Here is a 54,939-nt window from a genome sequence, read left to right as displayed (position 1 = left end):
GTGGTGAGCTCTCATTGAGCTTCAACGAAGCGGCCAACGGACCATCGCCGCACCTTGCCAGCTTGACCGTGAGACTGCAGGAGGTGACCAGAAGCCGGCACACCGGCCCACCGCCGCAAGTACCGGCCCACGCCGCCTGCGCCGTCAGGTCCACCTAGTTCGCCTAGTACGAGTCGTAACCGCTGGCCTTGTACCGTTTGGTCATCGTTGGCCAGGAGCTCCGCGCATGTCCACCTCTTGCAGCCTCTCGCGTCGTGGATGGCTTCCAGGACGCCAGCCAGCCTTGAGAGTTCGCTCGCAGCCGTGCTGCGCTTCTCCAATGAAGCCTTCGCTAGCTCCGGCACTAGTGCGCGGAGCAAGCGGTCATGCAACTCCACAGCTGCGACAAGTCGATTGATCGCGGACAGCAGGTCAGGATCAGTGTTCATGCTGCTGCTCTTGCCACAGGTTCGCGTGCAACCCTCACCCGCCCGGTGTATGTCAAGAAGCTCTCGCCTTTCCCACTGTGGAAGGCTTTCTCGTCCCATGTCCCCAGGCCCCGGCGAACACCCTCTGCCTCGATGCTGCTGCGGCTGCAGTCCCATTCGGCTACCACGGTCACGGAAGAAGTGTGGGCAGCCGTTTGCCGGAGCCGATTCACCAGGCTCGCCAGGCCGTAGGCCAGTGGGTCGCCTGCGCCCGACGCTTCAGCATCCGACCTGGCGGCCACGATGTCACTCAATTCGGCGCCGAGTCGCAGTGCCTCGCGCAAGCTGGCATTGGCTTTGGACCCCAACGCGCTACCGGACTTGCGCAATGCTGCGGCGATGTCCCTGAATTTGTTGTTCCTCATGACCTCCACCTCCCCTTCGAGACTGATGAGTTTTTGAGATAGACCGAGTACGGGTGTCGCCGATGTCATGTTGGAACCGACATCCGCGACAGGTAGTACTGCCACTGATGTCAGGTAGCCCCTGCCATCGATGGCAGTAGGCGGGCACCTGTCATTGGTGACAGGTGCCCCTGCCATGGATGGCAGTTGGCCGGCTCGTCCAGCTTGCGCAGCCATCTGTTCCCCGGCACTCCCGCCGCTACTCAGCCCGAGCCAGAATCGGTTGTAGCCACGTATTCCGCCGTGCCGCTTGGAAACCAGCTCCCCGCTCACTTTCAGCGCGGCGAGCGATCGAGCCGCCTGCCGCTCGCTGAGGCGGCACGCTCGCGCGATCTCGGCAACGGAAATGTCCCAGCTCCCGGTCTGCATGTTTAGCCTCTGGGCGACATAAAGCAGCACCAGCAGGACGGTCCCCGACTGCTTGGATTCCGACCAGACCAATTCACAGTGCTGCCACGCCATTGCGACTCAAAGCGCCGCCGCGATCCACCGCAGGACATCCGGCCCGGCCCACCGTCGCACCTCGACTCCCGAAGCGATACGCAAGTAGTGCGGCACAGCTCTTTGGACAAGAGCTGGGTCCACTCCCGTCAGGCGACAGAGCTCGACCACTTCCGCTTGGCTCAGCCCCTCCCATCTGCGTATTGCACGCGCCTCCCAATAGCGTTCACCACCTCGGAAAATGGGCCGAGCAAATGCCCCTGCCATGGTCGCGTCCATCAGGCGATTGGCGCTCCAGCCGATGCGGCGTAACACCTCAGCTTCGCTGAGCAGCTCGGGCTTCGGCAGTTCGTCAGCTCTCGGCATAGCGCTTCCTGGCCTTCTCGACCGCGAGGCGTACGGTGACCTCAGCGACCTTGGGAACATCAACGAACGTGCGGCCACGATGCACCGCAATGGCCCCTGCGACGACGAGAGGCTCACGTAGTTGGCGAAGCGCCCACCTTGCCGATTGCTCGGAAGGGAAGGGTGGATCGCGCCCCTCCCAAAGGACGCGCAGCGGCTGGAAGGCACCCAAGAAGGCGGGCGCGCCATTGGATTTTGTTGGCACTCGACAAGCTCCTGACCCGCCAGCGCCGAGGCCGGGAGGCCTCGCCCCCGGCGCATTGGCGCCCGGGGTTTCCCAAACACTGCTAGGTGAGGTTTGGAGTGTTGTCTTGTGCTTGCGTGTCGAAAAGGGTCCGAGCTTCAGGTAGCTCGGACCCTTGACAAGAGCTTTTCTCTCATATACGTCCGATTGAACCGCGAGAGAAACTCCCTGCATTCAGATGCAGATTCGGAGATGGCTTCGAGCGCCTCTTTTCGCTGGCTCCGATGCTTGTCCGCGTACTTTGCAATGAGCGTTTCAGGAGAAATCTTGTGCGCCCACTCTCCGGCCTCATTGGCCTTCCGATCAAGTGCAACTTCAGCCGCCTCATCTCGACTCGCCCCGAGGTGTATCAGGACCTCCATGTCATCGCACAGCATGTTGTCTGCCACATCACGCATCCACTCTTCCAGCGGTGCGCGCTTGCCCGGCGCATTCTTCAGTCCCAGCGCGCGCGCAAGGTCGGACTCGCCCTCTGTCTCAAACCACTTATTCAATCCACCGGCCAGCCACTCCAGGATGGCCGACGGAACCTCCCGCCGCCCCTCCTCGACGCAATGGAGAAAGGCCTCCATCAGATACACGGCGTTCCCGGTCGCGAGATGGTCCACCAGCAAGGCCCCCACTCGATCCAAATCTGCGGCCGCCAACGAACTGGAGACCGCCTCCTGCGTCACGCCTTGGTGGCGCGCCGTGAATGCAGCGAGCAGATGCTCCAAGTTTTTTCGACGACGCGGCTTAGCCATGGAGGTCTATTGTCTTTTGGTGTGGCGCCCATGTCCAACATGGCGCCGGCAAGCGGGCGACACAGGAGCACAGTACGTTGCATGGAACGGCTCGCAAGTCGATTTCGTTTCCGGTAACGCGTTACCGGAAACGTTATGCTGCGCGTGCTGTGCCACAGTCTGTCACGGCGACCCTTCCGCGCGCGGCTCAATCTCCCCGATTGCCGCATTGGGCGAGATGTAGACGCACCAGTAGAGCCACGACTGGAACCCCTCGTCCAGCGCCGCCGCGGCCCATCGTTTCAGTTCGCGCGCTGCCCCTGCATTGACGAACGCTTGCAGCTCGTTGGCGGGCGCCACTCGTTCGAGTCTGCTCGCGCCAGCTTGCCAGTCTTTCCCGCGCTTCATCGCCGCTCGAACATGGGAGCGCGCCGCTCCCATGGTTGTGATCGAGCGAGGACTACCATTCCCATTAGCCATGATGTGCACCTTTTCATCTGAATTGCACGTTGTGGTTAGGTCGGGCCTTGCGTTGGCGCGCTTGGCTCGGCCGACTTTGTCTACCCTGCTAGGGGTAGCGCATCTGGCTTGGGACCAGATGTTCCGATGGCCCCCAGCGCGCTGCGCATCGCGGTGGCCTTTGTCTGTGTGGTGAGGTGGGCGTAACGGCGGGCCATGTCGAGCTTGCGATGACCCAGCACCTCCGCAATCACATTAAGCGGCGTGCCGGCCTGCGCCAGGTAGGAGGCGCAGCAATGTCGAAGGTCGTGGAACTTGAAGTCCCGAATCTGCGCGCGCGCTACCGCATCGCGCCAGGCAGAGTCGACCGAGGCCGGCGCCTGATATCGCGAGTTGACGGACCCGAACACGAAGCGATCCCGGTCGCCCGCAAGAGGCTTCAGTTCATCCACAAGTTGCGGCAGCAACACCAGCGTGCGCCGGTCACCATTTTTGGTCCTGTTGAGGGTGGCCACGCCCGACTCTAGGTCCACCTGGCGCCAACGCAGTGACAGTAGCTCACCCTTGCGCGCACCAGTCAGCATCGCCATGAGGGCGAGCGCATAGAGCCTGGGGTACTTCGACGATTTGCAGGCAGCGAAGAGCCGCCCGCGCTCCGCTTCATCGAGAAACCGGACCCGGCCGTCCGGCTCGGCCAGGCGCTTGATGCCTCGGCACGGATGCACCCAGCCGCGCGGCGCGAGGCGCTGCTCGATCGCCCAGGTGAAAACCGCGGCCAGGGCGACCATGTACCGGTTCAACGTTGCGGGCGTCTTGGCCTTCGCGCGGCCCTTGGCGCGAAAAATCCGGCGCCCCTGGTGGTCCAGCCCCAGGAACACCAGCGGAGGTTGCCTAGCGAGCTCTGCACGGCCGGCGTGCATCAGGTCGCTGTCGACGTTTTCGAGGGTGAAGTCACCAGCGAGGGCGCACCAGGCAGCGAGCCTCTGGGCCCGTGTGGTGTCCGCACCAGCATAGACCGCCATGTAGCGGTCAATCAGATCGCGCACCGTCAGGGACTGAGGGCGCACCGCAAGCGCCCGAAGGCGCTCGCCCATTGCTGCAGAGTCAGCGTTGGGAATCGCCTCTTCTGCGTACTGCTGCTTCACGTTCATTCCGCTCTCCGTTTAGCGCCGAAAACCGGCGGACTAGTGGAGTCCAGAAAAAACGCTGGCAAATCAAGAACTTGGCTCCTCGACCTGGGCTCGAACCAGGGACCTACGGATTAACAGTCCGGCGCTCTACCGACTGAGCTATCGAGGAACAGCCTCAGATTATAGCCAATTTTTTCGGCGGTCCCTTCACAGTGCGGCCGTGAATGCGAGGCGCAGCGTCCGCGGCGCACCCTGGTAGAGGTAGACGTGGCCGAACTGGTACGGCGATTCGCGCCAGTGGCGGCGATCGAACACGTTGTCGATGCCGAGCGTCCAGCTCGCGCGTGTCGCGCCGATCTGGTGGTCGTAGCGCAACGCCGCATCCACGCGGGTCCAGGAGGGCAGCGTGATGGAGCCGTCGGGCACCACGTTGCGCCGGCTCTCGTGCGACACATGGCCCTGCAGTTCCAGCCCGGTGACGGAGGGGACCTTCCAGGACGCATGCGCCCGCAGCACCAGGTCCGGCACGTTGGTGGGCTTCTGGCCGTTGACGGCGGGCTCGGCGGTGCTGCCGCGCCGTTCGGCATCGAGCCACGTTGCGCTGCCGGCCAGGCGCACAGGTCCGCTCAGCCACTGGGCCGACGCTTCCAGGCCGCGGTGCACCGCGTTGCCGTCATTGCGCCCCTCGCAGGGCGTGATGCCGAGGCGGCTGCATGCATCCAGGTTGCTGACCGGCCGTTCGATCTGGAACCAGGCGAGCTGCCAGGCCCACGGGTCCGTGCCGCCCTTGACGCCCAACTCCCACTGTTTCGACTTGAGCGCCGGCAGCGCGATGCCGGCGTTGCTGTACTGCGAAGTGCGGTTCGGCACCACCTGGGATTCCACACCCTGGCCCCAGCTCGCGTAGGCCATCGTCGCCGGGGCAAGCTTGTAGCTGGCCGCGAGCCAGGGGGTCGTGACGCCCTGGTCGTATGCCGTGGGGCGCGAACCGTCTGTTCGCACGCTCTCGCGGTCCAGGCGCGTGTGGCGAACGCCGACCCAGGTGGAGAAGCGGTCGTTCCAGTGGATCGCGTCCTGCACCGAGAACTCCACCGAGCGCTCGTCGCGATTGGTGCTTTGGTCGGTGAGGCGAGGATCGGCCGGCAAGACCGCGGTGCCCTGCACGTTGCCGCTGCCCACGTAGTTGAAGGCCTGCATCTGGAAGCGGTTGCGCAGGCGGGTCGCCATGGCGCCGAACGAGAGGTCGTGCGAGACGCTGCCCGTCGTCACCTTGCCCTTGAGTTGCAGCGAGCCGGCATCCTGGCGGCGGCGCTCGCCTTCGCTGCGGAAGTCGTACAGATCGTAGGTGCCGTCGGAACAGAAGCGGTCGAAGTTGCCTTCCGCGCCGCAACCGAATGAGAAAGCCAGGCGGTCGTCGGTCTTCAGGTGCTGGCTGCCCAGTTGCGCCGTCCAGCGCCATTGCGCGTTCAGGGCTTGCTCGAAGCGCACGGTGCCGGTCAGCCCCTCCATGACGTTGGGTTGCGACCAGGGCTGGTTGTTCAGGTTCAGGCGTGGGTCCGGCACGGCCGGCAGGCTGGCGCCGAGCAAGCTGAAGCCGGCCTGGCTGGGTTGCGACTGGCGGCTCCATTCGAACTCCGTTTCCAGCACGCTGTCGCGCCCGATGCGCCAGTCGGTCGCCAGGGCCAGCAGGCTGCGTTCGCCGTCGAGGTTGCGCAGCTGCGGGCGCAAGCGTTCGTGCGCGGCATTCAGGCGGTAGCCGGCGGCGCCATCCGTGCCGAAGCGTCCGCCCAGGTCCACTGCGCCGAGCAAGCTGGCCTTCTGGGTCGCTTGCAGGCGGACCTCGCGCAGGTCCTGCCGGGTCGGGCGCTTGACGACATAGTTCACCAGGCCACCGGGCGCGCTGGTGCCGGCCTGGATGCCGCTGGTGCCTTTCAGCACCTCGATGCGCTCCTTGTTCTCCAGGCCGATCATCGTCTCGGCGCTGATCGGCAGGCCTTCGCGCCGGTAGTTGAAGCGGTTGTCCAGCGTGAAGCCGCGAATGGTGAGCTGGTCCCAGTAGCCAGGCGAGTTGTAGGCGTCGCTGATGGACGAGTCGAACTGGATCAGGTCCGCGAGCCGGCGCGCGCCGACGTCTTCGATCTGCCGGCGCGTGATGACGCTCGCGGATGCGGGCACCTCCTGCAGCGGCACGTCACCGAAGCCGATGACGTCCGCGGCCGGCGCCGAGTTGCCGCCGGTCACGGTGATGGGCCGCAAGGTGCCCGTCTGGGCGTGGGCGGTCGAGGCGGCCAGCGCCGCGAGCAGCAACGCGACGGCGCGGGGGATGGGTTGGTGGATTGCCACGACGTTCGTCCTTCAACGTTTGGTGGCAGGTCGGCTTGCTGCGGCGGGCGATGTGCCCCTTGGAGAACAAGGAGACCCGTCGGAAGCTTGCTTCCCTGCGCGAGGATTACCTCAATCAGGTTCAAAGGGACTTTCTCAGTCGCTGCCCGGGGAAGGCAGCAACACCCCTAGCGGTTGCACTCTTGCGAGCGCGGTGGGATTGTAGCGAAAGAAAAAAGCGGCCAATGGCCGCTTTCCCCTGGATCCCTGCCTTCGCAGGGATGACAACCGGGGTCAGTCGAAAACCGGCGTCTCCACACCCAGCACCTTGTGCAGCTTCGGACTGGTCGTCGTGTACTGCAGGTGGATCTTCTTGTCCGGGAAGATGAAGGGCGCGGCGCCGAAGGCCGCCAACGCGCATTCGTGGAAGCCGGAGAGGATCAGCTTCTTCTTGCCCGGGTAGGTGTTGATGTCGCCCACCGCGAAGATGCCGGGCACGTTGGTGGCGAACTTCTCGGTGTCCACCTTCAGCTGCTTGCGCTCGATGTCCAGGCCCCAGTCGGCGATGGGCCCGAGCTTGGGCGAGAGGCCGAAGAAGACCAGCAGCGCGTCCATGGGCACCACGCGTGTGACGCCATCGCCGCCGGTGACCTTGGCGCCCGCCAGCTTGCCGTCCTTTTCCTCGATGCCCGTGATCTGGCCGACGATGAACTGCATCTCCAGCGCATCGCACATCTCGCGCATCTTGGCCACCGAGGCCGGCGCGGCGCGGAAGCCGTCGCGGCGGTGAATGAGGATCACGCTCTCGGCCTTGTGCGGGTTGCCGTCGGCGTTGCCGGCGCAGAAGTTCAGCGCCCAGTCGAGGGCGGAATCGCCGCCGCCGACCACCACCAGGTTCTTGCCGGCGAAGTCGGCCGGGTTCTTGACGCGGTAGTGGAACTGCGTGCCTTCGTACTGGGCGAGGCCCTCCACCTTCAGCTGCTTCGGCTGGAAGGCGCCGACACCGGCGGCGATGAAGATGGTCTTGGTCAGGAAGCGGGTGCCCTTGGACGTTTCGACGTAAAAGCGGCCGTCTTCCTGGCGCTCGACCTTCGAGACTTCCTGGCCGAAGTGGAAAGTCGCACCGAACGGCTCGATCTGCTTCAGCAGGTTGTCCGTCAGTTCCTGGCCCGTGCACACGGGCACGGCGGGAATGTCATAGATCGGCTTGTCGGGATAGAGCTCCACGCACTGGCCGCCCGGATAGGCGAGCGAGTCGATCACGTGCGCCTTGATCTCCAGCAGCCCGAGTTCGAAGACCTGGAACAGGCCCACCGGCCCGGCGCCCACGATGACCGCGTCGGTCTCGATGGGGCCGTCATGCTCGGCTGCGGTCTTGATCACTTCTTGATTGAGTTGCGGTTCCATGATTCCTAGAGAGCCAGTTAGCGCACCAGCTCCGACAGCTTGTCGGGCTTGTCCTTCCATTCGTCGGCATCGGGCGGCGCGGCCTTGCGCTTGGTGATGCTCTTCCAGCCGGCGGCCTGCGACAGCTCCACATTGAGCTTGATGAAGTGCACCTGGTCCGGCGGCAGGTCTTCCTCGGCGTAGATGGCGTTGACCGGGCATTCGGGGATGCACACCGCGCAGTCGATGCATTCGTCCGGGTCGATCACCAGCATGTTCGGCCCTTCGCGGAAGCAGTCCACGGGGCAGACGTCCACGCAGTCGGTGTACTTGCAGCGGATACAGGATTCGGTGACGACGTGGGTCATTGTTGTTGGGACGTGATCGGGGAAACCCTTGATTTTAGGGTGTTCGCAGGCCGGGATCTTGCGCTTTGTCAGCGAACCAGCACAGCCCCCGAGGTCTTGTGGCTCGCGGTGTCCACCAGCACGAGTGCGCCGAGCGCGCGCGAGCGGGCGAAAGGCAAGGTGGCCAGCGGCTCCTGCAAGGCGAGTTCGACATGGCCGATCCCATTGGGCTCCAGGCGGTCCGCGTCTTCCTCCGCCAGCGTGTTCACGTCCAGTTTGTGGACGATGCGCTTGACCTTGACCTTGACCCAGCGGTGGCCGTGCAGCGCCCAGTAGGCGCGGCCAGCCACCAGCGGCTCGTCGTCCATCCAGGCGACGGTGGCGGAGAGTTCGCGGCTCGGTTCGAAGGCGCCAGGCGCCAGCAGCCAGTCGCCGCGCGAGACGTCGACTTCGCGATCGAGCACGATGCCGGCGCTGTGCCGGGCCGCCACCTCACCGGGCTTGCGGGCGTGGTCCAGCACCTGTGCCACGGTGGCCGATTGGCCGCTGGGGAGCACCGTCACCTGCTGGCCGGGCCGCACTTCGCCGGTGGCCACGCGGCCCCAGAACACGCGGCGGCCCTGCGAGGTGTCCGCCGAGGCCGAAAACTTCTCGACCCACTGGACCGGGAAGGCAAAGGCTTCCGCGTTCTCGGCCGGCGTCACGTCCAGTTGCTCCAGCAGCGGCAGCAGCGCCAGGCCTTCGTAGCCGCACCAGCCCGGCTGGGCTTCGACCACGTTGTGGCCTTGCAAAGCAGAGATCGGAACGACGGCGCGCGCCTGCACGCCCGCGGCCGCAGTGAACTTCTCGAGCGCACCGCGGATGTTGTTGAAGGCGACCGTCGGGTCATCCACCGCATCCAGCTTGTTCACCGCGAACACGATGGAGGGCACGCGCAGCAGGTTCACCAGCAGCGTATGGCGGCGGGTCTGGGGCAGCAATTCCAGGCCCGGGTTCTGCCACTTCAGTTTGGTCGCGTCCACCAGCACCACGGCGGCGTCGGCGCTCGAAGCGGCCGTGACCATGTTGCGGGTGTACTGCTCGTGACCGGGCGTGTCGCCGATGATGAACTTGCGTGTCGGCGTGGCGAAGTAGCGGTAGGCCACGTCGATCGTGATGCCTTGTTCGCGCTCGGCCGAGAGGCCGTCGGTGAAGAGGGCCAGATCAGCCGCGCCGGACTTCGAGACGCTCGCCAGCTGGTCCTGCAGCACGGCGCGGCTGTCCACCAGCAGGCGGCCGATCAGCGTGCTCTTGCCGTCGTCGACGGAGCCGCACGTGATGAACCGCAGCGCGGCGTCGTGATCGTATTCCACGGTGCCCATCAGAAATACCCGTCTTTCTTGCGCTTTTCCATCGATGCTTCAGACGTCTTGTCGTCCATGCGTGTTGCGCCGCGTTCGCTGACATCGGCGATCAGTGTTTCGGCGACGACTTCGGCCGGTGTCGCCGCCGGGGACTCCACCGGGCACGTGCAGGTGATGTCGCCGACCGTGCGGAAGCGCACCGTGCGCGTCACGACTTCTTCGCCAGCCTTCGGCGGAGTCAGCTCGGTCACCGGCACCAGCAGGCCCCGGCGCTCGATCACCTGGCGTTGGTGCGCGTAGTAGATGGAGGGCAGGGCGATCTGCTCGCGCTCGATGTATTGCCAAACGTCCAGCTCGGTCCAGTTCGAGATGGGGAACACACGGAAATGCTCGCCCGGCTGGATGCGCGTATTGAACAGCGTCCACAACTCGGGCCGCTGCGCCTTGGGCTGCCACTGGCCGAAGCTGTCGCGGTGGGAGAAGATGCGCTCCTTGGCACGCGCCTTTTCCTCGTCGCGGCGGGCGCCGCCGATCAGCGCGTCGAAGCGGAATTCCTCGATGGCTTCGAGCAGCGTGACCGACTGGTGCGCGTTGCGCGACTCGCCTTCGTGCGCCAGACGCACGGTGCCGCGCTTCATGGAATCTTCCACGCTGCGCACGATCAGTTCGGCGCCGAGTTCCTTGGCACGGAAATCGCGGAAGTCGGTGACCTCCTGGAAGTTGTGCCCGGTGTCGATCATCAGCAGCGGATACGGGATGCGTCCGCTGCCGAATGCCTTCTCGGCGCACTTGAGCAGCACCAGCGAATCCTTGCCGCCGGAGAACAACAGCGTCGGGCGCTCGAAGGCGCCGGCGACTTCGCGCAGCACGAAGATCGCTTCTTCCTCGAGCTGGTCGAGGTGGCGATTGCTGATCGGGGCCAGCAACTGGGGTTCGGCTCTGGCGTTCATGCGGCCACTTTCTCGTTGTCTTGCTTCACGTGCAGGCCGCATTCCTTGGCGGCCTCGTCCTCCCACCACCAGCGGCCGGCGCGGAAGTCCTCGCCCAGGCTGATGGCGCGCGTGCAGGGCGCGCAGCCGATGCTGGGATAGAACTGGTCGTGCAGCGGGTGGTAGTCGACCTGGTTCGTGCCGATGTAGTGCCAGACGTCGCCCCAGGTCCAGTTGGCCAGGGGATTGAACTTGGTGCGCGCCTCCGTGGTGTCGATGAGAGGCACTTCGGCGCGCGCGGCCGACTGCTCGCGGCGCAGGCCGGTGATCCAGGCGCGCTGCCCGGTGAGGGCGCGTTCCAGCGGCTCGACCTTGCGGATGTGGCAGCAGGCCTTGCGCAGCTCGATGCTGCGGTACATCGGCTCGGCGCCTTCGCGGGTGACGAAGTGCACCACCGATTCCTGGACCGGACGGAACACGTTGACGGCCGCGCGGGAACTGGCCTTCGTGCGTTCGAGGAGGTCCAGCGTCTCCTGGTGCAGCATGCCGGTATCGAGCACGAAGACGGGGATGTCCAGCTCCAGCCGGTTGATCAGGTGCGTGATCACCACGTCCTCGGCGCCCAGGCTGGAGGCCTGCGTCAGCGGGGAGAACTCCGACGCCGCGCGGATCAGCAGCGCCTGGGTTTCGGCCAGTTTGGCTTCGAAGTCCTTCGAAGGCCGTGCATGCAGGTCGATCGCGCTCATACGGCCGCCGCATCCTTGAAACGAGGGGCCGTGGTGACGGCATCGCCCTGGTAGAAGCGCGCGAAGCGCTGGTACTGGCGCTCGGCGTCGGCGACGTCCTTGCCGTCTTTCAGCACCGCGCTCGAGAAGCCGGTGCGTTCCATCTGCACCAGCTGGTCGATCAGCACGTCGCCGGTCGCGCGGATGTCGCCGGTAAAGCCCAGCCTGCGGCGCAGCGCGAAGGCCTGGCTGTAGGCGCGGCCGTCGGTGAACTTGGGGAAATCGAGTTCGATTCGAGCGACGCCGCCCAGGTCGACGGTCCGGGCGTCGATGTCATTCGCAAGACGCAGCACCTTCGCCCCATCGTCGAGCGCGGCCGTGGCTGCCGAAAGGATGTTCAATTTGCTCATGCGGCCTCCCGCTCGGTGAAGCGCGCGCCGTTGGCGGCAGCCTTGAAGGGCTCGATGCCGACGCGGCGCAGGGTGGAGATGAAGGTCTCGGAGCGGCCATCGGCCAGGCCCCGGCGCTCGCGCCGATAGGTGTCCAGCACGGCTTCGATCACCTCGGGCACTTCGGCCGCGGAGAACGACGGGCCGACGACCTTGCCGGCAGCGGCCGCCCCGGACAACGCGGAGCCATCGGAGCCGCCCAGCGTCACCTGGTACCACTCCTTGCCGTCCTTGTCGACGCCGAGGATGCCGATGTGGCCGCTGTGGTGGTGGCCGCAGGAATTGATGCAGCCGGAGATGTGCAGGTCGATCTCGCCCAGGTCGTGCAGTTCGTCCAGGTCCTGGTAGCGCTGCGTGATGGCCTCGGCGATCGGGATCGAACGCGCATTGGCCAGCGCGCAGAAGTCGCCGCCGGGGCAGGAGATCATGTCGGTCAGGAGCCGGATGTTCGCCTTGGCGAAACCGGCCTGGCGTGCGGCAGCCCACAGTTCGGGCAGGTCGTCGCGGTGCACCCAAGGGAGCACCAGGTTCTGGTCGTGCGTGACGCGGGCCTCGCCGGCGGAGAAGCGGTCGGCCAGTTCCGCGGCCGTGTCCAGCTGGTCACCGGTGGCATCGCCGGGCGCCTGGCCCAGGCGCTTGAACGACAGGGTCACGGCACGCAGCTCCGGGTTGCGGTGCGCGGCCACGTTCTGCTGCAGCCAGCGGTCGTAGTCCGGGTCGGCTTCGGCGTCGGCGCGCACGATGGCGTGCACCTGGGCGTCGGCACCGCGCCGCTCGCGCTTCAGGACCGGGGGCGTGAAGGAAGCGGACACCCGGTCCAGTTCGGCCTGGGTGATCGTGTGTGCGGCGCCGTCCTGCTCGACGATCTGGCGGTACTCGGTTTCCACCTCGTCGATGTAGCGCTGGCCTTCGGCCTTCACCAGGATCTTGATGCGGGCCTTGTACATGTTGTCGCGGCGGCCCCAGCGGTTGTAGACGCGGACCACCGCTTCGAGGTAGTTCAGGATCTCCTGCCAGGGCAGGAACTCGCGGATGCAGGTGGCGATGACCGGGGTGCGGCCCATGCCGCCGCCCACCAGCACCTGGAAGCCCACTTCGCCCGCGGCGTTCTTGCGCAATTGCAGGCCGACGTCGTGCCAGTAGATCGCCGCGCGGTCCTCTTCGGCGCCGGAGACGGCGATCTTGAACTTGCGCGGCAGGAAGGCGAACTCGGGGTGCAGCGTGCTCCACTGGCGCAGGATTTCGCAGTAGGGCCGTGGGTCGACGATCTCGTCCACCGCGATGCCGGCGCGTTCGTCGCTGGTGATGTTGCGGATGCAGTTGCCGCTGGTCTGGATGCCATGCATGTCCACGCTGGCGAGCAGTTCCATCACGTCCGCGCTCTTGTCCAGGGGGATCCAGTTGAATTGCACGTTCTGGCGCGTGGTGAAGTGGCCGTAGCCGGTCTTCAGGCGCGTGCGCACCGGTGTGCCGCCGCGCACGGGGACATCCGCCAACGCATCCTGCTTGGCCTGCGCGTCGGCCAGCAGCGCCGCTTCGGGGGTGTCGTAGTCGCGGGCGATCTTCGCCAGCACGCGCAGCTGGGCGCTCGAGATTTCGCCGTAGGGCACCGCGATGCGCAGCATCGGGGCATAGCGCTGGACATACCAGCCGTTCTGCAGGCGCAGGGGGCGGAATTCATCGTCGCTCAGGCGCCCGGCCTGCCAGCGCTCGAGCTGGTCTCGGTACTGGGCGGCGCGGGCCTGGACGAACTGGCGGTCGAAGTCGTTGTACTTGTACATAGGTGTCAGGGGCAAGAGGCTGGACCTCGTGTCCCGTGACTTTAGGGAAGGCCCTTATGAATCCGAACTATTTTTTTATCCGGCGCTTATGCAGATAAGCTTATGCGCGAGTGCTGGTGCGGGTTTGCGGCCCGCCGGCGTGGGGACCCGGATAAGCCGGTCCTAGGCGCTTCCAGGGTGTCACCGCATAATGGCCGAGCAAAAATCGACGGGACAACAAAGCCAGCCGCATGCCACAGCGCATCTACGTCAAGGTCGTGGGATTCTCCGACGAGGAGCGCCACGCCCTGAAAACCATCTTCAAGCTGTCCGAGGAGCTGCCCACGGTCTACCAGCTGTGGACGCCTGAAGTGGGAGAGCCCGCGAAGCTGGCTTTCCTGGACGGCCAGAGCTGGGAAGCCCGCGTCGACGCGGAGTCGCCGCTGAACGACGACCTCAAGATCATGTGGGTGGGTGGCGACCCGCACGAACGGACCTGGCGCGCCTTCCAGCGCCCGCTGTCCTGGCCGGACATCGTGCAGTCCATGGAGCTCGTGTTCCGCCCCGCCACGGAAGTCGACCTCGACCTCGGGGCGGACGAAGACGACGCGCCTCCCACCGAGCAGATGCAGGACAAGCGGGCCCTGATCGTCGGCCCCATCCGGAGCGACCGGCTCTACCTGCGGGCCAGGCTTGCGCTCGCCAAGCTGACCCAGGCCGACGACGCTGAAAGCGGGCGCCATGCGATGGAGCTTGCGCGGGACAACCAGTACGACGTCGCCCTGGTCGACTTCGGCCTGCCGGACATGCAGGCCCTGGAACTCGTGCGCGAACTGCGCCAGGGCAAGCGTGCCATCCCGCACATCGCCGTCACCAAGGCGGGCCGTTCGCTGCCCGAGCACGTGCGGGCCTGGATGGCGGGCGCCGAGGCGCTGCTGGACAAGCCGCCGCACCCGAGGCGGCTCAACGAGCTCCTGAAGCGGGTCTAGGAGCCGGGCCCAGGCGGCCCACGTCCAGGGCCTGCGCCAGGCGCCGGGACAGGGGCCAGGGTTCCCCATGCAAACGCGCTGCCAGCAGCTCGCCGCACAAGGCGGCGAAGGTCAGGCCGCGGGACCCCATCGCCGTGCTCACCCACAGGCCGGACCGGACTTCCCCCAGCAGCGGACGGCGGTCCCTCGCGACACACCGCACACCGCTCCAGTCTCGGACTGCATCGGTGTCGAATCGCGGCGCCAACACTTCGGCCGCCCGCGGCGCCAGCTCGCTCAGCCGCCGCAGGTTGTCGAGGCGGTCCGCCATCCGCGGCGAAACGTCGGCATCGCCTCGCCCGTAGCTGGAGCCGGTCAGCCAGATGGGGCCCTCGGCTGTGGGGACGCGGGGCACGAAGTGGCCGTTGCCGTTGATGGGGAACGGTGCAAGGTCTGCCACCCCGGCAGGAACCGGTCCATAGCTGACCTGCCCGCGGACGGGCCGCAGGACGATCTCGCCGCGGAGCCATTGCGCACTGGCAAGCCCGGCGGCCAGGACGACCAGCGCCGCTTCTGCCAGGGGCCGACCCTGCGCGTCGGTGACGCGCCAGCCAGCCCCGGTTTGCTCGACGTGTTCGACCGTACGACCCCCATGAAAGGTCACGCCGGGCTGCGCCAGCCAGGCCCGCACCAAAGCGGCCGGGCGGATCCAGGCGGATCGCTCGTGCCACCACGCGCCAGCGTCGGCAGAGAGGCCGCCCGCGGCTTTCTGAGCGTCGGTGGCGGGCGTCGTCCATGCTCGCAGTCCGGGGTTGGCCAGTGGTTCAGTGGGGAGCGCCGTGTCTTCCTGCCGTTCGAGCACGCCGCAGGGGGCCCAGTCCCTGCCTTCCGCCAACAGCAGCGCCGCCTGTTGCAAGGTGATGCGGGCGCCGCAGCGTGTCAGGCGCGAAAGCAGGTTGTCGTCGATGGAGGTGTGCACCGCCATCAGTCCCACCGGGAGAGCGGAGGCACCCGCCGCGGGTTCGGCCGCGGCATCGAGCACGCGCACGTTCCAGCCGCGCCGCGCCAGGCTGGCGGCGGCGGCGGCCCCCGCCAGACCCGCGCCGATCACCACGCAATCGGCCGGTTCCTGGGCGGCTGCGCCGTCGTTGTCGCGGCGCGAGGGCCAGCGCGGCGAGAAGCGTCCATGGGGGCTTTCGCCTTCGAATTCGAACCCGAGCTGCACCAATTGCAGCCTGGTGTCGGCCGACAGGTTGTGGGCCTCGACGTGGGCGCCGCGCCGGCAGAGGCCGGCCGCGCCCGCGAGGAAGGGAACGTCCCAGGGGGCGGCCCCCAGCAGGAGCGCGTCGGCACGCAAGTTCAATGACTTGAGCGCGGCCAGCGGCTCTCCGATGGCCAGCGTCAGCAGGACCCGGTCCTCCGCGAACGCGAGCCGATGGATGCCTGGTGCCAGCCCGAACCATTGGCCTGCGAGATCACGCGCCAGCGGCTGCAGTTCGCTGAAAGCTTCGGCGGCCCGCAGGATGTCTTCGGCGCCGACCGGGTTCGGTTCCACCACCGCGAAATGCAGCAAGCCGGGCCGGCCCTCGTCCGTCAGCCAGGCACGCCACAGGGCCAGGAACTCCAGGCCCAGCCCGAAGCCGCCCTGGAGCACCGTCCACTGCCGATGACCGGCCCAGGGCTGGGGCAGGCCCGACTTCACGGCGCCGTCAGGACGCCGGAGGGACGTAGCCCGCGGCCGTTTCCGCCCCGCCACCGAAGAAGTGGGCTTCCATCTGGCGCTTCAGGTAGTCGCGGGCCCGCTGGTCGGCCAGGTTCAGGCGGTTTTCGTTCACCAGCATGGTCTGCTGCTTCAGCCACTGCTGCCAGGCTTCCTTGCTCACGCTCTCGTAGATGCGCTTGCCCAGTTCACCGGGATAGGGAGGGAAATCGAGGCCCTCGGCTTCGCGGCCGAGTTTGATGCATTGAACGGTGCGCGCCATGGGGGAGTCTTCTTCGAAAGAGTGTTGCTTCCACGCGACTGTAGCAAGTCTGGAGAAGCCCTGGTGCCGGCCGTTCCGGCGGACGAAAAAAAGGGCCGGCGAAAAGCCGGCCCAGAGTTCCTTGATGAGAGGAGCACCAGGGCGACGGATCGCCCTTGCTGCCCATGTCTGACTCGCTCGCCGGGTGTCAGTTCCCCGGCTTTGCGAAGCCCACGTCCGCCGCGTAAGCGGTCGAAACGCGGGGAACTTTCCCGGTCTCCCGGTTTACTTCTTGGATTCGGCGACCTTGTCGGCCGGGGTCACTTCGACCTTCGGCACCGTGATGGTTTCCTTCTTCGCGTTGATGTCCACGTCCGGCAGGGTCACTTGCTTCTCGGTCGTGGTCACGTCCACCTTGGGCGCGGTCACGTCGTACTTCGGCAGCGTCACGTCACCTTCCTTCGTCTTGGACACGTCGTACTTGGGAACGTCGACGTTGCCCGACTGGGTCTTCTGGACGTCGCACCCGGCGAGGCCGAGGGCGGCAGCGGAGAACAGGCCGGCGATCACGAAACTAGCTTTACGCATGGAGAGACTCCCTTGGTTTGTTGATGAAGTCATTCTGGACGGTGCCGCGAAGCCCGGCTGTCGGACCGGGACTGCAACCGCCGTCCGACAGCGCAACCCTGCTGTGCTTCAACGCCGACGCGCCTGCAGGGCGGCACCCCGCGTCAGCGCTTGAGATCCTTGGGAGCGGGACTGTCGATGGGATCCGGGACTCCCCGGCCGTCGTTGCGGTCGCGTTCCATCAGCTGCAGCGTGGCCAATGCACTCGCGGAGCCCTCGCCGGTGTGGCGTGCCCGCGCGACAGGGCCGCGCGCCTCGGGTGCGGTCCGGCGGGCCTTGCCAGCACCACTGTTCTGCGTGCGTTTCGCCACGGCTGCCTCTTGCGATTTTCAGGACTTCCAGTGTGGACGCAGGGCCGCCAGAACCTGTCATCGCAAAACCGGCAAGCCCGTAGGACAGGCCGCACGGTTCTGGTCAGGCGCTTGGCTGCGGCCGCTTGGCGTGCGGCGAAAGGTGAGCGCAGTATTCGGCGAATTCGGAGAGCTCGGAGTTCTTGTCGAACGCGGCGTCCGCGCCGAGCTTGAGGCAGTGCGCGCGGATCACGGGCGAGACGAAGTTGCTGAAGACGACCACCCTGGCATCCGGCGCCGTCTTGCGGCAACGCATGATCACGCTCATGCCGCTGCCTTGGTCCAGCACCAGGTCGATGACGGCCAGGCCCCAGGCTCCGGGGTGCTGGTCCAGCCAGGCAAGCGCCTCCGCTTCAGTGGAAATGGTCGCGACCACCCGGTAGTCGCCCAGGCCATGAAGCATGTCGACCATCGCGGCCTGCACGTTCCTCAGATCCTCGACCAGCAAGACATCGACCGCCAACAGCCCCTCCCGGGATGGGCGCATCGGTGTCGGCGAATACTGGACAGCCCGGCCGACCGACGCACATCGAATGTGAATCTAGCGGTGACCTTCGAAAGCAGACGTAGGACAACTGCCCGACCATGGCCGCTTCAGGCGTGCTGGGCCGTCCGCCAGAAAGCGGGTTGCGCCGCTTCGGCTCTCGCAACGCTTGCGCTGACCGAGAGCCGCGCATCCTTCAGCGCATAGACGATGGCGTGCCGGTGTTCGGTGCCGACGAAGCTCTCGCCGGCCTCCAGGATGACGTCTCGCGGGTCGTTGTCGAGTGTGAGCCAAAGGGTGCCTTCGCTGCAGCGCAGTTGCAGGCCGGCGACGTCCGCAATCCGGTGGATGGCCCGTGCGGGAAGGCGGAGGTCGTGGGGAAGTGCATTCATGGTGTGCGCCTTTGCATGCAACATGGGAATGAATATACTGAGCGTCTCCAAGCTGGACAAACGGTGAATTCGCATGATTGGCATGCACGCAGGGAATGCGAAAAACCCGCAGCGCACGCTTCGGCTGGATCTGCTGCATACGTTCGAGGCGGCCGCCCGGCGCCTGAGCTTCACCCTGGCCGGCGAGGAACTGTTCCTGTCACAGTCGGCCGTCAGCCGGCAGATCCAGCTCCTCGAGGAGAGCGTGGGCGTGCCGCTCTTCGAGCGCCGGCACCGTGCGCTGGCCCTCACCGAAGCGGGGCGCATCATGCAGCGCGCCGTGCAGGACAGCCTCGAGCGGCTGCGCGATGCCGCAGCTCGCGTGCGCGCGGCCACGGCGCCGCGGCAGGTCACCGTCACCTGCACGCCCGGCTTCGCATCGTTCTGGCTGATCCCCCGGTTGCCGCGCTTCACCGCCGGGCACCCGCAGGTCGATGTCCGCATTTCCGCCACGCTGGACATGGTCGACCTGGCTCGCGGGTCCGTCGACGTCGCCGTGCGTTTCGTGCCCTGCGCCTCCGGGGAGGGCAGCGCGCTGTTCGAGGAAGAGGTTCAGCCGATGTGCGCGCCGGGCCTGTTGCGCGACCGACGGCGGCCGCTGCGCGAACCGGCTGACCTGGAGCACCACACCCTGCTCACCATCGAGATGCGCGACGCCCCGTTGACGGTGGATTGGGAGCCCTGGCTGCAGCTGATGGGGTTGGAGGGCGTGCACATGGCGCACACGATGCGCTTCACGCAGTATTCAGAGGCCGTCGCCGCCGCCGTGGCGGGGCAGGGCGTGGTCATCGGCCGCCTGCCGCTGCTCGCCGACCTGCTGCGCCGCAAGGACCTCGTGACGCCGTTCAGGTCCGGTGCAGCCTCCCGGCGTGGCTACTTCGTGGCGCTCGCGGCGGAAGCTGCCCACAACCCGGACGCCCAGGATTTCGCGCGCTGGCTGCATGCCGAAGCGGAACTGGCGCGGGCGGCGCCGGCGCCGGCGCCGGCTAGCCGCCGTTCGGCGCGCTCCCGCGCACCGCTGCCGCCGTCGGCTCGCTGACCGCGCGGCTCCAGCCCTGCCCGGCGATGAAGCGCGACGACTGCACCTCGTTCTCGTCGAAGCCGCTCGGCCAGCTTGCGAACGCCTGGCCGGACGCATCCATCCGCAACTGGAGCGCGCCGGCCTGGCCGGCGGGGCGCGGTAGCGCACCGGGCATCACGTCAGGGACGCTCCAGCCGGTGCCGGCTTCGTAGCGGCTGAAGCGCAGGCTGTGGATCTTCCCGACGGTGTGGTGCCAGACCGCGATGGCGTATCCCTTGCCGTCGCTGGCCAGCTGGGGCTCGCTGGCATCGCCGTAGATCTGCTCCAGCGCCTGGGCGGGTGCCCAGCCGCGGTCGGACGCGTAGGTGGACGCCATGATCTCGCCACCCTGGACCCAGAGCGCCACGGCGGTCCCAGGGCCGGAAGGCACCAGCTGTGCGCGGACGTCCGCCGGCAGCGGTGGCGGCGGGATCGCCTGGGCGGCTGGCGAATGCTGCGCCGCGTTGCCGAGAACCGCCGTGTCGGAGCCCGACACGGTAGACGTCAGGGGTGCGGGGCTTTCCTTGCAAGCGGCGAGCAGGCCGCAGAGCAGGCAGGCCGCGCAGGCGAGGGACTGCGTCTTCATGCGCTCTTGCGTTTGGCCGGGGCCTTGACCGACGCGCGTGCCGCCGCTGCGGACTTGCGCGCCGCAGCCTTCTTCACGGGAGCCGGTTCATCGTTGGCGGCCGTGGTCGCCGGCGCCGATTTCCGCGGCGCCGCCGGAGATGCGCCGCCGCGCAGGCTGCGCCGCAGCAGTTCGGTGAGGTCGATCACCTCGGCGCCGGTCGCCACTTCCTCTCCAGGAACCGGCGTGACCGTCTGCAATGCGCCTTCACGCGATTTCTGCTCGACCAGGGCCATCAGCTTTTCGCGGAACTCATCGTGGAACAGGTCGGGCTGCCAGTCGCCAGCCATGGCAGCGACCAGCTGCTCGGCCATTTTCAGTTCGGCCGCGCTGACCTTGACGTCGTCACCCGGCCAGGCGAGGCCCGCGCCGTCGCGCACCTCGTCTTCCCAGCGCAGCAGATTCAGGACCAGGCCGTTGCCGCGCGGCAGCAGCGCGGCGAGATGCTGCTTGGTCGAGATGACGATCCGCGCGATGCCGGCCTTGCCCGTGCGCTCCAGCGTCTCGCGCAGCAGGGCGAAAGGCTTCTGCCCGCCCTTTCCGGCCGGGCTGACGTAGTAGGCCTTGTTGAAATAGACCGATGGGATCTGGTCAGCCTCGACGAAGGCCTCGATGTCGATCGTCTGGGTGGACTTGGGCAGCGCGGATTTGATCTCGTCGGGCGTGAGCACGACGTATTGGTCCTTCTCCACCTCGAAGCCCTTGACGATTTCTTCCCGCGCCATGGCTTCGCCGGTGACCTTGTTGACCTGGCGGTTGCCCACCGGGCTCATGCTCTGCTTGTCGAGCAGGTTGAATTTCATCCGGTTCTCGGCCGTTGCCGAGTGGAGGGTGACCGGGATGTGGACCAGGCCGAAACTGATCGCTCCCTTCCAGAGGGTGCGGGAACTCGTGGGTGCGGGCATGGTGATCCTCTACAGCCCATCCACCGTAGACAGATTGGGCGGCTCCCCGTGTAGGACGCCGCAGTCAGCCCATGCAGGGGGAGGCTAACGGCTGCGTGCCGGCCGGCGCACCGGCGTACGGAAGCTCAGGCTGGCCCAGTAGCTGTCCCAGTCCGCGATGGCAGCGTCCGCCGCGGGCACCATGTGGACCGCGTTCAGCAGCCATTCGCCCGCATGGGGCAACTCGAGAACGACGCGGCCGGCATCGTCCGTGATGGCGCGGACCAGCACGGTCTGCGTGTTGCGCCGATGCCAGGCCTTCACCAGGACACCGGGCAATCGCTGGCCGCCGAACCGGACTTCGAAGCGCAACGGCCGCGCCGGGGGGTGCCTCAGCGGATCGTCCAGCGGCACGATCTCGATGCGCTGGCCTGTGGTCATGGCGTGCACGGTGTCCGCAGCACCGCCCCCCAGCAAGAGCTTGGCGCTGCGCCGGAAGCGCTCGCGTCCCGGTTGCGCCGACTGGCCGGACGACGCGCGTTGCTCCAGCGCGCCGGTCAAGCCTTCCTCGCGCAGGTAGGCATTGAACTGGCCGGCTTCGAGCGTCACGAAGCTGGGCAGGCTTTCGTACGCCAGCAGGTGCGTGCCTGCCTTGCCTGGCGACCACAGGAATTCAGGCTGCAAACCCTCCGCGGGCACCTCGGCGGTCAGGTCCTGCACGCCGGCGGCGGTGTGGACGCGGAAGGACTCCGCGTGGGCGCGCGTCCAGGCGACGCGCTCGCCGACCAGCGCCTCGCCGACGTACAGCCTCAGGGCGACCTGGCCTTTGCCGGATCCGGCGGCCTCCAGCCAGAATTCGTGCGCGTGCAAGGCACGCCCATTCAGCAGGCAAAGGCCCGCAAGCAGCAACGCACGAATCAGTGGGGACACAGGCAGCCAGGACACTAGGGACAGTGGACCTGCGTTCCCAGCGTGCTGCACCTGCCCGCGCCGATGGATGGCGAGGGAATGAGCCGCAGGTGGGTGCCATCGTTGACCCAGCAGCCGGCCGCATCGCACTGCGCCGGCACTGAGGGACGGCCGACCGCCATTGGCGGCTGGGGCGGCGCTGGCGGAGGTGCCGCTCGCTGGTGGGCTGGCGGCTGGATCACCGGCGGCGAAACGGACAGCGGAGGCTGCGTGGCCCGCGCCGGGCGCGCGGGCGCTTCCGCGCTTCCCAGGCAGGCACGCGCCGCTTCCTGGCGCCGGATTTCCGTCGCGCCCCGGTCACCAGCGCCGCGCGCGGCCTCCAGGGCCTGCAGGGCCTCAGCGCAGGCCGAGGATTTCAATGGGTCCGGCGACGGCTGCGCCGGCGAGTCCGCCGCCCCCGCGGCCAGGGCACTCCATAGAACCAGGCAGATTGGTGTTCGCATTCCCTCTTTGGGTCCTTGTCCGACAGTCCGCGCGTCCGGCCCTGCTTAAGGTGCCATCATGCACCCACGTGAAAATACCAGCCCCACGCGTGCCAAGCAGGGCGACGCACCGACCAGTTCGGTTCCCGCCCAGCCGGACCACGGCGAGAACAGCGCGAGCACCATTGTGGAGGCACCGCTCCAACCGCGCCGCGGGCGGCTGGATGCCCATGACTTCCCGGACGGCGGCGGCAGCGGCGGCGCCGAGAAGTACAGCCGCCGCCGCAGCAAGCCTTAGGCTACGCTTGCGCTGCGCAGCCGGTCTGTAGGAGGCGGCCGCCAGGATGAAAATCGCCACCTTCAACGTCAACGGCATCAAGACGCGGCTGGACCACCTGCTGGCCTGGCTGGAGCGCGAGCAGCCCGACGTCGCCTGCCTCCAGGAACTGAAGGCGCTCGACGGCTCCTTTCCGGCGCGCGAGCTGCGCGAAGCCGGTTATCACGCTTTATGGAAGGGGCAGCGTTCCTGGAACGGCGTGGCGATCCTGTCGCGTGGCGTCGAGCCGGTGGAAATCCGCCGCGAACTGCCCGGGGACCCGGGCGATGAGCACAGCCGCTACCTGGAGGCGGCGATCGACGGCATCGTCGTCGCCTGCCTCTACCTGCCCAACGGGAACCCGCAGCCCGGCCCCAAGTTCGACTACAAGCTGGCCTGGTTCGAGCGGCTGATCGCCCATGCGAAGACGCTGCATGACAGCGGCCACCCGGTGGTGATGGCGGGGGACTACAACGTGGTGCCCACCGACGCGGACATCTACAACCCGCGTTCCTGGCGCAAGGACGCGCTGCTGCAGCCGGAAAGCCGCGAGGCCTACGCGCGCCTGCTCGCCCAGGGCTGGACCGACGCGCTCCGGCACCTCAATCCCGACGAGGCCGTGTTCACGTTCTGGGACTACTTCCGGCAGCATTGGCAGCGCAACGCCGGCCTGCGCATCGACCATCTGCTGCTGAACGTGACGCTGGCGCCCGCGCTGCGCGAAGCCGGGGTCGACACGTGGGTACGTGGCCTCGAGAAGGCGAGCGACCATGCGCCCACCTGGATCACGCTCGATCGCAAGAAGCTGCTGCCGGCCAAGAAGAAAAAGCGAGCGGCGGCATGACTTTCGAATTGCACTACTGGCCGACCATCCAGGGCCGCGGCGAATTCGTGCGGCTGGCGCTCGAAGCCGCCGGCGCGGACTATGTCGACGTCGCACGCGGCGCTGGCAAGGAGAGGCAAGGCCTGCCGGCCATGATGGAATTCCTCGAGGGGAATGCCTCCGCGAGGCCGCCGTTCGCCTGCCCCTTTCTGGTGGACGGCCGCCACGTGATCGGCCAGACCGCGGCCATCCTGCTCTATCTCGGGCCGCGCCTGGGGCTGGCGCCCAAGGGCGAAGCCGACGCGCTGTGGACGCACCAGATCCAGCTCACCATCGCCGACTTCGTGAGCGAGGTGCACGATCTGCATCACCCGATCGGCAGCAGCCTGTACTACGAAGAGCAGAAGGACGAGGCGGTTCGCCGGTCCACCGACTTCCGCGCCAACCGCTTGCCCAAGTTTTTCGGCTGGTTCGAAAAGGTGCTGGAACGCAACCCCGGCAACGCCGGACGCGAGCTCCCGCGCCTGGTCGGCCGGCGCCTCAGTTATCCGGACCTGTCCCTGTTCCAGGTGGTCGAAGGCCTGCAGTACGCCTTGCCGCGGGCGACGCGGCGCGTGTTGAAGAAGGCGCCCCGCGTCCGCGCTTTGCACGCCGGCGTCGCGCAGCATCGGCGGCTGGCCGCGTACCTGGCCAGCCAGCGGCGCATCCCGTTCAATGAAGAGGGGCTGTTCCGCGCCTATCCCGAGCTGGACGACTGAAACCGGCGTCCGCCGGCGCCACTGCCCACCGGTTCACCGTGGCGTCCCCTTGTCCCGCAGCAGCTGCGCCGCCGCGCAATGCCCCTGGGTGGCCACCACCTTGTCGAGCTCGGGTTCGCTGATGAAGCCGCCCGCGACCTTGTCACCGATCTGCGCGCCAGCCGTCTGGCGCACGAAGCGCAGGGTGTCGACGTAGTCCTTGACGTCCTTGCGGCAGCGGCTGTCGCCGGCCTGGGCCACCTTCACGTCCTCTTTCCGTGCCGCCTGGGGTTGCGGTTGCTGCTGGGCGAGGGCCTGCGCAGCGAGCAGGGCCAGCCCCCATCCGAAAGCGTGATTGCGTTTCATCCGGGTCCTCTCTGAACACCGCGTTTTGTGCGGTGCAGCATCAATGTTGCATCGCAACATTACACCAGGATGACAGAGAGAAACCGGCCGCCTCCGCCACGCTGGCGTGGAACCAGCGGGCGGGCGGGAGGGCCCCTGGCGGCTTCTGTCAACCGGCAAAGCCGCCGGACCGCAGGAACTCTTCTTCCTGCGGCGTGCTGCTTCGTCCGAGCAGCGCATTGCGATGGGGAAACCGGCCGAAGCGCTCGATGATGTCGCGGTGATGCCGCGCGTAGCGCAAGGCCTCGCCGCCGAGCGATTCGGCGATGGCGACGCTCTGTTCGTGGTCCGCCAGCTGCTCGGAATGCTGGAAGGGCAGGGCGAAGAACTGGCGCAACTCAGGCTCCACCTGGTTCGGCCACCCCCTGGACGCTGCCGCGCGCGCGATCTCGCGCGCCTTGGCGTCCGTTGCGTACATGCGCGGCGAGTCTCGAAATGCGTTGCGCGGGAACTGGTCGAGCAGGATCAACAAGGAGAGGCTGCCTTCAGGCGTCTGCGCCCATGCATCCAGCCCGCCGCCGGCGGCGGCTTCGTGGGACGCCATGAAGCGCTGGCGGAACCGCTCGTCGAACGCGGCGTCCTTGCGGAACCACTGGTCGGGACCTGCCTCACGCCAGAATTGCAGCACTTCAGACGGCTCGGCCCGGGCGCCCGGCGCGAGATGCCGCCTGGCTTCCAGCTCGCGAATGAGCGCGCGTGCCTCGTCGCCCTCCGGGATCGGCTTGCCGCTGTCCCGCCATTGCACGGCGGCCTTGAAGCCCTCGGCCTGCGCGTAGCGGCGGAACCAGAGCCCCTCCGGGTTGTGGCGGGTGATGCCGTCGAAGAGGGTGGCCAGGCTTTGCGTCTGCTCCAGGCCCATCGTCAGCAGCACCTGGTTGACAACCATCTTGTGCATCGCCAGGTGGCTGCGCGGCACGCCGGCGATGCGCGCGGCGAGCCGGAGCGTGGCGGCGTCGAGTTCGGCGGCCGGCACGACGGTGTTGGCCAGTCCCCATTCCCCGGCCGTGCGGCCGTCGATCGTGTCCCCGGTGAACATCAGTTGCTTGGCGCGCGTGGGGCCCAGGCGAAACGTCCACATGGCCGTCGTCGGGCAACCCCAGACGCGCGTCGGCATGTAGCCGATGCGGGCGTCTTCGGCCATCACGAGCAGGTCGCAGGACAGGGCGATGTCGCTGCCGCCCGCCGCGGCGTAGCCATGCACCTTGGCGATGGTGGGCTTGGGGCTGCGCCAGAGGCTCATGAAGTCCTCGGTATTGCGCTTCATGTACGCGTAGTCGACCAGCGGATCCCAGGGATGGCGCTCCTGCTGGCAGGGGTGGTCGATCTGGCCTTCGCCGAACTGGCTCAGGTCGTAGCCGCCGCTGAAGCCCTTGCCGGCGCCTTCCACCACGATCACATGGATCGCATCCTCGGCATTGGCCCAGTCGACGGCGGCGCGGATTTCGCGCGGCGTTTCCTCGTTGATCGCGTTCAGCCGCTCCGGGCGGTTGAGCAGCAGCCGCGCGACGCGTGGATTCCCCGGGTCGGCGGCGATCTCCAGCGTACTGAAGCTTGGCATGGCGTGTCTCCTCTGGTCCGGGGCAGTTTAGCCAGCGTTGCGTCGGCGTGCTGTCGCGTCCTACATGACACGGCCGTGCCAGGGACTAGAGTGGGTGCATGAGCAACACGGCGACAAGCATCGGCCCCGACGCGGAACGCGGCGGCAACGACAGCCCGGGCAATGCCGACGGCTGCGGCAACAAGACGCTGGGGGAAAAGGCACCGCAGCAGCCGCCGGCCGGCCGCGAGCCGGCGCCGTCCGCCGCCGAGCCCGGCACCGCGGCACGCGACGAGGAGCGCCAATGATCTGGCGTGCGGCGGCCCTGGCCGGCGTGTTGGCGCTCGCGGGTTGCGCCGCATCGAAGTCCTCCGACCGCATCGAAGGCTTCGTTGCGCAGTTGTCGGGGGCACAGGAGGTACCGGCGGTCGCCGGCACGGGCAGCGGTTCGGCTGACGTGGTGTACGACCACCGGACGCAGAGCATCCGCTGGAGCGTGACGTTCCAGGGGCTGAGTGGCTCCGTGACCGCGGCGCACCTGCACGGCCCCGCCGGGCCGGGTCAGAACGCCGCTGTCGTCTTGCCTTTCGACGGCAACCTGAACGCGCAGCCGCTGAAGGGCGAATCGCGCATCACGCCGGAACAATTCGGCCAATTGGCGTCCGGCCAGTGGTACGTGAACCTGCACACCGCGCGCCACCCGCAGGGCGAGCTGCGCGGTCAGTTGCGGCCGCTGGCCAGCCGCTGACACCGCCCATGTGACGTTGGTTGCGCACGCAACCAGTTGCTGCTATAGTTGCGCCCGCAACAATTGACGGGACGAACGCGTGGCGCACCACCAGGACTTGCCGGACGAAGTGCCGGTGCTCATCGCCGGCGGCGGCCCTGTGGGGCTCACCCTGGCCGCGCTGCTGGCGCGCCACGGCATCCGCTCGCTGGTGGCCGAGGCCGACGGCGGCGTCTGCACGGGGAGCCGGGCCATCTGCGTGTCGCGCCGCTCGCAGGAGATCCTGGCCTGGGCGGGCGCCGGCGCCGCGATGGCCGCCAAGGCCCTGCCCTGGACGGGTGGCCGAAGCTACTGGCGCGACGCCGAGGTGCTGCGTTTCCAGATGCCCAGCGAACCCACGCAGCGCTTCGCGCCCATGGTGAACATCCAGCAGTACCACGTCGAGCAGTTCCTGCTGGACGCGCTGGCTGGCGCACCCGAAGTGGCGCAGGTGGCGATGAACATGCGCTTGACCGCGCTGACCCAGGACGCGCAAGGGGTGACGGCCGAACTCGAAACCCCCGAAGGGATGCGACAGGTCCGTGCGCGCTACCTCGCTGCCTGCGACGGTGGCCGCAGCACCGTGCGCGAGCAGCTGGGCCTGCAGCTCGAGGGGACGCAATACGATGGCCGCTACGTCATCGTCGATGTCGTGCAGGAAACCCAGCGCCCCGTGGAGCGCCTGGCCTGGTTCGATCCGCCTTCGAACCCGGGCTCCACCATCCTGATGCACCGGCAGCCCGAGGATGTCTGGCGCATCGACTACCAGTTGCGCGACGACGAGGATGGTGCGGAGGCCCTGAAGCCGGAAAACATCCTCCCCCGTGTCCAGAGCCACCTGGCGATGATCGGCGAGACCGCACCCTGGCGGATGCTGTGGGCTTCCATGTACAACGCGAAGTGCCTGACCTTGCCGGACTACCGGCACGGCCACGTGTTCTTCGCCGGCGATGCGGCACACCTGGTGCCGATCTTCGGGGTGCGTGGCCTCAACTCGGGACTGGACGACGCGGGCAACCTGGCGTGGAAGCTGGCGCGCGTGCTGGACGGCGATGGGGACGACGCGCTGCTGGCCACCTACTCCGCCGAGCGGGTGCCCGCTGCCCGCGAGAACATCGCCTATGGCGCCAAGAGCACGGAGTTCATGGCGCCGCCAAACTTCGCCTTCAGCCTGATGCGCGAGGCGACCCTGCGGCTGGCGCTGGAGGATCCGCTGGTCCGCCCGCTGATCAACCCGCGGCAGTCCGCGCCGGTGGCTTATGCCGGTTCGGCCCTGAATGGCGAGAGCACCGGTGAATGGATGCACGGCGACGCGGCTCCCGGCTTGCCGGCGCCGGAAGCGCTCCTGGCCGGGTCTCAGGGCGAATTCCATCTGAGCCAGGCGTTCGGCAAGGACTTCGTGGCGCTCGTGTTTTCCGACGGCGTCTTGCCGCTGGCGGCAGCCGGCCTGCCGGAAGAGGGCGTCGCGGTACTGCACATCCCGCCCGAAGCCGACCCGCTGCGCCAGGCCGGCGACCGCTACGGGTTGCCACGGGGCGGCGAGGGCCTGGTGCTGGTGCGGCCAGATGGCTACGTGGCGGGCCGCTGGCGCGGCACTGATCCAGCGCCGTTGGTGGCCTGGTTCAAACGCAAGGAGTTCCAGGGATGACGGACGCCGACCTCGATCGCAGCTACACAGCCCTGTGCCAGGCACTGGCTCAGGCAGGGCCCGAGCGCTCGCAGCTGCTGCTGGCGATGCTGAGCCTGCAGCTGATGGCCCGTGCCGAATCGGCGGATACGGTCCTGCCGCTGATCGCCCAGGCGGCGGCGCGCTGCGGCGAGGGGGGCGTGTGAGGCCGCCGCCGGCTTCCGAGTCGCTGGAACATTTCCTCAGCTGGCGGCTGCACCGGGTCAGCAAGCTCAGCGACAAGGTCACGGCCGAGGCCTATGCGGTCGCCTTCGCGCTCCCGTTGGGCGAGGCCCGGTGCCTGGCCGCCATCGGGAACGCGGCGCCCATGTCGGTGAATGACCTGGCCGGCGCGGCCAACCTCGACAAGGGCCAGGCGAGCCGAGCCGCCCAGGCGTTGGTGGCGCGCGGCCTGGTCGCCAAGCACGGTAGTGCGAGCGACCGCCGGGCGGTCGTGCTGGAACCGACCGAGGAGGGGGAAGCGCTCTGGCTGCAGGTGATGGAGCTGATCGCTCATCGGAACGAGGCCATCTTCGGCTGCCTCAGCCATGCGGAGCGGGCGGGCCTGGCGCGGATGCTGGACCGCGTCATCGAAGCGGCCGAGGAGCCCGGGCCAATCCCCGCGGAGCAAGCGAGAAAGCGCCGCTCCGCCTAGAATACGAGGTTGCCCGCGGCAGGCTTCGCCGCTCCACCCCGCCGTTTCCCGGCCCCTCGTCTTTCCGCAATGAACGCCCCCGTCGACGTTTCCTTTTTCGCGCGCGCCGCGAAGCCGATCACCAGCTACCGCAAGTACTGGGCGCATCGCTTCGGCCCCGCGCCCTTCCTGCCCATGAGCCGGAAGGAGATGGAAGCGCTCGGCTGGGACAGCTGCGACATCGTCCTGGTCACGGGCGACGCCTATGTCGATCACCCGAGCTTCGGCATGGCCGTGATCGGGCGCACGCTGGAAGCGCAGGGTTTCCGCGTCGGGATCATTGCGCAGCCGGACTGGCAAAGCGCCGAGCCCTTCAAGGCGCTCGGCAAGCCGAACCTGTTCTGGGGCGTGACCGCCGGCAACATGGATTCGATGATCAACCGCTACACGGCGGACCGCAAACTGCGCAGCGACGATGCCTATACGCCGGGCGACGTCGGCGGCAAGCGGCCGGACCGTGCGGCCATTGTCTACAGCCAGCGCTGCCGCGAAGCGTTCAAGGACGTGCCCATCGTCCTGGGCGGCATCGAAGGCAGCCTGCGGCGCATCGCGCACTACGACTACTGGTCCGACAAGGTCCGCCACAGCGTCGTGCTGGACAGCAAGTGCGACCTGCTGCTCTATGGCAATGCCGAACGCGCGATCGTCGAGATCGCGCACCGGCTGGCGGCACGCGAACCGGTGGCCGAGATCACCGACGTGCGTGGCACCGCGTTCATGCGGCGTGCGGCGCCGGAAGACTGGTTCGAGATCGACTCGACCACCGTGGACGCGCCAGGCCGCGTCGAAGCCCACGTCAGCCCCTACATGACCATCTCCGAGCAGGCCAAGGCCCAGGGCCAGACCTGCATGAAGGAGGAGGGCGTGCAGCCGGTCAACTTCGTCATGCCCAAGGCGAAGCTGAAGGTGCCGCCGCGGGACCGCAGCGTGATCCGCCTGCCGTCCTTCGAGAAGGTCAAGTCGGACCCGGTGCTCTACGCCCACGCCAACCGCGTGCTGCACCTGGAGACCAACCCCGGCAACGCGCGTTCGCTGGTGCAGGCGCATGGCGAGCGCGACGTCTGGCTGAATCCGCCGCCGATCCCGCTGACCACCGCGGAGATGGACCACGTGTTCGGCCTGCCGTACGCGCGGGCGCCGCACCCGGCCTACGGCGACGCCAAGATCCCCGCCTGGGAGATGATCCGCTTCTCGGTCAACATCATGCGCGGCTGCTTCGGCGGCTGCACCTTCTGCTCGATCACCGAGCACGAGGGCCGCATCATCCAGAGCCGCAGCGAGGACTCCATCATCCAGGAGGTGGAGGACATCCGCGACAAGGTCGCGGGCTTCACCGGCGTCATCTCCGACCTCGGCGGCCCCACGGCCAACATGTACCGCATCGGCTGCAAGTCGCCCGAGATCGAGGCCGCCTGCCGCAAGCCGAGCTGCGTCTATCCCGGCATCTGCAGCAACCTGAACACCGACCACGGCCCGCTGGTCAAGCTGTACCGGCGCGCGCGCGCGCTGAAGGGCGTGAAGAAGATCCTCATCGGCTCCGGCATGCGCTACGACCTGGCCGTCCAGTCGCCGGAATACGTGAAGGAACTGGTGCAGCACCACGTGGGCGGCTACCTGAAGATCGCGCCCGAGCACACCGAGAACGGCCCGCTGTCGAAGATGATGAAGCCGGGGATCGGCAGCTACGACAAGTTCAAGCAGATGTTCGAGAAGTTCTCGAAGGAAGCGGGCAAGGAGCAGTACCTCATCCCCTACTTCATCGCGGCCCACCCGGGCACGAGCGACGAGGACATGATGAACCTGGCGCTGTGGCTGAAGCGCAATGGCTTCCGTGCCGACCAGGTGCAGACCTTCTACCCGAGCCCCATGGCCACGGCCACGGCCATGTACCACTCGGGCAAGAACCCGCTGCGCAAGATCGGGCGCGACAGCGAGAGCGTTGACATCGTCAAGGGCGACCGCCGGCGCCGCCTGCACAAGGCGTTCCTGCGCTACCACGATGCCAACAACTGGCCGATGCTGCGCGAGGCGCTGAAGGCGATGGGCCGGGCCGACCTGATCGGCAACGGCAAGCATCACCTCATCCCTACGTTCCAGCCGGCCACCGACGGCAGCTACGCGAGCCCGCGGCGCAAGAACTCGACGGCGGGCCAGCCGAAGAAGGGCCGCATGCTGACGCAACACACCGGCCTGCCGCCGCGCAAGACGAGCTGACCCACGCGCCGCCCGTCTGGCTCAGCCGCCAGACGACACTGGTCGTAGGCTGGTGCCTACACAATTGCACACCACTCTTTACGATGCTCATGTACTCGGCGCCGGACCTCCCGGCGTTGGAGGTTGATCCAATGGAAGGAGCTCACAACATGCAAATCGCGCTCAAGGCCGCCGTCGCGGCCGCCACACTCGTCCTGGCCGGTCAGTCCATGGCCCAGATCGTCCTCTACGAGGAACGTGAGTTCCGCGGCCGTGCCGTCACGGTCGACCGGCCGGTGCGGAACCTGGATCGCATGAACTTCGACGACAGGACCCGCTCCGTCGTCGTCGAGCGCGGCCGCTGGGAAGTGTGCGAGGAGCCGCGCTTCGAGGGCCGCTGCGCCGTGCTGCGCCGCGGGCACTATGACTCCCTGCGTGATGCCGGCGTCAACTGGCGCATTTCGTCGGTGCGCCCCGCCGAAGGGCAGCGCCGCTATGACGCGGAGCCGGCCGTCTCCACGGCCCCTGCCTATGAATACCGCCGCCGGGCCAACGAGCAGCTGACCGAAGTGCCGGTGAACTGGTCGCGTGCCGTGATGGGCCCCCCGAACCAGCGCTGCTGGGTCGAGCGCCAGGCCGTGCCCGCCCCATCGAGCCCCAACGTGGGCGGCGCCCTGGCTGGTGCCGTCATCGGCGGCATCCTGGGCCACCAGGTCGGCGGCGGCAGCGGCAAGGATGCCGCCACGGCCGTCGGCGTGATCTCGGGAGCGGCCATCGGCAGCAACATGGGCGGCGGTTCTTCCGGCGTCGCGACCCAGGATGTCCAGCGCTGCACCACCGTCTCCGGTGGTGCGCCGGCCTACTACGAGGTCAGCTACAACTACCGCGGCACCGAACACCGGGTGCAGATGGCGACGCCACCCGGCAACAAGATCCTGGTGAACGCGCGCGGCGAGCCGCGCGGCTGACCCTGGCTCCTCACCCCTGCATGGTGTGCAGGGGCAGGTCCTCCCGCGCGGCGAGCTGATCCAGCTCGCCGCGTGTGCGTGAGGCGAAGAAAGCCGCGATCGCTTCGCGGGTCTGCGGTGACAGCATCGCCCGGATATCGCTGGCGGCGACGCCAGCGGCCGCGCAAAGCCGGGCGGCGAAATGCGGCTCCAGCGCGGCGACCGCCACCCGTCCATCCTTGCATGGGTAGACCCGATAGCCCGCATGCGCGCCGCCCACGGCCCCGCTGGGCTGCGTGAGGCCCCAGTGCCGGGGGAGGGCCATGTAGCGCGCGGCGTCGGCCAGGGCCACTTCCAGGTAGACGCCTTCCGGGTGTGGATCGCCGGTTCCCGCATAGCGCTCCTGCTTCCGCAGTGCGGCCTGCAGCACCGCCTCGCTCGCCATCAGCGAGCCGCTCATGTCCGCATAGAGGGTCGCCGGCAGCTCCAGTCCAGGGACGAGGCCGTTGTCCGCGAGATAGGTCAGGTCGTGGCCCGGCTCCTCGGCCCGCGCACCCGGCGCACCCACGATCGCCACCTGGCTGAGCGCCGGATGCCGGCTGTGCAGCTCCTTCCAGCCCAGCCCCAGCTTCTGCAGCGCGGACGGGCGAAAGGAAGTGAGCAGCACGTCGGTCTTCGCCAGCTGGCGATGGAGGACTTGCTGGCCGTCCTGCGATTTCAGGTCGGCGGTGAGGACCTTCACGCCCTCATGCAACTCCGTGTACGCGCCTTTCTGGTAGTGCGCCATCGGGTCGCCGGCCGGCGGCTCGATCTTGCTGCAGTCGGCGCCCATGCGCCGGCAGCGCATGAGCGCCGCGGGACCGGGCAGGTTGAGGGCGAGGCTGAGGATGCGGATGCCATGAAGCGGGGCGAACGGCTGCGTCATGGCCAGGGAGCCTAGCAGACGCGGGGAACCACTATGGCAGCCCGCCGCCACCGCCGCTAACGTGTGCTTGCCACCACCTGGAGACTCCTCATGCAGTTCAAACAAGCCCTGGCCGCGCTCGCGGGCCTGGTTTTCGCCGCTTCCGCCCACACGCAGGCGGCGTGGCCGGCCAAGGCGGTGACGCTCGTCGTGCCCTTCGCGGCCGGCGGGCCGACGGACGTGGTCGCGCGCACGCTGGCCGCATCCATGAGCAAGACGCTGGGCCAGACCGTGGTGGTGGAAAACAAGCTGGGCGCCGGCGGTACCGTGGCCGCCGGCTCGGTGGCCAAGTCGCCCCCGGACGGCTACACCTTCTTCATCCACCACAACGGCATGGCCACCTCGACGGCGCTGTACCGCAAGCTGTCCTATGACCCGCTCAACGATTTCGAATTCGTCAGCCAGGCGGTCGACGTGCCCATGACCATGCTGGCGCGCAAGGACTTCCCCGCCGCGAACCTGCAGGAGATGGTCGCGTACATCAAGGCCAACAAGGACAAGATCAACGTCGCCACGGCGGGCCTCGGCGCGGTGTCACAGCTGTGCGGCATGCTGTTCCAGCGTGCCATCGGCGTGCAGCTGACCGAGGTCCCGTTCCAGGGGACCGCGCCTGCGATGAACGCGCTGCTGGGCGGCCAGGTCGACGTGCTGTGCGACCAGACCACGCAGACCATCCCGCAGATCAAGGCGGGCAACGTCAAGCTCTACGGCGTCACCACGAAGAACCGCATCAAGTCGCTGCCGAATGCACCCACGCTGGCGGAGCAGGGACTGAAGGACTTCGAGGTCGTCGTCTGGCACGGCATCTACGCGCCCAAGGGCACCCCGAAGCCCATCATCGAACGCATGAACGCCGCGGTCCGCGCCGCATTGAAGGACCCGGACGTGGCGAAGCGCATGGAAGACCTGGGCGCGGAAATCGTGCCCGACAGCAAGCTCTCGCCGGAAGGCCTGCAGAGCTGGCTGAAGAGCGAGATCGACAAGTGGGGGCCGATCATCAAGGCCGGCGGCAAGTTCGCGGATTGAGCCGGGCATGAACCGCATGCCCACCATGCTGCATGCAGGCGTCGCACTGGCCATCCTTTGCGTGGGCCCGGCCCAGGGCCAGGGCCAGGGGATGTACCAGTGGAAGGACGCGCAGGGCCGCACCCATCTGTCCGACAAGCCACCCCCGGGCGTCGATTCGCCCACGCGAGTCACCCCACGCGCATCGAACGTCGTGCCTGCGGACACGGCTGCCAAGGGTCTCGCCGCATCGCGAACGCCGGCCGAGGCGCCAGCCGCCCCGGCGTCCGCTGCCAGCGCAACGACTGCCGGCACGGCTCAAGCGGCGAGGCCGGGCGAAACCGATTGCCAGCGCCGCCAGCGCGAGTACCAGGCCAGCATGGCCTGCTTCGCGCCGCTGCGCAACGCAGCCGGTGCCATTGCGCCGGAAGCCGCCAAGAAGTGCGGCCCGGCGATGGCGGAACCGCCCCCTTGCTAGCTTTGGCGAGGGCGGGGCGCAGTGTCATGCCCGCCGTTCCCGGCTTCCACCGGTCCGGAGAACGCGCGGGCCAACCTTTGTTTTTGGATGTCTTCGGCCAGGAACCCCGCCGATGCCAACACGGCCAGCGTCGGCCAGAGGAAGCGGAAAACGGACATGAGCCGCGGATTGTATGGGCGGTCCCTTGAGCCGCTTTCGGGGCATGCAGCCTTCTAAAGCGGCAGGCCCACGTAGTTTTCCGCCAACGCCGTCGAGGCCGCCCTGGAATGCACCAGGTAGTCGAGCTCGGCCTCCTGCATGCGCTGGCCGAAGCCCTGGGTGTCCGGAAAGCGGTGCATCAGGCCGGTGAGCCACCACGAGAATCGCTCGGCCTTCCAGACCCGTCTCAGGCAGCGCTCCGAATAGCTGTCGATGGCGGCCGCGGATTTCTCCTGGAAGTACTCGACGAAGGCGGACGACAGGTACTTCACGTCGCTCGCGGCCAGGTTCAGCCCCTTGGCACCGGTGGGCGGCACGATGTGGGACGCGTCGCCGGCCAGGAACAGGCGGCCGAAGCGCATCGGCTCCGCGACGAAGCTGCGCAGCGGGGCGATGCTCTTCTCGATGCTGGGGCCGGTGACGATCCTTGCGGCCAGTTCCGGGTCGAGCCGGCGGCGCAGTTCGTCCCAGAAGCGCTGGTCGCTCCAGGCCTCGACCTTGTCGTCGAGCGGGCACTGCACGTAATAGCGGCTGCGCGTCATGCTGCGCATCGAGCAAAGCGAAAAACCGCGCTCGCTGTTGCCGTAGACGATCGCGTGCGGCGACACCGGAGGCACGTCGGCCAGCACGCCCAGCCAGCCGAAGGGGTACTCGCGCTCGAACTCGGTGATGGCGTCCTTCACCGTCGCCCGACTCACGCCGTGAAAGCCGTCGCAGCCCGCGATGAAGTCGCATTCGATCTCGTGCGTGCCGCCGTCCTTCTCGTACCGCACGCGCGGGCGGGTGCCGTCGAAATCGTGCAGGCTGACGTTCGCGGCTTCATAGACCGTGGCGAGGCCCGCGGCCTGGCGCGCGTCCATCAGGTCCTTGGTCAGCTCGGTCTGGCCGTAGGCCGTGACGACCTTGCCCCCGGTCAACCCATGCACGTCGATCGGATGGCGGCTGCCGGCGAACACCAGCTCGATGCTGTGGTGGACGACGCCTTCGCGCTTCACGCGATCACCCACGCCCGACTCCGCCAGGAGGTCGACCGTGACTTGCTCGAGGATGCCCGCACGGATGCGGCCGAGCACGTAGTCGCCCGTCTGGCGCTCCACGATCACATTGGCGATACCGGCCTTGTGCAGCAGCTGGCCGAGCAGCAGGCCGGAGGGGCCGGCGCCGATGATGGCAACCTGGGTTCGCATGGGGTTTGTCTCCTGCGGCCAAGCTTAGGAGCCCTGGCCCGCCCGGACCAGACCCGGGACGCATCCCTTGTGCGATCATCGCCGGACATGCGCGATCATCGCGCAGAGGATCGACATGACGCTCGCCCAGGCCGACTACATCGCCGGCATCGCCAAGGGCCTGGCGGTGCTGGAGAGCTTCGACACCGAAAGGCAGCGGCTCAATGCCACGCTGGCCGCCCAGCGCGCCGGTCTCACGCGCGCCGCGGCGCGCCGTCACCTGCTCACCCTGGCGCACCTGGGCTACCTGGAAACCGATGGCAGCCACTTCTGGCTGGCCCCCAAGGTGCTGCGCTTCTCGGGCAGCTATCTCGCCTCGGCCCGCCTGCCGCGCGTGATCCAGCCCACACTGAACCGGCTGACGGCGCAGACCGGCGAATCGTTCTCGGCGGTCGTGCTCGACGGCGACCACGTCGTCATCGTCGCGCGGAGCGGCTCGTCCCGGTTGCTGGCCTACGGCTTGCACCTCGGCGCCCGGCTACCCGCGCATGCGACCTCGACGGGGCGGATCCTGCTGGCGGCGAAGCCGCGGGCCGACTTCAATGCCTGGATGAAAGGCCGCGAACTGCCCCGGCTGACGGTGCACACCACGGTGGATCCGCGGAAGTTCCGTGCGGTCATCGAGGAAGTCCGCCAGCATGACCTGGCGATCGCGAGCGAGGAGCACGAACTGGGCGTGCATGCGCTGGCGGTGCCCCTGCGCAACATGAATGGCCAGACCGTGGCTGCCCTGAACGCGGTCGCGGTCCGGCCCGATGTCATGCAAAAGGATCTGTTACCGCATCTGCTGGAAGCCGCCCGGGAGCTTCGACCGCTTCTATAGAGGCTTTTCGCCATAAATTAACAACGAGATATTCGTTGGCGTATTAAGGGGGCGTCCCCACAATCCTTTCTCACTGAGAAAGGTAGCCATGACTCTTCGCCTGGGCGACACCGCGCCCGATTTCACCCAAGAGTCCACCGAGGGCACGATCCGCTTCCACGAATGGGCCGGCGACGCCTGGGTGGTGCTCTTTTCGCACCCCGCCGATTTCACGCCGGTCTGCACCACCGAACTCGGCAAGACCGCCGCCCTGGGCGGCGAGTTCGCCAAACGCGGCGTCAAGCCCATTGCGGTCAGCGTCGACCCCGTCGAGTCGCACAAGGCCTGGGTCAACGACATCAACGAGACCCAGCGCACGACGGTGAACTTTCCCATCCTCGCCGACGCCGACAAGAAGGTCGCCACGCTGTACGACATGATCCATCCGAACTCGCTGGTGAACGCCACCGTGCGCAGCGTGTTCATCATCGATCCGAAGAAGGCCATCCGCGCCACGCTGACGTATCCCGCGTCGACTGGCCGCAACTTCGACGAGATCCTGCGAGTCATCGATTCGTTGCAGCTCACCGACGGCCACAAGGTTGCTACCCCCGCCAACTGGAAAGATGGCGACGACGTGGTGATCATCCCCAGCCTGCAGGACCCGGAAGAGATCGCCCGGCGATTTCCCAAGGGCTTCAAGGCCGTGAAGCCCTATCTCCGGCTCACCGCTCAGCCGAACAAGTAGTCCATCATGAAGTTGAAATTGATCATCGCCAGCCTCGCGCTGGCAGCCAGCGGCATCGCCTCCGCGCAACAGACGCTGCTGAACGCCTCGTACGACGTCGCCCGCGAGTTCTACAAGGATGTCAACGCGGCGTTCGTGCCGCACTACAAGAAGACGACCGGCAAGGACGTGAAAGTCGACCAGGCGCACGGCGGGTCCAGCGCGCAGGCGCGGGCGGTGGCCGACGGGCTCGATGCCGACGTGGTCACGATGAACACGACCACCGACGTCGAGTTCCTCGCCGAGAAGGGCGTGGTCGCGAAGGACTGGGCCAAGCGCTTCCCGGACAACGCATCCCCGACCACGTCGACCATGTTGTTCCTGACGCGCAACGGCAACCCCAAGGGCATCAAGGATTGGGACGACCTGGTCAAGCCCGGCGTGCAGGTGGTCGTCGTGAACCCGAAGACCGGCGGCAATGGCCGCTACGCCTACCTGGCTGCCTGGGGCTACGCCAGGAAGAAGGGTGGCAGCGACGCGCAGGCGGCGGAGTTCGTCGCCAAGCTGTACAAGAACGTGCCGGTCCTCGCGCGCGGCGGCCGCGACGCCACCACGGCCTTCCTGCAACGCAACATCGGCGACGTGCTGATCACGTTCGAGTCCGAAGTGGTGTCGGTCGACAAGGAATTCGGCGCCAACAAGGTCGACGTGGTCTATCCCTCCATCAGCATCGTGGCCGAAAACCCGGTGGCGGTGGTGGAGCGCACGGTCGCCAAGAAGGGCACGGCCGACCTGGCCAAGGCTTACCTGAACTTCCTGTACTCGGAAGAGGGCCAGGAGATCGCCGCGAAGCACAACATCCGCCCGCGGAACCAGGCCGTCCTGAAGAAGTACGCGAACCAGTTCAAGCCGCTGCAGCTGTTCACGGTGCAGGAACTGTTCGGCTCCCTGGGTGAAGCGCAGAAGGTGCACTTCAACGACGGCGGCCAGTTCGACAAGATTTACACGGTCAAGTAGGCCCCTATGAGCGCTGCGAGCATCGCGGCGCCGCTGCCGGCCACGGTGGCGGCGCCTTCGCGCACGGGGACCCGCAAGGTGTTGCCGGGGTTCAACCTGACCCTCGGCTTCACCGTGCTGTACCTGTCGCTGATCGTGCTGATCCCGTTGTCGGCCCTGATCCTCAAGACCTTCACGCTGAGCTGGGACCAGTTCTGGGCGGCAGTGACGTCCCCTCGCGTGCTCGCGTCCTACCGGCTCACCTTCGGGGCGTCGCTCATCGCAGCCCTGGTCAATGTCGTCTTCGGCCTGCTGGTGGCCTGGGTGCTGGTGCGCTACACGTTTCCCGGCAAGCGCATCGTGGACGCGCTGGTCGACTTGCCGTTCGCACTGCCCACGGCGGTCGCCGGCATCTCGCTCACCGCGCTGCTGGCCGGCAACGGCTGGATCGGGCAATACCTGGAGCCGATGGGGATCAAGCTCGCATTCAACCCGAACGGGGTGGTCATCGCGCTCATCTTCATCGGGCTGCCCTTTGTCGTACGCACGGTGCAACCCGTGCTGGAGGAGGCCGAGAAGGAGCTGGAAGAGGCCGCCATGTGCCTGGGCGCCACGCGCCTGCAGACGTTCACCCGGGTGATCTTCCCCTCGATCGCTCCCGCGCTGCTGACCGGCTTTGCCATGGCGTTCGCGCGCGCCATCGGTGAATACGGTTCGGTCATCTTCATCGCCGGCAACATGCCGATGGTTTCGGAAATCACCCCGCTGATCATCATCGGCAAGCTGGAGCAGTACGACTACGCGGGGGCCACGGCCGTGGCTGTCGTCATGCTCTTCTTCTCCTTCCTGCTGCTGCTGGTCATCAACGCGCTGCAGGCCTGGCAGCGCAAGCGATCGGGAGCGGGCTGATGAGTGCGACTCTCCCGACCGACCTGCGCACGAAGCGGGTCAGCACGACGGAATCCCCCTGGGTGCGCAACACGCTGATCGGCATCGCGCTGGCCTTCCTGTTCCTGTTCCTGCTGTTGCCGCTGGCCGCGGTGTTCACCGAGGCGCTGCGCAAGGGCGTTGGGGCCTACCTGGACGCATTGAAGGAGCCGGACGCGTGGTCCGCCATCCGCCTCACGCTGATCACCGCCGCCATCGCCGTTCCGCTGAACCTGGTGTTCGGCGTCGCCGCCGCCTGGTGCATCGCCAAATACGAGTTCCGGGGCAAGGCCTTCCTGACGACGCTGGTCGACCTGCCGTTCTCGGTGTCGCCGGTTGTCGCCGGCCTGATCTACGTGCTGGTGTTCGGCGCACAGGGCTGGCTGGGCCCATGGCTCGCCGAACACAACATCAAGATCGTCTTCGCCGTGCCCGGCATCGTGCTGGCGACCATCTTCGTGACCTTCCCCTTCATCGCGCGGGAGCTGATCCCGCTGATGCAGGCGCAGGGCAACGAGGAGGAGCAGGCCGCGATCGTGCTGGGCGCGACCGGCTGGCAGACCTTCTGGTACGTGACGCTCCCCAACATCAAGTGGGGCCTGATCTACGGCGTGATCCTGTGCAACGCGCGGGCGATGGGTGAGTTCGGCGCGGTCTCGGTGGTTTCCGGCCACATCCGCGGGCAGACGAACACCATGCCGCTGCACGTGGAGATCCTCTACAACGAATACCAGTCCGTCGCGGCCTTCGCCGTGGCGTCGCTGCTCGCGCTGCTGGCCGTGGTGACGCTGGTCATCAAGTCGGCGGCCGAGTGGAAGCAGGAACGTGACATGAAGGCGACGGCCGAAATGCCGCCGGAGCGCCCGATGGCGATGGAGGCCACTGTATGAGCATCGAGATCCGCAACGTCAGCAAGAATTTCGGCGACTTCAAGGCGCTGCGCGATGTGTCGCTGAACATCGAATCGGGCGAGCTCGTTGCGCTGCTGGGCCCTTCGGGCTGCGGCAAGACCACGTTGCTGCGCATCATCGCGGGGCTGGAGACGGCCGACCGCGGCAGCATCCTGTTCTCGGGCGAGGACACCACCGACGTCCACGTGCGCGAGCGCCAGGTGGGCTTCGTGTTCCAGCACTACGCGCTGTTCCGCCACATGACGGTGTTCGAGAACGTGGCCTTCGGCCTGCGCGTGAAGCCGCGCGGCGCGCGACCCAGCGAGGCGCAGATCAAGCAGAAGGTGCACGACCTGCTGAACCTGGTGCAGCTGGACTGGCTCGCCGACCGTTTCCCGTCGCAGCTGTCCGGTGGCCAGCGGCAGCGCATCGCACTCGCGCGCGCCCTGGCCGTGGAGCCGAAGGTGCTGCTGCTCGATGAACCCTTCGGGGCGCTCGATGCGAAAGTGCGCAAGGAACTGCGCCGCTGGCTGCGCCGCCTGCACGACGACCTGCACGTCACCAGCATCTTCGTGACGCACGACCAGGAGGAAGCGCTCGAGGTCGCCGACCGCGTGGTGCTGATGAACGCCGGCAACATCGAGCAGGTCGGCTCCCCCCAGGAGGTGTGGGACCATCCCGCCAGCCCGTTTGTCTACGGCTTCCTGGGCGACGTGAACCTGTTCCACGGCCGCGCCCACGAGGGCCTGGTGACCGTGGAAGGCCTGCAGATCGATTCCCCCGAGCACGCGGGCGCGCAGAACGCCAAGGCATCCGCCTATGTGCGGCCGCACGACCTGGACGTCCAGCGCTATTCCCCTGGCGCCGGGCTCGACGCGAACGGGCGGCCGCGGGGCATCGTGGTGCAGCTGGCGCGCGCGATCGTCGTCGGGCCGGTCGCCCGGCTGGAACTTATCCCGGCGGACGACAACAAACCATCGGACAATGCGGGCCCGGAAACCTTGATCGAGGCGCAGATCCCTGCGCAGCAATTCAAGGAAATGGGCCTTCGGGAGGGCGAGACGCTGGTGGTGACGCCGCGCCGCGCCCGTGTGTTTGTGGAGACCGCGACCTGACGGACGACAGTGCCGGCCGGCACGCGGGTTGGGGAAGCGAATGTTCTTGAACTGGTTCGACACGGCGCCGCGGCGCATCCTGGGCCTGGTGGCCGTGACTTGCGTGGCCATGCTGGCCTTCGGCCTGTACCTGCAGCACGGGCCGGCCAAGCTCGAACCGTGCCCGATGTGCATCGTGCAACGCTATGCGCTGGTGCTGGTGGCGCTGGTGGCGGGCATCGCGGCCTTTGTCCCGGCCCGCGGCTTCCTGGTGGCCAGCGCCGGCCTGATGACCCTCTTTGCCGGCTTCGGCGGCTTCGTCGCCGCCCGCCAGAGCTGGCTGCAGTGGTACCCGCCCGAGATCGCTTCCTGCGGCCGTGACCTGTACGGGATGATCGAGACCTTTCCGCTCAAGCGTGCGATCCCCATGATCTTCCGCGGCGGCGGCGACTGCACCAAGGTTGACTGGACTTTCCTCGGCCTGTCCATCGCGAACTGGTCCTTCCTCTGGTTCCTGTTCTTCGCGCTGGTGGGCCTGGTGCTGCTGGTTCGCCAGTTGCGCGGCCGCAGCATGCCGCGGCACGCGCTAGCGACCTGAGGCTTCGGCCAGCAGCGACCGCACCTCTTCGTCGGTCGCCTGCGGAAACTCGCGGAACCACACACCCACGGCCCGGAAGGGCTTTGGCATGGCCGCGCAGACCACTTCGTCCGCGACGGAGCGGAGCTCCCGGCAGCTCTCCGCCGTCCCCACCGGCACGGCCACGCAAAGGTAGAGCGGATGCCGCTGCCGCAAGGCCTCGGCGGCGGCCCGCATGGTGGCGCCGGTCGCCAGGCCGTCATCCACCACCACCACGGTCCGGCCCTGCACCGCCAGCGGCGGCGCATCGCCCCGATACAGGCTTTCCCGCCGCAGCAGCTCGCGCTGCTCGCGCTCGACCACACGGTCGACCTGGGCCGCGCTGGGCTGGGTGCCCGGCAGGGGGTTCATGACGCGCACGCCGCCGCTGGCGATCGCACCCATGGCGTACTCCTCATGACCGGGATAGCCGAGCTTGCGGACGACGAAGACATCCAGCGGGGCGCCGAGGGCCAGTGCGACCTCATGGGCGACCGCCACGCCACCGCGCGGCAACGCCAGCACGACGAGGCCGGGCCGGCCGCGCAGATGCCCGAGCCGGGCGGCCAGCAGGCGGCCCGCCTGGCGGCGGTTCTCATAGGGCAGGCGGGGTTCGGACTCGGCCATCCCTCCAAGGTAGCGCCTCCGAGAGAACCACGATGTCGGACCATGGAAGTGGCGACCGTCAGCCGCCCGGCTTTCTCTGCGGTCCGCGCGCCTCAGGTCCCGCTTCGACGGACGAACGCCAGCGAACCCGCGAGCGCCAGCAGGGCGCCGCCGCAGATGCGGTCGAGCCAGCGCACGGCGTTGGCCTTCAGCAGGCGCACGGCGCGCGCGCCCAGCACCGCATAACCGAACATCACCGAGAAATCCAGGGCCGCGAAGACGATGCCGATCACCACGTATTGCGGCGCCTGCGCGGCGTGCGGATCGATGAACTGCGGCAGCAAGGCCGAGCAGAACAGGTAGCCCTTGGGATTGGTGACCGCGACCAGGAACGAGCGCCAGAACAGTGACCGCGGCGCCTGGGCCGCGACGCCCGCGTCGGGGGCGGGCAGGTCGATGCCGCCTTGCGAACGCAGCAGCCGCCAGCCCAGCCAAGCCAGGTAGAGCGCACCAGCGTATTTCAGCACGCTGAACCAGAACTCCGAAGCCGCGAGCAGGGCACCCAGGCCCAGCGCGACCGCGCCGACGAGGACGAAATCGGAAGCCACTGCGCCGGCCATGCCGGCCAGGGAGCGCCGCACGCCGAAGCGTGAGCCGTTGGCCAACGCAAGCAGCACCGTGGGGCCGGGCGTGGCGATGGCGATCAATGCCACGAGGCTGAAGACGAGGAGGGTGGAGATGTCCATCGGTTGCTTCTCAGGCCAGTTTCTTCACGAACACCATGCTGCGGCGGTCCCAGTTGTACTTGCGCTTGCGGGCTTCCGGCAGCCAATCGGGATCGACCTGCACGAAGCCGCGCTTCAGGAACCAGTGCATGGTGCGCGTGGTCAGCACGAAGATGCTCTCCAGGCCCATGGCGCGAGCCCGTTGCTCGACACGCTTGAGCACCTTCTCGCCATCGCCCTGGCCCTGGCTTTGGGGCGAGACGGTCAGCGCAGCCATCTCGCCCGTCTTCGCCTCAGGGTAGGGGTAGAGCGCGGCACAGGCGAAGATGACACCGTCGTGCTCGATGATCGTGTAGTTGGCGATGTCGCGTTCGATCTCGGTGCGGTCGCGCTTCACCAGGGTCCCATCGCGCTCGAAGGGCTCGATCAGCTGGAGGATGCCGCCCACGTCGTCGGCGCCGGCTTCGCGCAGTTCCTCCAGCTTCTCGTCGATGACCATGGTGCCGATGCCGTCGTGCACGTACACCTCGAGCAGCAGCGAACCGTCGATCGCGAACGGGATGATGTGGCTGCGCTCGACACCTGCCTTGCACGCTTTCACGCAGTGCTGCAGGTAGAACGGGGTGTCCGTGGGCTGCAGCGCCGGCGGCAGGCTGGCAAGCAGCTGTTCGGCGGCGGCCAGCGGCAGTTCGGTGTCGATCGGGTTGTCCTCGCCCTCGGGCTCCAGCGGCTTGATCCGCACGCCCGGGCTTTCGGTGAGGAAGATCAGCTTGTCCGCCTGCAGGGCGATCGCCACGCTGGTGGCGACCTCCTCCATCGACAGATTGAAGGCCTCGCCCGTGGGTGAAAACCCGAACGGGGAAAGCAGCACCATGGCGCCCATGCCGAGCGTGCGGCTGATGCCCGCCGCATCCACCTTGCGGACCAGGCCGGAATGCTGGAAGTCGACGCCGTCCAGGATGCCGACCGGGCGCGCCGTGATGAAGTTGCCGGAGATCACGCGCACCGTGGAGCCTGCCATGGGCGTGTTCGGCAGGCCCTGGCTGAATGCCGCCTCGATCTCGTAGCGCAGTTGTCCGGCGGCCTCCTGCGCGGAATCGAGCGCCACCTCGTCGGTGATCCGCATGCCGTGCGAGTACTTCGCCGCATGCCCCTTGGCCTTGAGCTGCTCGTTCACCTGCGGGCGGAAGCCGTGCACCAGAACGACCTTGACGCCCATGCTCTGGATCAGCGCCAGGTCCTGCGCGATGTGGTGCAGCTTGCCGGCGGCGATGGCTTCGCCCGCCAGGCCGACCACGAAGGTCTTGCCGCGGTGCATGTGGATGTACGGCGCGACCGAGCGGAACCAGGGGACGAAGGTGAAATTGAAGATCGCGGACATCAGGGGTGGGGCAGGCAACGTGGCAGTTTAAGGGAATCGCCGCGATGCGTTATCGTGCGGGCGATGGACACGCTGGCGGCTGGATTCTGGGGTGCGTTCTTCGGCACCGCGGCGCTGATGCTCGCAGTCTCGCTGGCAGCGTACGTCCGGTCCCAGAAGCAGGTGGCCTTGATGGCCGGCCTGTCGGCGGTGATCTCCGCCGCTTTCGTGGTGGCCTATCTGGGCTGGCTGCCGCTGCATGGTGACGCGCAGGCGCGCCTGTTGGCCCACGTGGCCGTGGCGACGGCGGTATCGCTGGCCCTCATGCTGATGTCCATGCTGGGCCTGCTGCGCCAGCGGGCCTGGGCCCGGCGTGCGGTGATCGGGATGGTGGGGATGGCGGTCCTGGTGCTGGCGGCGGGCTGGATGCTTCCGCCCACGCAGGCGCTGGCGCTCAGCTCGGTCGCCGCGTTTTCCGTGGGGCTGGCCATGCTGGTCACGGCCGTGCGCAGCGCGCTGCGCGGCGACCGGCTGGCCTGGGCTTCCGTCTCCGGCGTCACCCTCATGCTGGTCGCGGTCGGCGGCCTGAGCTGGATCGCCCTGGACCGGGATGCGCCTTGGGCCGTCCATGCGATGAGCGCCACGGCCGGGATGGCCTATCTCGCCGTCATGGCGACCGCGCTCTGGTCCCGCTACTCCTACCTGCTGGAGCTGTCCGAGGTCATGGCGCATGGTCCGAACTACGACCCGGTCACGCGGATGCGCTCGCACAGCGAGACGGGGCAGATGGTGGGCGACGTCTTCTTCAAGCGCGACGCCGGCGTGCGGCCCGTGGGCGTCATCGCGATCTGCATCGCGAATCTTTACGCGCTGGAAAACCTGCATGGGCGCGCGGCGTTCAACCACGCGCTGTTCATCTGCGCGAGCCGGCTGCGGCGCTGCGCGCCGGTCCACGCGGACATGGGGCGCCTGGGTGAGGACGGATTCCTGCTGCTGGTGCGACATCCGGCCGACATTGCCCGCATCGTCACGCTGGCCCGGCAGATGCGCGAACGGCTGGCCCGCCCGGTGCTCCTGGGCACCAGCGCTGACGTGGCGGGACTGGAAGCCGCCGAGACGGCTTGGGAAGCCGAGTTGGGCATCGGCATCCTGACGACGACCACGCAGGTCCGGCCCTCCCACGCCGTGTCGACCGTGCGCGCCATGGCCCGCACGGCCTGGAGCTATTCGAGCCGGCTGGCGTACTACGACCAGCAGGCCGGCCAGATCGCGGAACTGCCCCTCACGGACACTGAGGCCGCCCACACGCCCGGCTGAGCCCCCGGCGGCCCGATAATCACGGGCTTTGGCCGTTCGCAGTCTTGGCTTCCCTTTCCATCACGTTCCCGGAATCGCTGCCGGTTTCCGCCAAGCGCGAGGACATCATGGCCGCCATGGCGGCGCACCAGGTCGTCATCGTCTGTGGCGAGACGGGCTCCGGCAAGACGACCCAGCTGCCCAAGATCGCGTTGGCCCTGGGCCGCGGCAAGCTCAATGCGCCGGCGGGCCAGCGCGGGCGGCTGATCGGGCACACGCAACCGCGGCGCATCGCCGCTTCCAGCGTCGCCAAACGCATCGCGCAGGAGCTCGAGACGCCGCTCGGCGAGGTGGTCGGGTTCAAGGTCCGGTTCCAGGACCGGCTGTCGCGCGACGCCTCGGTCAAGCTGATGACCGACGGCATCCTGCTGGCGGAGACGCAATCGGACCCGTTGCTGAATGCCTACGACACGCTGATCATCGACGAGGCGCATGAGCGCAGCCTGAACATCGACTTCCTGCTCGGCTACCTGCGCCAGCTCCTGCCGCGCCGCCCCGACCTGAAGGTGGTGGTGACCTCGGCCACCATCGACGCCGAACGCTTCGCCCGCCATTTCGCCGGCCCCGTAGGGCCCGCCCCTGTCATCTATGTCTCGGGCCGCATGTTCCCGGTGGAGCAGCGCTGGCACGCTTTCGAAGAGACTCGCGAATTCGACCTGAACGACGCGATCGCCGATGCGGTCGACGAGTTGTGGCGGGGCAATGCGCCGGGCGACATCCTGGTGTTCCTGCCGGGCGAACGTGAGATCCGCGAGGCTGCCGATCATTTGCGCAAGCACCTGGCCCACGACGTCCTGACGCGCAACGCCGAGGTGCTGCCCCTGTTCGCCCGCCTCTCGCAGGCAGAGCAGGACCGCGTGTTCGATACGCACGGCGGCCGCCGCATCGTCCTGGCCACCAACGTGGCGGAAACGTCGCTGACCGTGCCCGGCATCCGCTATGTCATCGACACAGGCACCGCCCGCGTCAAGCGTTACAGCTTCCGCAGCAAGGTGGAGCAGCTCCTGGTCGAGCCGATCAGCCAGGCCGCGGCCAACCAGCGCGCCGGGCGTTGCGGCCGGGTCGCCAATGGCATCTGCATCCGGCTCTATGACGAAGCCGATTTCGCCGGCCGGCCGCGCTTCACCGATCCGGAAATCCTGCGCTCCTCGCTGGCGGGCGTGATCCTGCGCATGAAGTCGCTGCACCTGGGCGGGGTGGAGGACTTCCCCTTCATCGATCCGCCGGCCCGGCGCGCCATCACCGACGGCTACCAGTTGCTGGCCGAGCTGGGTGCGGTGGACGACGACAACGTGCTCACGGCCATGGGCGCGGAACTGGCCCGCCTGCCGCTGGACCCGCGCGTGGGCCGCATCATCCTGGAGGCGCGCGAGCGCGGCGCTCTCGACGAAGTGCTGGTCATCGCCTCGGCGCTGTCCCTGCAGGACGTCCGCGACCGCCCGCTGGACCTGCAGGCGCAGGCCGACCAGCAGCACGCCAAGTTCGACGACGAGAAGAGCGAGTTCTCGGGCTACCTGCGGCTGTGGAAGTGGCTGGACGAGGCGCGCGGGGGGCATGGGACGGATCACAAGCTTTCGAACCGGCAGTACGAACAGCTGCTGCGCCAGAACTTCATCAACGTGCGCCGGGTGCGCGAGTGGCGCGACGTGCACAGCCAGCTCCACACCGTGGTGGCGGAACACAAGTGGCGCCTGAACGCCGAGCCGGCGGGCTACGAGGAACTGCACAAGTCGATGCTCGCCGGCCTGCTGGGCAACATCGGCATGAAGCTGGAGGAAGAGGAGGTCTACCTCGGCGCCCGTGGCATCAAGTTCCACCGCCACCCCGGCGCCCACCTGAAGAAGCGCCCGGGCCGCTGGGTCGTCTGCGCGGAACTGGTGGAGACCACACGCCTGTTCGGACGGGGCATCGCCAACATCGAGCCGCAATGGATCGAGCAGGTGGCCGGTCACCTGCTGAAGAAGCAGTTGCTGGACCCGCATTGGGAGAAGAAGGCCGCCGAGGTGGTCGCGCTGGAACGGGCCACGCTCTACGGGCTGGTGGTCTACAGCGGCCGGCGCGTGCCGTTCGCCCGGGTCGACCTGCAGGGCGCGCGCGACATCTTCATCCGCGAAGGGCTGGTGGCAGGCCAGTGGGAAACAAAATTGCCTTTCCTGGCCGCCAACCAGAAGCTGGTGAAGCAGGTCGAGGAACTGGAGCACAAGGCCCGCCGGCAGGATGTGCTGGTGGACGAGGAGCTGATCTTCGCGTTCTACGACCAGCAGCTGCCCAAGGACGTCTACAGCGGCGCGACCTTCGAGCGCTGGTACCGCGAAGCGGTCCGGACCAACCCGCAGCTGCTGAAGCTCACGCGCGACGAGCTGATGCGGCACGAGGCCGCCGGGATCACCAGCAACGCGTTCCCCCGCACGCTCAAGCTCGGCGGCGTCGATTGCAGCGCGACCTACCTGCACGAGCCGGGCGATGCGCGTGACGGCCTGACCGTCAGCGTGCCCTTGTTCGTGCTGAACCAGGTGAGCGAGGAGCGGGCGGAATGGCTGGTGCCGGGCATGCTCAAGGACAAGGTACAGGCCCTCCTGAAAAGCCTGCCGCAGAAGCCGCGCTCGCGCTTCGTGCCCCTGCCGGAATCCGCGACACGCATTGCCGCGCAGTTGAGCACGCCCGAGGCCTGGGCCCAGGGCGGGCTGACCGAAGCGCTCCTCAAGATCGTCCGTGACGCCACCAGCCTGGACGTGAAGCGGGCCGACTTCAAGCTGGACATGGTGCCCGCGCACCTGTTCATGAACTTCCGGGTGGTCGACGAGCACGGGCGGCAACTGGGCATGGGCCGCAACCTGGGGGCGTTGAAGGCGGAGCTGGGGGCGCAGGCCAGAGGGGCGTTCCAGGCACTGGCGGGGTTGAAGGTGTCTTCTCCCTCCCCCTCCGGGGGCGGGCAGGGTGGGGGCGCTCTTGCGACCCCCCCTCCCAAGCTCCCCCCAGAGGGGGGAGGGGAAAAGAAATACACCGCCTGGACCTTCGGCGAACTCCCCGAACTCATGGAAATCCGCAAGGGCGGCACCAGCCTGGTCGGCTTCCCGGCGCTCGTGGACCTGGGCGACGCCGTGGCCATCGAGGTGTTCGACGAACCTGGCGTGGCGGCCGCCAAGCACCGGACCGGATTGCGGCGCCTGTTCGCCTTGCAGCTGAAGGATGCGCTGAAGTACCTGGAGAAGAACATCCCCGAGCTGCAGAAGATGGCCGTGGCCTTCATGCCGCTGGGCACGCAGGAGGAACTGCGCGAACAGATCCTGGACGTCGCCCTGGACCGCGCGTTCCTGCTCGATCCGCTGCCCACGGACGAGGCCGCTTTCAAGCGCCGGCTGGAAGAAGGGCGCGGCCGGTTGACGCTGATCGCGAACGAGGTCGCCCGGCTGGCAGCGTCGATCCTGGGCGAGTACGCGGCGGCGGCCCGCAAGATCAAGGACACCCGCAACCATCCGGACGCCAATGCGGATGCGGTGCAGCAGCTCCAGCGGCTCGTGCCCAAACGGTTCCTGGCGACGACGCCCTGGCCAGCCCTGCAGCACTTTCCGCGCTACCTCAAGGCCATCGTGCTGCGCCTGGACAAGCTGCGGGGCGACCCGGCGCGCGACGCCGCTCGCCTGGCCGAACTGAAGCCGCAGGAGCAGCGCTACTGGCGGCTGGTGGCGGAGCGCAAGGGCGCCGTCGATGACCGCATGCAGGAGTTCCGCTGGTTGCTCGAGGAACTGCGCGTGAGCTTCTTCGCGCAGGAACTGCGCACGCCGCAACCGGTGAGCATGAAGCGGCTCGACAAGGTGTGGGCTCAGCTCAATAGCTGAAGGCCGACGTCAGGCCCCGCGTTGCAGGGCAGAAATCGCGGCGTTCGCCTGCCGCACTCTTTCGGCCATCGTGCGCATGATGAAGGCATGCACCTGCATGGCCGTGTCGGGGGCCGTGGTGTGCAGGTGCTCCACGGCGCCGCGACTCAGGCCCCAGACGACGCTCTTGCGTTCGGCCACCACGTTGGCCGAGCGGGGCGCCTGGTCATACAGCGCCATTTCACCGACGATGGTGCCGCTCATCAGGCTGGCCAGCCGTTGCCCTTCGCCATGGGTGGGCAGGCGCACCGCCAGCCGGCCCCGCTCGATCAGGTACACGCTTTCATCGGACTCATCGCCCTGCGCCATGAGCATTTCGCCGGAACGCAGCGCCCGCCGCTGCAGCAGCGGCTCCAGGGCTTCCCAATGCTGCGGGCCACCCAGCTCACGCCCCAGCCATTCGCCGAGGCTCTCGTCCGGCACCTGCGGATCCAGTCCCTGCGACAGCAGCAGGCCTTCCTCGGCTTCGTCGAGCGCGAGATCCAGCGTGGGACGGACGATGGCGGTGGCACCCGCGTCCGCCATCGCCGCCCGGGTCCCGGGCCCCAGCCCGCACACCACCAGCCGCACCTGGTTGGAGGCGGCCAGCTGGGCGATCTTCGTGAAGGTGAGCGCCGCCGACGAATCCGCGCTGTCGACGTGGCTGAAATCCAGGACCAGCTCGCGTTCGATGTCCCCGCGTTTCTCTTTCAGGAAGCCGCGCACCCGGTCCAGCAGTGTGCTGGCCGTGCCGAAGAAGATGACACCGCGCAGCACCAGCACGCGGATCGAGGGACCATGGCGCGTCAAGAGCTCGCGGTGCTTGGCCGGCCGCTGCACGGAACTGCGGATGCCGGTGCCATCCAGGTCGTGCTGCACGACCCCCAGGCGGCTGTAGCTGAGGGCGAAGTTGAGGCAGCTGGCGAGGATGCCGGCCAGGACGGCGAGGGTGAAGCCGATCGTCGCGGTCGTGGCCAGGATCACGATCACCAGCGACCAGTCCGCCAGCCCCAGGCGGTCCCTGGACCGGATGACCCAATCGTGCAGCAGCGAGAGGCCCAGGTAGAGCAGGAAGGCGGCCAGCACCGTCTTGGGCAGCCAGCCGAGCAGGAGGGGCGCGGCCACCATCGCCAGCAGGCAGAATCCGCCGGCCACCTGGCCCGCCAGCCGGGTCCGCGCGCCGGTTTGGAGCAGCACGGCGCTGCGTCCCACGGAAATGATGCTCAGGTACCCGCCCAATGCCGCGGCGGCGAGGTTCATCCAGCCGTGCTCGCGCAGCTCGCGGTCGAACGAGATGTCGCGACGTGACATCACTTCGAGGCCCGACGAGCCGAGCAGCAGCGTGATGACACCCACCGTGACCACGGCCAGCATGTCCAGCCACTGCCCCGCGATCAGCGACCAGCGGATGGCGCCGTCGCCCAGCCGCCAGGCCGGGGTCCATTGCGCGGTCGTGCCGATGTCGAACAGCCAGCCGGTCGCGCGCGCCTGCTCCTCGTCGAAGCCGGTGAGGTACAGGGCGACGAGCAGGCTCACGGCGGTGGCGAGCAGGACGGCGGGCATCACGGCGGGATGCTTGTAGCGGCGAAAGAGGACCAGGTACAGCAGGCTCAGGCCGATCGTGACGAGGACCTGCGGATTGCGCAGCAGGATCATCAGGCTCTCGATACCCTCGGTTGCCGGGGGGAGGTCCGCCACCACCCGCACGCCGCCGATGGCGATCAGCCATCCGGTGGAGGCGAGGAAGCCGCCGATCACCGGGTAGGGCACGAAGCGGACGGCCGATCCGAGGCGCCCGATGCCCAGCGCCAGGAACACCAGCGCGCACAGGACCGTGGTGCCCAGGATCAGCACCAGCACCTGCGTGGCGTCACCCGTCGCGGCTGCCGTGCCGGCCAGCGCGGCCGCCATCGCGGCCAGGATCGACGTGGTGTTGCCGTCCGGCCCCGCGAGCGCGAACGGCATCTGGCTGCGCCAGGACAGCCAGATGCAGCCGATGGCCGCATTCACGAGCGCGAGGCCCACGCCAATGGGAATCAGGTGCCGGAGCGCGCCCGGGAACAGCAGCGCGGCATACGAAAGGGCATAGGCCAGGGCGACGGCGCCTGCGATCAGGCCACAGGCGATTTCCCGGGCCCAGGCGGAGGGCACGAGATGGTGCGGGTTTTGCATGGATGGGCATTATGCGAAATAGCAACTTTCATCTGCGGTAAAAAGCCCCATGACTTTCCGGGGCCGGCCGGATACCTTGGCGGCAATGAAGAAACGGGACATGGACCGACGCAGTTTCATCGAGACATGCACCGCAGGGGCCGCAGGTTTGTCGGCGGCCGCCAGCTTCAGCAGCGCCTGGGCGGCGAATGCCAAGGCGAAGGAGTATCCACGCGCGTTGCTGGTCGATGAGCGCGGCGACCCCATCAAGGCGTCGCAGCTCAAGGTCCACGCGAACTACGTCTTTCACTATCCGTTCGAAGCCACGCCGGTGTTCCTGCTGGATCTCGGCAAGCCCGCGCCGCCGCATTCGCTGAGCACCAAGGACCGGAACCCCTACTCCTGGCCGGGCGGAGTGGGTGCCGCGAAAAGCGTCGTGGCGTTCTCTGCGATCTGCGCCCACCACCTGGTGTATCCAACGCGGGAAGTGAGCTTCATCAGCTTCCGCAAGAAACGTGCGCAGCGCGGCGTGCAGGACGGCCTGATCCACTGCTGCGCGGAACACAGCCAGTACGATCCCGCGCGCGGCGCCGAGGTGCTGTCGGGGCCGGCGCCGCAGCCGCTGTGCGCCGTGCTGCTCACGCACGAGCCCAGGAAGGACACGCTCACCGCCTATGCGACGCTGGGTGGCGAGATGTTCGACGAGTTCTTCCGCAAGTACGAGATGAAACTGAGCCTGGAGGTCGGCCCGAACGCGCGCCACGCTGTCAAAGGCCAGTCGGTGGTCCGCGAACTCGAGAAGTTCTGCCGCAACCCCGTCCAGTGCTGAAGGGTCAGAGCTTCGCCAGCCGATCCAGCGCGGTGCGCAGCGTCTCGTCCTTCTTCGCGAAGCAGAAGCGCACCACGCGCTGGTCGAAGCCGCTCGCATAGAAGGCCGACAGCGGGATGGCGGCCACGCCGATCTCGCTCGTGAGCCATTGGCAGAACTCCGCCTCCGGCAAATCGCTCACCCCCGAAATCTCCACGCACTGGAAATAGCTGCCTTCGCTGGGCAGCAGCTTCAGGCGCGTCGCGGCCAGGCCGGCGCGGAACAGGTCGCGCTTGCGTTGGTAGAAGGCCGGCAGCTGCAAATACGGTTCCGGCGAGGCCATGTACGCCGCCAGGCCATGCTGCATCGGCGTGTTGACGGTGAACACGTTGAACTGGTGGACCTTGCGGAATTCGGCCGTCACCGGCGCCGGCGCGGCCACGTAGCCGACCTTCCAGCCGGTCACGTGGTAGGTCTTGCCGAAGCTGGAGACGATCACGGAACGGGCCGCGAGGCCGGGGAAACGAGCCACGCTCTGGTGGGGCTCGCCGTCGAACACCATGTGCTCGTACACCTCGTCGCTGATCACGAACACGTCGGTCGGGGCCAGGAGTTCCTCGAGCTTGCGCATGTCGCCGGCCGACCAGACCGTGGCGCTCGGGTTGTGCGGCGAGTTGACGAGGATCGCGCGGGTGCGGGGGGTGAGCGCCGCCGCGATCTTGTCGAAGTCGGGCCGGAACGTGCCGGGCTGGAGCGGCACGCGCACGACAACGCCGCCAGCGAGATCGATGTTGGGCACATAGCTGTCGTAGCAGGGCTCCAGCACGATCACTTCATCGCCCGGCCGCACGATCGCGAGGATGGCGGTGATGATGGCCTGGGTGGCCCCGGCCGTGATGGTGATCTCGGCCGCGGGATCGTACTTGCGCCCGTACATCGCCTCGATCTTGGCCGCGACCGCCTCGCGCAAGGCCGGCACGCCGGTCATCGGCGGGTACTGGTTGAGGCCCCTGGCCATGGCGTCGCCGACGGCCTGCAGCAGTTTCGGGTCGCAGTCGAAATCCGGAAAACCCTGGCCGAGGTTGACGGCACCCTTTTCGGTAGCCAAGGCGGACATGACCGTGAAGATCGTGGTGCCGACAGCGGGCAGCTTGGTTTGCAGCGGCGGGGTGCGGGGGGCGATGGTGTCCATGACAATCAGAGCTCGTAATCGTTGCCGTGGCCGCTCATGGCCTTGGCGATCAGGTTGCGGTCCAGCCTGTCCGACAGAAGTTCGGCGAACCGGAAGACGAAGTTGCGCAGGTACGCCCCGCGCTTGAAAGCGACGCGCGCGACGTTGTGCCCGAACAGGTGGCCCAGCGGCCGCACCACCAGGTCGCCATTGCTGCCATCGTCGCGCACGGCCATCTCGGCCACGATGCCGATGCCCAGGCCCAGGCGCACGTAGGTCTTGATCACGTCGGAATCGATTGCCTCCAGGGCGATCTTCGGCGCCAGCTTCTTCTGCGCGAACGCCGAATCGATGCGCGTGCGGCCGGTGAAAGACGGGTGATACGTCACCAGCGGCTCGCCGGCGATGTCCTCCAGCGAAACGCGCTCCTTCTTCACCAGCGGGTGTGCCTGCGGCAGCACCAGCACGTGCTGCCACTCGTAGCACGGCATGGTCACGAGTTCCTGGTAGTCCGAGAGGGATTCGGTGGCGATCCCGATTTCGGCAATCTCGTCCAGCACCATGCGAGCCACCTGGTCGGGCGA

56 protein-coding genes, 1 tRNA gene and 1 riboswitch (1 of these 58 cut by a window edge) are annotated in these 54,939 nt (G+C 67.7%); of the genes, 24 read left to right on the top strand and 33 right to left on the bottom strand.

Annotated elements, in window-relative coordinates; all coding sequences use genetic code 11:
* Positions 1-424 precede the first annotated feature (424 nt).
* From FN976_RS07905 to FN976_RS07845, 14 genes are all read right to left on the bottom strand, one after another.
* A complete protein-coding gene (locus FN976_RS07905; RefSeq protein ID WP_145892464.1) occupies positions 425-1,333 on the bottom strand; it encodes a hypothetical protein in 909 nt (302 codons plus the stop codon).
* Between the two features lie 331 nt (positions 1,334-1,664).
* Positions 1,665-1,922: a hypothetical protein gene (locus FN976_RS07900; protein WP_145892463.1), complete on the bottom strand. Its 258-nt coding sequence runs from the start codon at positions 1,920-1,922 to the stop codon at positions 1,665-1,667.
* 137 nt (positions 1,923-2,059) lie between these two features.
* On the bottom strand, positions 2,060-2,704 hold the full coding sequence (locus FN976_RS07895; protein ID WP_145892462.1) for a hypothetical protein: 645 nt from the start codon (positions 2,702-2,704) through the stop codon (positions 2,060-2,062).
* Positions 2,705-2,866: 162 nt separating this feature from the next.
* Positions 2,867-3,091 carry a hypothetical protein gene (locus tag FN976_RS28810; protein WP_186510789.1) on the bottom strand — a complete coding sequence of 75 codons (225 nt, stop codon included), beginning with the start codon at positions 3,089-3,091 and terminating at the stop codon, positions 2,867-2,869.
* Positions 3,092-3,243: 152 nt separating this feature from the next.
* Entirely contained in the window at positions 3,244-4,293 is a 1,050-nt protein-coding gene (locus FN976_RS07890; protein WP_145892461.1) for a tyrosine-type recombinase/integrase, read from the bottom strand.
* Positions 4,294-4,365: 72 nt separating this feature from the next.
* Positions 4,366-4,441, bottom strand: a tRNA-Asn gene (locus FN976_RS07885).
* A 38-nt stretch (positions 4,442-4,479) separates the two neighbouring features.
* On the bottom strand, positions 4,480-6,615 hold the full coding sequence (locus tag FN976_RS07880; RefSeq protein WP_145892460.1) for a TonB-dependent siderophore receptor: 2,136 nt from the start codon (positions 6,613-6,615) through the stop codon (positions 4,480-4,482).
* A 75-nt stretch (positions 6,616-6,690) separates the two neighbouring features.
* Positions 6,691-6,794: riboswitch (TPP riboswitch) on the bottom strand.
* Positions 6,795-6,888: 94 nt separating this feature from the next.
* On the bottom strand, positions 6,889-8,001 hold the full coding sequence (locus FN976_RS07875; RefSeq protein ID WP_145892459.1) for an NAD(P)/FAD-dependent oxidoreductase: 1,113 nt from the start codon (positions 7,999-8,001) through the stop codon (positions 6,889-6,891).
* A 17-nt stretch (positions 8,002-8,018) separates the two neighbouring features.
* A complete protein-coding gene (fdxA, locus tag FN976_RS07870; protein WP_145892458.1) occupies positions 8,019-8,348 on the bottom strand; it encodes a ferredoxin FdxA in 330 nt (109 codons plus the stop codon).
* Positions 8,349-8,416: 68 nt separating this feature from the next.
* Positions 8,417-9,688, bottom strand: coding sequence for a sulfate adenylyltransferase subunit 1 (locus FN976_RS07865; protein ID WP_145892457.1), 1,272 nt, complete (start codon positions 9,686-9,688; stop codon positions 8,417-8,419).
* The gene (gene cysD, locus FN976_RS07860; RefSeq protein ID WP_145892456.1) at positions 9,688-10,620 is read right to left on the bottom strand and encodes a sulfate adenylyltransferase subunit CysD; all 933 of its coding nucleotides are present in this window, start codon (positions 10,618-10,620) and stop codon (positions 9,688-9,690) included. The genes FN976_RS07865 and cysD overlap by 1 nt, the downstream gene beginning before the upstream one ends.
* The gene (locus FN976_RS07855) at positions 10,617-11,345 is read right to left on the bottom strand and encodes a phosphoadenylyl-sulfate reductase (RefSeq protein ID WP_145892455.1); all 729 of its coding nucleotides are present in this window, start codon (positions 11,343-11,345) and stop codon (positions 10,617-10,619) included. The genes cysD and FN976_RS07855 overlap by 4 nt, the downstream gene beginning before the upstream one ends.
* Positions 11,342-11,734 (bottom strand): DUF934 domain-containing protein, encoded by a 393-nt coding sequence (locus tag FN976_RS07850; RefSeq protein WP_145892454.1) that lies wholly within the window; start codon positions 11,732-11,734, stop codon positions 11,342-11,344. The genes FN976_RS07855 and FN976_RS07850 overlap by 4 nt, the downstream gene beginning before the upstream one ends.
* The gene (locus tag FN976_RS07845; RefSeq protein ID WP_145892559.1) at positions 11,731-13,554 is read right to left on the bottom strand and encodes a nitrite/sulfite reductase; all 1,824 of its coding nucleotides are present in this window, start codon (positions 13,552-13,554) and stop codon (positions 11,731-11,733) included. Before FN976_RS07845 ends, FN976_RS07850 begins: the two co-directional genes overlap by 4 nt.
* Before the next feature lie 230 nt (positions 13,555-13,784).
* On the opposite strand from FN976_RS07845, the gene FN976_RS07840 reads away from it, so the two are divergent.
* On the top strand, positions 13,785-14,522 hold the full coding sequence (locus tag FN976_RS07840) for a response regulator (RefSeq protein ID WP_145892453.1): 738 nt from the start codon (positions 13,785-13,787) through the stop codon (positions 14,520-14,522).
* On the opposite strand, the gene mnmC1 is transcribed toward FN976_RS07840, so the two are convergent.
* From mnmC1 to FN976_RS07810, 6 genes are all read right to left on the bottom strand, one after another.
* Positions 14,497-16,203 (bottom strand): FAD-dependent 5-carboxymethylaminomethyl-2-thiouridine(34) oxidoreductase MnmC1, encoded by a 1,707-nt coding sequence (gene mnmC1, locus FN976_RS07835; RefSeq protein ID WP_186510788.1) that lies wholly within the window; start codon positions 16,201-16,203, stop codon positions 14,497-14,499. The genes FN976_RS07840 and mnmC1 overlap by 26 nt on opposite strands.
* Positions 16,204-16,210: 7 nt before the next feature.
* Positions 16,211-16,483, bottom strand: a complete 273-nt coding sequence (locus tag FN976_RS07830) for an oxidative damage protection protein (protein WP_145892451.1) — start codon at positions 16,481-16,483, stop codon at positions 16,211-16,213.
* Between the two features lie 264 nt (positions 16,484-16,747).
* Entirely contained in the window at positions 16,748-17,050 is a 303-nt protein-coding gene (locus FN976_RS07825) for a hypothetical protein (RefSeq protein ID WP_145892450.1), read from the bottom strand.
* 143 nt (positions 17,051-17,193) lie between these two features.
* Positions 17,194-17,400 (bottom strand): hypothetical protein, encoded by a 207-nt coding sequence (locus FN976_RS07820; RefSeq protein WP_145892449.1) that lies wholly within the window; start codon positions 17,398-17,400, stop codon positions 17,194-17,196.
* Positions 17,401-17,503: 103 nt separating this feature from the next.
* Entirely contained in the window at positions 17,504-17,902 is a 399-nt protein-coding gene (locus FN976_RS07815) for a response regulator (RefSeq protein ID WP_186510787.1), read from the bottom strand.
* A 131-nt stretch (positions 17,903-18,033) separates the two neighbouring features.
* Entirely contained in the window at positions 18,034-18,315 is a 282-nt protein-coding gene (locus FN976_RS07810; RefSeq protein WP_186510786.1) for a DUF2917 domain-containing protein, read from the bottom strand.
* A gap of 82 nt (positions 18,316-18,397) precedes the next feature.
* On the opposite strand from FN976_RS07810, the gene FN976_RS07805 reads away from it, so the two are divergent.
* The gene (locus FN976_RS07805) at positions 18,398-19,393 is read left to right on the top strand and encodes a LysR substrate-binding domain-containing protein (protein WP_255440225.1); all 996 of its coding nucleotides are present in this window, start codon (positions 18,398-18,400) and stop codon (positions 19,391-19,393) included.
* On the opposite strand, the gene FN976_RS07800 is transcribed toward FN976_RS07805, so the two are convergent.
* From FN976_RS07800 to FN976_RS07790, 3 genes are all read right to left on the bottom strand, one after another.
* A complete protein-coding gene (locus FN976_RS07800; RefSeq protein WP_145892445.1) occupies positions 19,341-20,000 on the bottom strand; it encodes a hypothetical protein in 660 nt (219 codons plus the stop codon). The two genes, FN976_RS07805 and FN976_RS07800, sit on opposite strands and share 53 nt — an antisense overlap.
* Positions 19,997-20,944 carry a non-homologous end joining protein Ku gene (gene ku, locus FN976_RS07795; RefSeq protein WP_145892444.1) on the bottom strand — a complete coding sequence of 316 codons (948 nt, stop codon included), beginning with the start codon at positions 20,942-20,944 and terminating at the stop codon, positions 19,997-19,999. The genes FN976_RS07800 and ku overlap by 4 nt, the downstream gene beginning before the upstream one ends.
* Before the next feature lie 84 nt (positions 20,945-21,028).
* On the bottom strand, positions 21,029-21,793 hold the full coding sequence (locus FN976_RS07790; RefSeq protein WP_186510785.1) for a DUF4198 domain-containing protein: 765 nt from the start codon (positions 21,791-21,793) through the stop codon (positions 21,029-21,031).
* 600 nt (positions 21,794-22,393) lie between these two features.
* Between FN976_RS07790 and FN976_RS07780 the strand changes: the two genes are divergently transcribed.
* From FN976_RS07780 to FN976_RS07770, 3 genes are read left to right on the top strand one after another with little or no spacing between them, the layout of a single operon-like run.
* Positions 22,394-22,612 carry a hypothetical protein gene (locus FN976_RS07780; RefSeq protein ID WP_145892441.1) on the top strand — a complete coding sequence of 73 codons (219 nt, stop codon included), beginning with the start codon at positions 22,394-22,396 and terminating at the stop codon, positions 22,610-22,612.
* Between the two features lie 46 nt (positions 22,613-22,658).
* Positions 22,659-23,474 (top strand): exodeoxyribonuclease III, encoded by an 816-nt coding sequence (gene xth, locus FN976_RS07775; RefSeq protein ID WP_145892440.1) that lies wholly within the window; start codon positions 22,659-22,661, stop codon positions 23,472-23,474.
* Positions 23,471-24,211: a glutathione S-transferase gene (locus FN976_RS07770; RefSeq protein WP_145892439.1), complete on the top strand. Its 741-nt coding sequence runs from the start codon at positions 23,471-23,473 to the stop codon at positions 24,209-24,211. Before xth ends, FN976_RS07770 begins: the two co-directional genes overlap by 4 nt.
* 33 nt (positions 24,212-24,244) lie before the next feature.
* Here FN976_RS07770 and FN976_RS07765 read toward each other — a convergent pair whose 3' ends face one another.
* Positions 24,245-24,556, bottom strand: a complete 312-nt coding sequence (locus FN976_RS07765; RefSeq protein ID WP_145892438.1) for a hypothetical protein — start codon at positions 24,554-24,556, stop codon at positions 24,245-24,247.
* Positions 24,557-24,704: 148 nt separating this feature from the next.
* Complete coding sequence (locus FN976_RS29690; protein WP_186510784.1) at positions 24,705-26,153, bottom strand: crotonase/enoyl-CoA hydratase family protein; 1,449 nt, start codon at positions 26,151-26,153, stop codon at positions 24,705-24,707.
* 98 nt (positions 26,154-26,251) lie between these two features.
* Between FN976_RS29690 and FN976_RS28800 the strand changes: the two genes are divergently transcribed.
* The 7 genes from FN976_RS28800 (at position 26,252) to FN976_RS07730 (ending at position 32,419) form a co-directional block, all read left to right on the top strand.
* Positions 26,252-26,440 (top strand): hypothetical protein, encoded by a 189-nt coding sequence (locus FN976_RS28800; protein ID WP_186510783.1) that lies wholly within the window; start codon positions 26,252-26,254, stop codon positions 26,438-26,440.
* Positions 26,437-26,880, top strand: a complete 444-nt coding sequence (locus FN976_RS07755; RefSeq protein ID WP_186510782.1) for a CHRD domain-containing protein — start codon at positions 26,437-26,439, stop codon at positions 26,878-26,880. Before FN976_RS28800 ends, FN976_RS07755 begins: the two co-directional genes overlap by 4 nt.
* 79 nt (positions 26,881-26,959) lie before the next feature.
* On the top strand, positions 26,960-28,546 hold the full coding sequence (locus FN976_RS07750; protein ID WP_145892436.1) for an FAD-dependent monooxygenase: 1,587 nt from the start codon (positions 26,960-26,962) through the stop codon (positions 28,544-28,546).
* On the top strand, positions 28,543-28,731 hold the full coding sequence (locus tag FN976_RS07745; RefSeq protein ID WP_145892435.1) for a hypothetical protein: 189 nt from the start codon (positions 28,543-28,545) through the stop codon (positions 28,729-28,731). The genes FN976_RS07750 and FN976_RS07745 overlap by 4 nt, the downstream gene beginning before the upstream one ends.
* Positions 28,728-29,219, top strand: coding sequence for a MarR family winged helix-turn-helix transcriptional regulator (locus FN976_RS07740; protein ID WP_145892434.1), 492 nt, complete (start codon positions 28,728-28,730; stop codon positions 29,217-29,219). Before FN976_RS07745 ends, FN976_RS07740 begins: the two co-directional genes overlap by 4 nt.
* Before the next feature lie 69 nt (positions 29,220-29,288).
* On the top strand, positions 29,289-31,472 hold the full coding sequence (locus tag FN976_RS07735; protein ID WP_145892433.1) for a YgiQ family radical SAM protein: 2,184 nt from the start codon (positions 29,289-29,291) through the stop codon (positions 31,470-31,472).
* A 149-nt stretch (positions 31,473-31,621) separates the two neighbouring features.
* Entirely contained in the window at positions 31,622-32,419 is a 798-nt protein-coding gene (locus FN976_RS07730) for a beta/gamma crystallin-related protein (protein ID WP_145892432.1), read from the top strand.
* Between the two features lie 10 nt (positions 32,420-32,429).
* Here the strand turns inward: FN976_RS07730 and FN976_RS07725 are convergent, their stop codons facing one another.
* Positions 32,430-33,323: a CoA transferase gene (locus FN976_RS07725; RefSeq protein ID WP_145892431.1), complete on the bottom strand. Its 894-nt coding sequence runs from the start codon at positions 33,321-33,323 to the stop codon at positions 32,430-32,432.
* A gap of 90 nt (positions 33,324-33,413) precedes the next feature.
* On the opposite strand from FN976_RS07725, the gene FN976_RS07720 reads away from it, so the two are divergent.
* On the top strand, positions 33,414-34,388 hold the full coding sequence (locus FN976_RS07720) for a tripartite tricarboxylate transporter substrate-binding protein (RefSeq protein ID WP_145892430.1): 975 nt from the start codon (positions 33,414-33,416) through the stop codon (positions 34,386-34,388).
* Positions 34,389-34,395: 7 nt separating this feature from the next.
* A complete protein-coding gene (locus FN976_RS07715; protein ID WP_145892429.1) occupies positions 34,396-34,845 on the top strand; it encodes a DUF4124 domain-containing protein in 450 nt (149 codons plus the stop codon).
* Positions 34,846-35,057: 212 nt separating this feature from the next.
* On the opposite strand, the gene pobA is transcribed toward FN976_RS07715, so the two are convergent.
* Positions 35,058-36,230 (bottom strand): 4-hydroxybenzoate 3-monooxygenase, encoded by a 1,173-nt coding sequence (gene pobA, locus FN976_RS07710; RefSeq protein WP_145892428.1) that lies wholly within the window; start codon positions 36,228-36,230, stop codon positions 35,058-35,060.
* A gap of 115 nt (positions 36,231-36,345) precedes the next feature.
* Between pobA and FN976_RS07705 the strand changes: the two genes are divergently transcribed.
* The 7 genes from FN976_RS07705 to FN976_RS07675 all read left to right on the top strand — a co-directional run bounded on the left by FN976_RS07705 (position 36,346) and on the right by FN976_RS07675 (position 42,303).
* A complete protein-coding gene (locus tag FN976_RS07705; RefSeq protein WP_145892427.1) occupies positions 36,346-37,092 on the top strand; it encodes an IclR family transcriptional regulator domain-containing protein in 747 nt (248 codons plus the stop codon).
* Between the two features lie 88 nt (positions 37,093-37,180).
* Entirely contained in the window at positions 37,181-37,819 is a 639-nt protein-coding gene (locus FN976_RS07700; protein WP_145892426.1) for a peroxiredoxin, read from the top strand.
* A 6-nt stretch (positions 37,820-37,825) separates the two neighbouring features.
* The gene (locus FN976_RS07695) at positions 37,826-38,815 is read left to right on the top strand and encodes a sulfate ABC transporter substrate-binding protein (RefSeq protein WP_145892425.1); all 990 of its coding nucleotides are present in this window, start codon (positions 37,826-37,828) and stop codon (positions 38,813-38,815) included.
* Between the two features lie 6 nt (positions 38,816-38,821).
* Entirely contained in the window at positions 38,822-39,703 is an 882-nt protein-coding gene (cysT, locus tag FN976_RS07690; protein ID WP_145892424.1) for a sulfate ABC transporter permease subunit CysT, read from the top strand.
* A complete protein-coding gene (gene cysW / locus FN976_RS07685) occupies positions 39,703-40,611 on the top strand; it encodes a sulfate ABC transporter permease subunit CysW (protein ID WP_145892423.1) in 909 nt (302 codons plus the stop codon). The genes cysT and cysW overlap by 1 nt, the downstream gene beginning before the upstream one ends.
* Positions 40,608-41,726 carry a sulfate/molybdate ABC transporter ATP-binding protein gene (locus FN976_RS07680; protein ID WP_145892422.1) on the top strand — a complete coding sequence of 373 codons (1,119 nt, stop codon included), beginning with the start codon at positions 40,608-40,610 and terminating at the stop codon, positions 41,724-41,726. Before cysW ends, FN976_RS07680 begins: the two co-directional genes overlap by 4 nt.
* A 40-nt stretch (positions 41,727-41,766) precedes the next feature.
* Positions 41,767-42,303 carry a disulfide bond formation protein B gene (locus FN976_RS07675; RefSeq protein WP_145892421.1) on the top strand — a complete coding sequence of 179 codons (537 nt, stop codon included), beginning with the start codon at positions 41,767-41,769 and terminating at the stop codon, positions 42,301-42,303.
* Here the strand turns inward: FN976_RS07675 and FN976_RS07670 are convergent.
* From FN976_RS07670 to argA, 3 genes are all read right to left on the bottom strand, one after another.
* Entirely contained in the window at positions 42,292-42,948 is a 657-nt protein-coding gene (locus FN976_RS07670) for a phosphoribosyltransferase (protein ID WP_145892420.1), read from the bottom strand. The two genes, FN976_RS07675 and FN976_RS07670, sit on opposite strands and share 12 nt — an antisense overlap.
* A 92-nt stretch (positions 42,949-43,040) precedes the next feature.
* Positions 43,041-43,673 (bottom strand): LysE family translocator, encoded by a 633-nt coding sequence (locus tag FN976_RS07665; RefSeq protein WP_145892419.1) that lies wholly within the window; start codon positions 43,671-43,673, stop codon positions 43,041-43,043.
* Positions 43,674-43,683: 10 nt separating this feature from the next.
* A complete protein-coding gene (gene argA, locus FN976_RS07660) occupies positions 43,684-45,033 on the bottom strand; it encodes an amino-acid N-acetyltransferase (protein ID WP_145892558.1) in 1,350 nt (449 codons plus the stop codon).
* 63 nt (positions 45,034-45,096) lie between these two features.
* Here argA and FN976_RS07655 point away from each other — a divergent pair, with 63 nt between their 5' ends.
* Positions 45,097-46,329: a 7TM diverse intracellular signaling domain-containing protein gene (locus FN976_RS07655; RefSeq protein WP_145892418.1), complete on the top strand. Its 1,233-nt coding sequence runs from the start codon at positions 45,097-45,099 to the stop codon at positions 46,327-46,329.
* Between the two features lie 107 nt (positions 46,330-46,436).
* Positions 46,437-50,207, top strand: a complete 3,771-nt coding sequence (gene hrpA / locus FN976_RS07650) for an ATP-dependent RNA helicase HrpA (protein ID WP_255440236.1) — start codon at positions 46,437-46,439, stop codon at positions 50,205-50,207.
* Between the two features lie 9 nt (positions 50,208-50,216).
* Here hrpA and FN976_RS07645 read toward each other — a convergent pair whose 3' ends face one another.
* A complete protein-coding gene (locus FN976_RS07645) occupies positions 50,217-52,397 on the bottom strand; it encodes a SulP family inorganic anion transporter (protein ID WP_145892416.1) in 2,181 nt (726 codons plus the stop codon).
* Positions 52,398-52,497: 100 nt separating this feature from the next.
* On the opposite strand from FN976_RS07645, the gene FN976_RS07640 reads away from it, so the two are divergent.
* A complete protein-coding gene (locus tag FN976_RS07640; protein ID WP_145892415.1) occupies positions 52,498-53,205 on the top strand; it encodes a Rieske (2Fe-2S) protein in 708 nt (235 codons plus the stop codon).
* 4 nt (positions 53,206-53,209) lie between these two features.
* Here the strand turns inward: FN976_RS07640 and FN976_RS07635 are convergent, their stop codons facing one another.
* Both FN976_RS07635 and FN976_RS07630 read right to left on the bottom strand, forming a co-directional pair.
* Positions 53,210-54,376: a pyridoxal phosphate-dependent aminotransferase gene (locus FN976_RS07635; protein ID WP_145892414.1), complete on the bottom strand. Its 1,167-nt coding sequence runs from the start codon at positions 54,374-54,376 to the stop codon at positions 53,210-53,212.
* Positions 54,377-54,381: 5 nt separating this feature from the next.
* Positions 54,382-54,939, bottom strand: partial view of a CysB family HTH-type transcriptional regulator gene (locus FN976_RS07630; protein WP_145892413.1) — the 3' portion only. Its footprint extends 387 nt past the window's final position; only the last 558 of its 945 coding nucleotides appear in the window; the start codon falls outside the window, past its right edge — the gene reads right to left on this strand; its stop codon occupies positions 54,382-54,384.

Origin of the sequence: Caenimonas sedimenti (assembly GCF_007833165.1) — a bacterium.
Taxonomy (GTDB): domain Bacteria; phylum Pseudomonadota; class Gammaproteobacteria; order Burkholderiales; family Burkholderiaceae_C; genus Ramlibacter; species Ramlibacter sedimenti.
The sequence above is the reverse complement of the archived record's forward strand: the minus strand, read 5'-3'. Positions and strand labels throughout refer to the sequence as shown.

Excerpts from the sequence above, each read along its gene's own strand:
- FN976_RS07905 (WP_145892464.1), bottom strand. The coding sequence starts at position 1,333 with ATGGCGTGGCAGCACTGTGAATTGGTCTGGTCGGAATCCAAGCAGTCG.
- FN976_RS07895 (WP_145892462.1), bottom strand. The coding sequence starts at position 2,704 with ATGGCTAAGCCGCGTCGTCGAAAAAACTTGGAGCATCTGCTCGCTGCA.
- FN976_RS28810 (WP_186510789.1), bottom strand. The coding sequence starts at position 3,091 with ATGAAGCGCGGGAAAGACTGGCAAGCTGGCGCGAGCAGACTCGAACGA.
- FN976_RS07890 (WP_145892461.1), bottom strand. The coding sequence starts at position 4,293 with ATGAACGTGAAGCAGCAGTACGCAGAAGAGGCGATTCCCAACGCTGAC.
- FN976_RS07875 (WP_145892459.1), bottom strand. The coding sequence starts at position 8,001 with ATGGAACCGCAACTCAATCAAGAAGTGATCAAGACCGCAGCCGAGCAT.
- fdxA (WP_145892458.1), bottom strand. The coding sequence starts at position 8,348 with ATGACCCACGTCGTCACCGAATCCTGTATCCGCTGCAAGTACACCGAC.
- FN976_RS07865 (WP_145892457.1), bottom strand. The coding sequence starts at position 9,688 with ATGGGCACCGTGGAATACGATCACGACGCCGCGCTGCGGTTCATCACG.
- cysD (WP_145892456.1), bottom strand. The coding sequence starts at position 10,620 with ATGAACGCCAGAGCCGAACCCCAGTTGCTGGCCCCGATCAGCAATCGC.
- FN976_RS07855 (WP_145892455.1), bottom strand. The coding sequence starts at position 11,345 with ATGAGCGCGATCGACCTGCATGCACGGCCTTCGAAGGACTTCGAAGCC.
- FN976_RS07850 (WP_145892454.1), bottom strand. The coding sequence starts at position 11,734 with ATGAGCAAATTGAACATCCTTTCGGCAGCCACGGCCGCGCTCGACGAT.
- FN976_RS07845 (WP_145892559.1), bottom strand. The coding sequence starts at position 13,554 with ATGTACAAGTACAACGACTTCGACCGCCAGTTCGTCCAGGCCCGCGCC.
- FN976_RS07840 (WP_145892453.1), top strand. The coding sequence starts at position 13,785 with ATGCCACAGCGCATCTACGTCAAGGTCGTGGGATTCTCCGACGAGGAG.
- FN976_RS07830 (WP_145892451.1), bottom strand. The coding sequence starts at position 16,483 with ATGGCGCGCACCGTTCAATGCATCAAACTCGGCCGCGAAGCCGAGGGC.
- FN976_RS07825 (WP_145892450.1), bottom strand. The coding sequence starts at position 17,050 with ATGCGTAAAGCTAGTTTCGTGATCGCCGGCCTGTTCTCCGCTGCCGCC.
- FN976_RS07810 (WP_186510786.1), bottom strand. The coding sequence starts at position 18,315 with ATGAATGCACTTCCCCACGACCTCCGCCTTCCCGCACGGGCCATCCAC.
- FN976_RS07805 (WP_255440225.1), top strand. The coding sequence starts at position 18,398 with ATGCACGCAGGGAATGCGAAAAACCCGCAGCGCACGCTTCGGCTGGAT.
- FN976_RS07800 (WP_145892445.1), bottom strand. The coding sequence starts at position 20,000 with ATGAAGACGCAGTCCCTCGCCTGCGCGGCCTGCCTGCTCTGCGGCCTG.
- ku (WP_145892444.1), bottom strand. The coding sequence starts at position 20,944 with ATGCCCGCACCCACGAGTTCCCGCACCCTCTGGAAGGGAGCGATCAGT.
- FN976_RS07780 (WP_145892441.1), top strand. The coding sequence starts at position 22,394 with ATGCACCCACGTGAAAATACCAGCCCCACGCGTGCCAAGCAGGGCGAC.
- xth (WP_145892440.1), top strand. The coding sequence starts at position 22,659 with ATGAAAATCGCCACCTTCAACGTCAACGGCATCAAGACGCGGCTGGAC.
- FN976_RS07770 (WP_145892439.1), top strand. The coding sequence starts at position 23,471 with ATGACTTTCGAATTGCACTACTGGCCGACCATCCAGGGCCGCGGCGAA.
- FN976_RS07765 (WP_145892438.1), bottom strand. The coding sequence starts at position 24,556 with ATGAAACGCAATCACGCTTTCGGATGGGGGCTGGCCCTGCTCGCTGCG.
- FN976_RS29690 (WP_186510784.1), bottom strand. The coding sequence starts at position 26,153 with ATGCCAAGCTTCAGTACGCTGGAGATCGCCGCCGACCCGGGGAATCCA.
- FN976_RS28800 (WP_186510783.1), top strand. The coding sequence starts at position 26,252 with ATGAGCAACACGGCGACAAGCATCGGCCCCGACGCGGAACGCGGCGGC.
- FN976_RS07755 (WP_186510782.1), top strand. The coding sequence starts at position 26,437 with ATGATCTGGCGTGCGGCGGCCCTGGCCGGCGTGTTGGCGCTCGCGGGT.
- FN976_RS07745 (WP_145892435.1), top strand. The coding sequence starts at position 28,543 with ATGACGGACGCCGACCTCGATCGCAGCTACACAGCCCTGTGCCAGGCA.
- FN976_RS07735 (WP_145892433.1), top strand. The coding sequence starts at position 29,289 with ATGAACGCCCCCGTCGACGTTTCCTTTTTCGCGCGCGCCGCGAAGCCG.
- FN976_RS07730 (WP_145892432.1), top strand. The coding sequence starts at position 31,622 with ATGCAAATCGCGCTCAAGGCCGCCGTCGCGGCCGCCACACTCGTCCTG.
- FN976_RS07725 (WP_145892431.1), bottom strand. The coding sequence starts at position 33,323 with ATGACGCAGCCGTTCGCCCCGCTTCATGGCATCCGCATCCTCAGCCTC.
- FN976_RS07720 (WP_145892430.1), top strand. The coding sequence starts at position 33,414 with ATGCAGTTCAAACAAGCCCTGGCCGCGCTCGCGGGCCTGGTTTTCGCC.
- FN976_RS07715 (WP_145892429.1), top strand. The coding sequence starts at position 34,396 with ATGAACCGCATGCCCACCATGCTGCATGCAGGCGTCGCACTGGCCATC.
- pobA (WP_145892428.1), bottom strand. The coding sequence starts at position 36,230 with ATGCGAACCCAGGTTGCCATCATCGGCGCCGGCCCCTCCGGCCTGCTG.
- FN976_RS07705 (WP_145892427.1), top strand. The coding sequence starts at position 36,346 with ATGACGCTCGCCCAGGCCGACTACATCGCCGGCATCGCCAAGGGCCTG.
- FN976_RS07700 (WP_145892426.1), top strand. The coding sequence starts at position 37,181 with ATGACTCTTCGCCTGGGCGACACCGCGCCCGATTTCACCCAAGAGTCC.
- FN976_RS07695 (WP_145892425.1), top strand. The coding sequence starts at position 37,826 with ATGAAGTTGAAATTGATCATCGCCAGCCTCGCGCTGGCAGCCAGCGGC.
- cysT (WP_145892424.1), top strand. The coding sequence starts at position 38,822 with ATGAGCGCTGCGAGCATCGCGGCGCCGCTGCCGGCCACGGTGGCGGCG.
- cysW (WP_145892423.1), top strand. The coding sequence starts at position 39,703 with ATGAGTGCGACTCTCCCGACCGACCTGCGCACGAAGCGGGTCAGCACG.
- FN976_RS07680 (WP_145892422.1), top strand. The coding sequence starts at position 40,608 with ATGAGCATCGAGATCCGCAACGTCAGCAAGAATTTCGGCGACTTCAAG.
- FN976_RS07675 (WP_145892421.1), top strand. The coding sequence starts at position 41,767 with ATGTTCTTGAACTGGTTCGACACGGCGCCGCGGCGCATCCTGGGCCTG.
- FN976_RS07670 (WP_145892420.1), bottom strand. The coding sequence starts at position 42,948 with ATGGCCGAGTCCGAACCCCGCCTGCCCTATGAGAACCGCCGCCAGGCG.
- FN976_RS07665 (WP_145892419.1), bottom strand. The coding sequence starts at position 43,673 with ATGGACATCTCCACCCTCCTCGTCTTCAGCCTCGTGGCATTGATCGCC.
- argA (WP_145892558.1), bottom strand. The coding sequence starts at position 45,033 with ATGTCCGCGATCTTCAATTTCACCTTCGTCCCCTGGTTCCGCTCGGTC.
- FN976_RS07655 (WP_145892418.1), top strand. The coding sequence starts at position 45,097 with ATGGACACGCTGGCGGCTGGATTCTGGGGTGCGTTCTTCGGCACCGCG.
- hrpA (WP_255440236.1), top strand. The coding sequence starts at position 46,437 with ATGGCCGCCATGGCGGCGCACCAGGTCGTCATCGTCTGTGGCGAGACG.
- FN976_RS07645 (WP_145892416.1), bottom strand. The coding sequence starts at position 52,397 with ATGCAAAACCCGCACCATCTCGTGCCCTCCGCCTGGGCCCGGGAAATC.
- FN976_RS07640 (WP_145892415.1), top strand. The coding sequence starts at position 52,498 with ATGGACCGACGCAGTTTCATCGAGACATGCACCGCAGGGGCCGCAGGT.
- FN976_RS07635 (WP_145892414.1), bottom strand. The coding sequence starts at position 54,376 with ATGGACACCATCGCCCCCCGCACCCCGCCGCTGCAAACCAAGCTGCCC.